At 73.4% G+C, this 47,087-nt stretch carries 31 protein-coding genes and 1 pseudogene; 21 read left to right on the top strand and 11 right to left on the bottom strand.

Translation table 11 applies throughout. The features are described 5' to 3' along the window. Positions 1-92 precede the first annotated feature (92 nt). Together AB0958_RS31420 and AB0958_RS31415 are read right to left on the bottom strand one after the other, a co-directional pair. The gene (locus AB0958_RS31420) at positions 93-404 is read right to left on the bottom strand and encodes a hypothetical protein (RefSeq protein ID WP_046730425.1); all 312 of its coding nucleotides are present in this window, start codon (positions 402-404) and stop codon (positions 93-95) included. A gap of 46 nt (positions 405-450) precedes the next feature. Beyond that, the gene (locus AB0958_RS31415) at positions 451-1,305 is read right to left on the bottom strand and encodes a hypothetical protein (RefSeq protein WP_366893861.1); all 855 of its coding nucleotides are present in this window, start codon (positions 1,303-1,305) and stop codon (positions 451-453) included. A gap of 170 nt (positions 1,306-1,475) precedes the next feature. On the opposite strand from AB0958_RS31415, the gene AB0958_RS31410 reads away from it, so the two are divergent. From AB0958_RS31410 to AB0958_RS31400, 3 genes and pseudogenes are all read left to right on the top strand, one after another. Further along, positions 1,476-15,194: a hypothetical protein gene (locus AB0958_RS31410; protein WP_366893860.1), complete on the top strand. Its 13,719-nt coding sequence runs from the start codon at positions 1,476-1,478 to the stop codon at positions 15,192-15,194. 37 nt (positions 15,195-15,231) lie between these two features. Beyond that, the gene (locus AB0958_RS31405; protein ID WP_366893859.1) at positions 15,232-17,781 is read left to right on the top strand and encodes a right-handed parallel beta-helix repeat-containing protein; all 2,550 of its coding nucleotides are present in this window, start codon (positions 15,232-15,234) and stop codon (positions 17,779-17,781) included. Positions 17,782-17,937: 156 nt separating this feature from the next. Then, positions 17,938-18,569: pseudogene (locus tag AB0958_RS31400) on the top strand (TetR/AcrR family transcriptional regulator). Between the two features lie 25 nt (positions 18,570-18,594). Here the strand turns inward: AB0958_RS31400 and lpdA are convergent. After that, positions 18,595-19,992: a dihydrolipoyl dehydrogenase gene (gene lpdA / locus AB0958_RS31395; RefSeq protein WP_366893858.1), complete on the bottom strand. Its 1,398-nt coding sequence runs from the start codon at positions 19,990-19,992 to the stop codon at positions 18,595-18,597. A 273-nt stretch (positions 19,993-20,265) separates the two neighbouring features. On the opposite strand from lpdA, the gene AB0958_RS31390 reads away from it, so the two are divergent. The 14 genes from AB0958_RS31390 (at position 20,266) to hypA (ending at position 33,671) form a co-directional block, all read left to right on the top strand. Then, positions 20,266-20,766 (top strand): helix-turn-helix domain-containing protein, encoded by a 501-nt coding sequence (locus AB0958_RS31390; RefSeq protein ID WP_366893857.1) that lies wholly within the window; start codon positions 20,266-20,268, stop codon positions 20,764-20,766. An 82-nt stretch (positions 20,767-20,848) separates the two neighbouring features. After that, entirely contained in the window at positions 20,849-21,355 is a 507-nt protein-coding gene (locus AB0958_RS31385; protein ID WP_366893856.1) for an SRPBCC family protein, read from the top strand. Beyond that, positions 21,355-22,434: an LLM class flavin-dependent oxidoreductase gene (locus AB0958_RS31380; RefSeq protein WP_366893855.1), complete on the top strand. Its 1,080-nt coding sequence runs from the start codon at positions 21,355-21,357 to the stop codon at positions 22,432-22,434. The genes AB0958_RS31385 and AB0958_RS31380 overlap by 1 nt, the downstream gene beginning before the upstream one ends. 274 nt (positions 22,435-22,708) lie before the next feature. Next, positions 22,709-23,494 carry a polysaccharide deacetylase family protein gene (locus AB0958_RS31375; RefSeq protein ID WP_366893854.1) on the top strand — a complete coding sequence of 262 codons (786 nt, stop codon included), beginning with the start codon at positions 22,709-22,711 and terminating at the stop codon, positions 23,492-23,494. Between the two features lie 161 nt (positions 23,495-23,655). After that, positions 23,656-26,058, top strand: coding sequence for an FUSC family protein (locus AB0958_RS31370; protein ID WP_366893853.1), 2,403 nt, complete (start codon positions 23,656-23,658; stop codon positions 26,056-26,058). 119 nt (positions 26,059-26,177) lie between these two features. Next, on the top strand, positions 26,178-26,993 hold the full coding sequence (locus AB0958_RS31365) for a maleylpyruvate isomerase family mycothiol-dependent enzyme (RefSeq protein WP_366893852.1): 816 nt from the start codon (positions 26,178-26,180) through the stop codon (positions 26,991-26,993). 123 nt (positions 26,994-27,116) lie between these two features. Then, entirely contained in the window at positions 27,117-28,787 is a 1,671-nt protein-coding gene (locus tag AB0958_RS31360; protein WP_366893851.1) for a hypothetical protein, read from the top strand. 3 nt (positions 28,788-28,790) lie between these two features. Then, a complete protein-coding gene (locus tag AB0958_RS31355; RefSeq protein ID WP_366893850.1) occupies positions 28,791-29,879 on the top strand; it encodes a hydrogenase expression protein HypE in 1,089 nt (362 codons plus the stop codon). A 69-nt stretch (positions 29,880-29,948) separates the two neighbouring features. Next, on the top strand, positions 29,949-31,739 hold the full coding sequence (locus tag AB0958_RS31350) for a nickel-dependent hydrogenase large subunit (RefSeq protein WP_366893849.1): 1,791 nt from the start codon (positions 29,949-29,951) through the stop codon (positions 31,737-31,739). Then, positions 31,732-32,283, top strand: a complete 552-nt coding sequence (locus AB0958_RS31345) for a NifU family protein (RefSeq protein WP_366893848.1) — start codon at positions 31,732-31,734, stop codon at positions 32,281-32,283. Before AB0958_RS31350 ends, AB0958_RS31345 begins: the two co-directional genes overlap by 8 nt. Further along, positions 32,280-32,882 (top strand): DUF5947 family protein, encoded by a 603-nt coding sequence (locus AB0958_RS31340; protein WP_366893847.1) that lies wholly within the window; start codon positions 32,280-32,282, stop codon positions 32,880-32,882. The genes AB0958_RS31345 and AB0958_RS31340 overlap by 4 nt, the downstream gene beginning before the upstream one ends. Before the next feature lie 15 nt (positions 32,883-32,897). Continuing rightward, on the top strand, positions 32,898-33,104 hold the full coding sequence (locus AB0958_RS31335; RefSeq protein WP_358980723.1) for a hypothetical protein: 207 nt from the start codon (positions 32,898-32,900) through the stop codon (positions 33,102-33,104). Positions 33,105-33,148: 44 nt separating this feature from the next. After that, positions 33,149-33,325, top strand: a complete 177-nt coding sequence (locus AB0958_RS31330) for a hypothetical protein (RefSeq protein ID WP_366893846.1) — start codon at positions 33,149-33,151, stop codon at positions 33,323-33,325. A 7-nt stretch (positions 33,326-33,332) separates the two neighbouring features. Beyond that, positions 33,333-33,671, top strand: coding sequence for a hydrogenase maturation nickel metallochaperone HypA (hypA, locus tag AB0958_RS31325; RefSeq protein WP_366893845.1), 339 nt, complete (start codon positions 33,333-33,335; stop codon positions 33,669-33,671). A gap of 49 nt (positions 33,672-33,720) precedes the next feature. On the opposite strand, the gene hypE is transcribed toward hypA, so the two are convergent. The 8 genes from hypE to AB0958_RS31285 all read right to left on the bottom strand — a co-directional run bounded on the left by hypE (position 33,721) and on the right by AB0958_RS31285 (position 42,904). Next, entirely contained in the window at positions 33,721-34,710 is a 990-nt protein-coding gene (gene hypE / locus AB0958_RS31320) for a hydrogenase expression/formation protein HypE (RefSeq protein WP_366893863.1), read from the bottom strand. Positions 34,711-34,777: 67 nt separating this feature from the next. Next, the gene (hypD, locus tag AB0958_RS31315; RefSeq protein WP_366893844.1) at positions 34,778-35,905 is read right to left on the bottom strand and encodes a hydrogenase formation protein HypD; all 1,128 of its coding nucleotides are present in this window, start codon (positions 35,903-35,905) and stop codon (positions 34,778-34,780) included. Then, complete coding sequence (locus AB0958_RS31310) at positions 35,902-36,192, bottom strand: HypC/HybG/HupF family hydrogenase formation chaperone (protein WP_360515972.1); 291 nt, start codon at positions 36,190-36,192, stop codon at positions 35,902-35,904. Before AB0958_RS31310 ends, hypD begins: the two co-directional genes overlap by 4 nt. Positions 36,193-36,195: 3 nt before the next feature. Continuing rightward, a complete protein-coding gene (hypF, locus tag AB0958_RS31305) occupies positions 36,196-38,556 on the bottom strand; it encodes a carbamoyltransferase HypF (protein WP_366893843.1) in 2,361 nt (786 codons plus the stop codon). Next, a complete protein-coding gene (hypB, locus tag AB0958_RS31300) occupies positions 38,553-39,275 on the bottom strand; it encodes a hydrogenase nickel incorporation protein HypB (protein ID WP_366893842.1) in 723 nt (240 codons plus the stop codon). The genes hypF and hypB overlap by 4 nt, the downstream gene beginning before the upstream one ends. 106 nt (positions 39,276-39,381) lie before the next feature. Beyond that, entirely contained in the window at positions 39,382-39,963 is a 582-nt protein-coding gene (locus tag AB0958_RS31295) for a hydrogenase maturation protease (RefSeq protein WP_366893841.1), read from the bottom strand. After that, a complete protein-coding gene (locus AB0958_RS31290) occupies positions 39,960-41,630 on the bottom strand; it encodes a hydrogenase maturation protein (RefSeq protein ID WP_366893840.1) in 1,671 nt (556 codons plus the stop codon). Before AB0958_RS31290 ends, AB0958_RS31295 begins: the two co-directional genes overlap by 4 nt. Before the next feature lie 20 nt (positions 41,631-41,650). After that, positions 41,651-42,904 carry an acyltransferase family protein gene (locus tag AB0958_RS31285; protein ID WP_366893862.1) on the bottom strand — a complete coding sequence of 418 codons (1,254 nt, stop codon included), beginning with the start codon at positions 42,902-42,904 and terminating at the stop codon, positions 41,651-41,653. A 255-nt stretch (positions 42,905-43,159) separates the two neighbouring features. Here AB0958_RS31285 and AB0958_RS31280 point away from each other — a divergent pair, with 255 nt between their 5' ends. The 4 genes from AB0958_RS31280 to AB0958_RS31265 all read left to right on the top strand — a co-directional run bounded on the left by AB0958_RS31280 (position 43,160) and on the right by AB0958_RS31265 (position 46,937). After that, on the top strand, positions 43,160-44,491 hold the full coding sequence (locus tag AB0958_RS31280) for an FAD-binding protein (protein ID WP_366893839.1): 1,332 nt from the start codon (positions 43,160-43,162) through the stop codon (positions 44,489-44,491). Between the two features lie 97 nt (positions 44,492-44,588). Next, positions 44,589-45,335, top strand: coding sequence for a nuclear transport factor 2 family protein (locus tag AB0958_RS31275; RefSeq protein WP_366893838.1), 747 nt, complete (start codon positions 44,589-44,591; stop codon positions 45,333-45,335). Beyond that, positions 45,332-45,673, top strand: a complete 342-nt coding sequence (locus AB0958_RS31270) for a YciI family protein (RefSeq protein ID WP_366893837.1) — start codon at positions 45,332-45,334, stop codon at positions 45,671-45,673. The genes AB0958_RS31275 and AB0958_RS31270 overlap by 4 nt, the downstream gene beginning before the upstream one ends. A gap of 7 nt (positions 45,674-45,680) precedes the next feature. Further along, complete coding sequence (locus AB0958_RS31265) at positions 45,681-46,937, top strand: RNA polymerase sigma factor (RefSeq protein ID WP_366893836.1); 1,257 nt, start codon at positions 45,681-45,683, stop codon at positions 46,935-46,937. The last annotated feature ends 150 nt before the right edge of the window (positions 46,938-47,087 follow it).

Here is a 47,087-nt window from a genome sequence, read left to right as displayed (position 1 = left end):
GGCCGCGGTTGCCGAAGGCGTCCTGGCCGCCGAAGGGATCCTGCGGGTTGCCGAACGCGTCCTGGTTGCCGAAGGCCGCGCCGTTCTGTCGGCTACGAGTTGTTCTGCAGGCTGCTGCTGATGCCCTGGTCGAACTGGATCGCGTTCTCCTTGATGCCGTTGAACATCTCCGAGAAGTCGTTGATGCCCTTGACGGCGGCCAGCAGGCTGGTGTCGAAGTTGTTGTAGGTGGTCCGGATGACCTCGCTGGACTGCTGGAAGACCATGCCGTCGTCGACGAGGGTGTTGACCCGGTTGCGCAGGTTGCTGAGCACCGGCAGCAGGTTCTCGTGGGCGTCGTGCAGCAGACTCACGACCTCCTCGATCTTGTGGTAGTCGAGGTTGATGCCGTTGTAGCTGGCCATGGGGTTCCTGTCCGTTCCTGTCGGTCTCGATGCGGTTGTCGGGTGGTCACCAGGCGGCGGGCGTGGAGTTGTAGTCGTCGCTCCCGCCGCCGTCGTCTTCGGTGCTGCCGCCCACCTGCTGCCAGTCCGGCTGGTTGCCGTTGGCGTCCTTGGGGCCGCGGGTGTACTCGGTCCGGTCGCCGTCACTGCCGGTGGTGACCATGGTGCCGCTGCCGTCGGAGTTGAGGTTGGTCTCCGAGTGGACGGTGCTGCCGTCCGGGTAGGAGGTGTCCGTGGTGTAGTGGTTGCCGTCGCTGGAGTAGTTGGTCACCGACGTGTACGTCTTGCCGTCGTAGGTGACGGTGGACTCCTCCTTGATCACATGGCGCTGGTCGTCCAGGGTGAGGTGGGTGTGGACGCTGCCGCGGTCGGTGGTGATCGTCTGGTCCAGCGGCGGGTCGCCGGGGTCGGTGGCGGAGCAGAAGTCCGGCATCGTGCCGTCCGGTCCCGGTACGCACTGGTCGAGGTGGGACTGCTTGTAGTCCCACAGGTCCTTGTCCCGGAAGTAGTTCTGCAGGCCCAGGTTGCTGCCCGTGATCCCCATGCCCTGGGCCAGTTCGGAGTCGAACGACAGGAACGCCTCACCCACCGAGCCGAAGGCGCCCGCGAGCTCCTTGAGGCCCTTGTCGGCGTGGGACATGGTGCTGCTGGCGTTGGAGTAGAAACCCGCGAGCGCGTCGGCGAGGCTCTGGTCGCCCAGGACCGTCAGGGCGTCGCTGGAGGTGTATCCGTCGTAGTCCGTCTGGCCCAGCCGGGAGAACGTGCTGTTGTCGAGGAGCGGACCGATGTCGCCGGCCAGGTTCTCCAGATCCCGTTTGGCGTCGTTGAGGACGTTGTATTCGATTTTGAGGTAATCGGCCATGCGTGGCCCTCCCAGTCGACTCCGGTCAGTTGGACCACGCCGTACCCCGCCCGCCGGTTCACCCCGGGCCCCTGCTGTAACCCAGATCACGTGAACCGCAGCGGGCGCTGTGGCGTGGTCAGTTGGGGAGTGACCGCCCCGAAGGACGCAGGATCCGGGAGGAACTTCGAATGCCACGCCCGACCGACTGGAACGCGATCGGGCTCGACGGCGACCCCACCCCCGGCGATCCCGAGCAGATCCGGACGCTGGCCACCGAGCTGAACCACCTGGGTTCCGAGGCCCGGCGCATCAGCACGGCGATCGACGCGGTGATGAACACCGCGGGGGACAGCGTGTTCGTCGGCCAGGCCGCGGACGCCCTGCGCGGCAAGGTCAACGACCGGCTGCGCGGGCACATCGAGGACGTGGCGCAGTCCTTCGAGACCGCGGCGAGTGCCCTGACCACCTGGGCGGACAAGCTCGTCGACCTGCAGTCCCGTGCCGACGGCGCGCTCAACTCGGGCCGGGGGCTGTCCGAGGACGACCCGGACCGCGACACCTACGCCTCGACGGCCCGGCAGGCCGGTACCGAGCACGGTGAGGGGGCCGCCGCCGCGGCGGGCAGCATCCAGGGTGTCTCCGACATCCAGCTGCCGATCTCCAAGTGCCAGATCTTCTGGGAGGCGTTCCAGTGGCTGGCGATCATCCTGATCGTGCCGGCGCTGATCTTCGGCGGCCCGATCGCGCTGCTCGCCCTCGGGGTCAACCTGACCCTGTTCATCAAGACGATCGTCGACTTCGCCAACGGCAACGCGAGTTTCCTCGACCTCTTCCTGGCGGGCCTCGGCATCCTCGCGCCCACCACCAAGGCGCTGCCGATCTTCCAGATCATCAAGGGCGTCGGTACGACCGCCTTCGCCAAGGGCTTCGCCAACATCGCCCGGGGCACCTTCCAGGCACTGCGCAACCTGTTCACCAACGGCTTCCGGCCCACCACCCTGCTGCTCGGCCTGAAGGACCTGGTGCGACTCGGCAGCACGTGGGTCTACAAGGGCGGTCTGTGGGTGCTGGACGGCATCCACAACCTGCCCAACGTCATCGGTCGCGGCGTCAACTCCCTGAGTCTGACGGTCGTGCAGGGGTTCAGGGCGATCCCGGCGTTCGTGCGTGGCCTGCCCGAGACGCTGTCCCGGGGCTGGCAGGCGACGAAGTCCTGGGTGGGCCAGGAGTTCGGCGGCACCAAGTGGCTGCGGATCTTCCTGCCGGTGGACGCGGCGGAGATCGGCGAGTACGGCTTCGCGCGCGCCCTGCGGATCAGCCTCTTCGACCGCGGTGTGCTCGGGCAGCACGTCTTCGGCGCCCCGATCACGGGCGCCGTCGGCCGCACGATCAGCTCGGTCCCCGTCGACCCGCGTACCGTCGACGCCCTGGTCGACATGCCGCGCATCCAGCTGAACGAGGTGCGCTTCGGGGCGGGGGCCGGGCAGAACGCGCTGCGCAACCTCGACCTCCACCTTCCCGGCACGCATCTGGACGTCACCTCGACGCTGCGGCCGCCGTCCCTGAACCTGGGTGACGTGGGCGCCATCGCGCACCGCGGCAACTTCGGTGTGCACGCGGCGCGCACGGTGGACGCGCTGGTCGACATGCCCCACGTGCAGCTCGGCGGGGTCCACGTGGAGAACTTCGGTGCGCTGGGCGGCCGTTCGGACCTCGGGGTGAGCGTCGGCGGCACGCCGACCGTCACCACGGCGTCCGGGTTGCACGTACCCGCGTCGGCCGGTGTCCCCGGTGCCGCGCACGGCATCACCGAGACGCCCGCGGCGGCCGTCTCCGGCGGCGCCCACACCACGCTCACCGGGCTGCACCCGGCCCCCACGAACCTGACGTCCGGCGCGGACGTGCTGCTGCCGGGCGGGGCGCACGGCAGTACGCACACGCCGGGCACCTCGGTCCTGACCGGCACCCACGCCACGCCGCCGCCGGTCACCGGCACACTGGGCGACGTGTCCACGCCCGGCACCCCGGTGGTCGGCACCGGCCACACGACGCTGACCGGCACCGGCGCGCCGGGCGTCAACGCCGCCCACACCGCGCTGAACGCGATGCCGACGCCGGTGGCCCCGCACCAGGTGACCGCGCCGAACAGCCTTCTCACCGGACCGACGACGGTCGCCCACCCCGCCCCGAGCGGGCTCGGGCACGCGGTGCCGAACGGTGTCGACGCCCACACGTCGGCGTTCGACCTGCTCGCGGGCGGCCACCGCAACGCCCCCTCCACCCCGGTGGCCCCCGGTACCGGCAGCACCCTCGCCGACCGCACCACCAGCGCGCTGTCGGCCCACCAGACCCGGCTCCACCTCGACGAACTCGTCCACAGCCCCGGCTCCCCGCACCCAGGCACCCCGACGGAGCACCTGCCGCACCACGCACCGGCAACGACACCGGCCACCTTGGACCGGCTGACCACGAACCCGGCCACCCCGGACCGGCTCACGCCGAACCCCGCCACCGCGGACCGGCTGACCACAAGCCCCGTCACACCGGACCGGCTCACGGTGAACACGACGACACCGGACCGGCTCACGGTGAACACGACGACACCGGACCGGCTCACGGTGAACACGACGACACCGGACCGGCTCACGGTGAACACGACGGCACCGGACCGGCTCGCGGTGACGACGCCCACGACCCCGGACCGGCTCCCCGTCACCCCCTCCCCGCACGACCCGGCCTCCCCCGCCCCCGTCGGCGGCTCCGGGCGCCCGGCCCCGGGCGGCGGCCACGGACACTCGGCCCTCGACCTCGTGGACACCGGCCGCAGCGCCCGCGGCGGCGACGCCCCGGCGCTCGCCGGTACGCCCGCCCACACCGACGCCGACAAGGGCCTGGCCGGCTCGTCCTCCGGCACCGCCGGGCACGCCCCGGAGCTTTCGACGGCGCAGGGCGCCGCCACTTCGTCCGACAAGTACAAGCTGCACGTCGACGAGTCCGCCCTCGGCCCCGTCCGCAACGACACCGACGGGGTCAAGGTCGTCACCGACCGCATGAGCGCCCCCTACCTGAGCGGCGCGCAGGTGGACTTCGTGGACTCCGTCGACAGGCCCCGCTTCACGATCGACCCGCCGTCCGGCTCCAGCCCCCACGGCGACGCCTTCACCGACCCCTTCGACGACATCCTGAAGAAGCCCGACGTCGTCCGGGTCCCCGGCGACCACCAACTCGCCGTCAGGGCCCCGCGCACCGGCACGCCCGAACTCCACGGCGCCGCCGTCGAGTCGGGCCTGTTCACCGTGGAGAAGCAGGGCACCGCCATCGTCGTGCGACAGCTGGACGCCGTCGGCGGCACCGTCGTGCACAGCTGGACCTTCAAGCGGCTGGGCGGCATCCGGCTCGCCGAGGAGACCGTGCGGTTCGGCGACGGCCCGTTCGGCGGGATGAGCGTCAAGGTCGCGGGCAAGTCGGTCGGCTCCGTGCCGGACGGCACGGGCACCTGGCCGGCGAGGCTGAACGGCGAGCACGAGATCGTCGTCGCCTCGGGCACCGGAAACCACGTCTACAGCCGCTCCACCGGCGAGCTGCTGCACTCCGCCACCGCGCAGGTCCCCCTGCCGGCGCGCCCGGCCGAGCTCACCGGGGCGGCCGCGGACAGCTGGGACGCCGCCGCGCACGCCGCCCGCGGCCACCTGGGCAAGGCCGCGGCCGACAACGAGGTCAAGCTGTTCATGCAGGGCGTCATCGGCGGTGCCTTCACCTCGAAGAAGGGGTACGGCGGCTTCGTCAACCCGAGCGCCCTGGAGGCGAACCCCGGCCTGGTGGGCAGGGTCAAGCAGTTCAACAAGGTCGCCGGCGACCTGATGTTCGAGGGCCCGAACCAGCGGATGACCGTGTGGCGGGGCGTGTCCATGGACCCGCGGGCCGCGCAGGCCGACGTGTTCGTGGAGCGGCTGCCCGCCTCGACCTCCAACAACCGTGCCTTCCAGGCGGAGTGGGCGAAGAACGGCGTCAACAGCAACCGCGTGGTCTTCGAGATCGACGTCCCCGCCGACCACGGCAGGCTCGCCATGGCCTACCCGCCCGGATACACCAAGGCCGCCGACGACGCCGTCGCCCTCAACCAGGACCAGTGGGAGATCACCCTCTCGCCGACCCGGCTGGTGCGGACCGGACCGGCCCGGGTCGAGGACGGCATCACGGTCGTTCCGGTGCGCGCCGAGCAGATCCCGGAGGACCAGCTCGCGAAGCTCATCGAGGAGAAGTGGCACGGGCTGGCGTCGGGCGAGGCGTTCGAGGACTTCGGCCACGCCTTCGGGCAGGACGCGATCCGCCGCTGGGAAGGCCTCGCCGACGCGGTGGTACGGGAGGGCGGCGACGGCCCGCACGTGAAGACGTTCACCGTCGGCCGGCCCGGCTACGCGGACGAGATGACCATCACCGTCACCCACAAGGTCGACGACGACGCGGTCTCCGTAGCGATCACCGGCGGCGACCGCGCCTTCAGCAGGGAGTGGAGCGGCACCGGCTTCAACGACCTCGCCGCCGACCTGCGCGGCCACGTCCTGCACAACAACGAACTGCTCAGCTCCCTGCCGACGCCCGCGTCCTGGGGCAGGGAACTGCCGAGCCCCGCCCACTCCGCCACGCACACCGACACGGCCGTCCCGGGCACGGCGCACGGCACCCCCGGCACGACGTCCGCCCCGCGGCCGGACAGCCCGCTCGCGGGCGGTGGCCAGGAGCTGCCGGGGAGGGGAACCCGGCTCACCCCGGCCCAGATCGAGGAGGCCTGGTTCCGGGACGGGCAGCGCGTCGACGCGTTGTTCGGCCACGCGGACGACCCGTTGCGGCAGGCCCGCCGCGACGCCTGGCGGGACCATGTGAAGGCACGGTACGACCTGGGCCGGGCCGAGGAGGACCTGCTGCCGCACACCGGCCCCGCGGGGAGCTCCAACGGCCCCACCGTCGCCGAGATCCGCGCCCACGACAGGGTCGACACCGCCCGGCAGCAGTACGACGCCACCCACACCCGTCTGACCGACCTGGGCGTCGACCCGGTGCGGATGGAGGCCGACCTCTCCGCCCTGCGGCAGCTCAGTCTGAAGGAGCGGCCCCGCGCGCTCGGCGGCACAGCCCTGCCCGCCGACGGCGCGACTCCCCCGCCCGCCCACTCCGCTCCTGCCCTCCACAGTGAGACGGAGGCGACCGCCCCGCTGACGCCTCCGCAACAACTGGCCGAGTCCCTCGGCGAGCACACCGAGGCCCAGCGCGGCGTGCAGCAGGCGGAGAGCAAACTCGCCAACGCCAACGTCAACGCCGGCACCGACCAGCGCCCGGCCCTGCAGGCGGCCCTGGACAAGGCGAACGAGGAGGCCTCCCGGATCGCGGGCCGCCTGGACGGGGACATCACGCAGGCGCTGACCGACGGCCGGCTCTCCCAGCGTGACCTCAACCTGCTGGTCGACCAGTTCGCCGGCGCCGGCGAGATCCAGCGCGCCCTGCGGCTCCAGGAACACGCCCTGAGTCTGGACGCCCAGGCCCGGCGCGCGCCCGAGGCCGCCGACGCGGACCATTTCATCAGGACCGGCAAGGAGATCGAGGAGCAGTCACTCGAACTGCGCGGGCTCACCCAGCGGCTGGAGGACCTGGTCGCGTCGGGCGAGAAGTCCCTGCCGGAACTCCAGGGCGTCGCCCAGGCCCTCGACAAGGCGGCCGACAACCTCGACGCCTCCCTCAAGGGTTTCGTCAAGGACGCCGCCGAGCTGGGCGGGGTCTACACCCTCCGCAACGAACACGCCCCCGTCTCCACCGTGGCCCACGAGCTCGCCAGGAAGGTCGACGCCGCCGTCAAGGCCGCGGGGCCCGGCGACTCCATCACCCTGAAGGGCTTCCACGGCACGGAGTTCTCGGTCTCCCGTCTCCGGCGCGACATGCCGGAGATCGCCCGCCACCTCCGCAGCAACAAGGCGTACGCCGAGGTGCACACCGGAAACCAGTGGAAGGCCGAGCTGCCCGGCTCGCAGGAGCAGTGGAGGAAGGTCTTCCCCGAGTTCGAGGACTTCGAGAAGCTCTCCGACCCGCAGAAGACGCGTTTCGTGCGGGAGCTGTCCGAACGCAACATCACGCAGTTGCGCCGGGACGTCGACGAGCTGCTGAACAGCCTGCCGCCTGCCGAGCGCGCACAGTTCGAGAAGCTGCTGACCGGCCTGCGGAACCTGCCCTACCGCATCAAGCACGCGACTCCCGCCTACCACGCCATCGCCAACAGCGGTGTGATGTCCTCACAGGGCGACCTGACCCGACGGGGCATCAGGTTCCTCGCCTCAGGGAAGAGTTCGGGGAAGAACACCTCCAACCTCGGCAACGACGACTTCGTCTTCTTCCGGATGGAGGCCGGCGACAAGCCGATGGCGACCCGGTACGGGCCGACCACGCTCGTCTTCGACGCCAAGGTCCTCGAGGAGCGGGGCGGTTGGGTGTCGCTGCACGACCAGCTGCATCCGCTGGACCGCGAGACCATGCGTGACCTGAAGTTCGGCGACGACACCGTTCGAAGCGCCGCGTACGACAAGGGCTTCGAGGAGATGGGCAAGCGGGCCCGCTGGACGTACAGGTATCCGGACGGCGGTGGCTCCCGCACGGTCTCCTTCGACCAGGAGGTCTTCCACGGCGCGCACGTCCAGGAGGCGCTCGCCCTGTCCGTGGTGCGCGAGGTGCACCTGATCGGCGGCGGGTTCAAGGACGACGTCCTCAGGCTCGCCGCCCAGGGCGAGGAGGGCACGGAGCAGATGGGCGCGGTCGTCTCCAAGCTGTACCGGCCCGAGGCCAAGTTCGGTTCCGGGCTGCCGATCAACCCGTACTCCAGCCAGGTCGAATCCCGGTGGCCGAAGCCGCTCGAGGTCCACGACCCGGAGGGCGACGGACGCTATCTCGCCGACGGCACGGTGGACCCGGCCGCGCGGGCCGCGGGCAAGGCGTTCGACGACGCGTCCGCGAAGGTGCGCCAGGCCGACAACGCCGACGTCAAGGACGTGAAGGCGCAGCGCTACAACCTCAGGAAGGCGCAGCCCCTGGCCGAACAGGCGGTCAAGCTGACGCAGCAGTTCCACGACCTCGCCGAGGGCGCCCGCAAGGAGATGGCGAAGGGGCTGCTCGACGAGCGGACGAAGCTTCTCGACACCATCAACGGACGTATCGACGCCCTCAAGAGCCGGCCGGACACCGACGCGGCGAGGACGCAGCCCAGGCCGGGCCGGAGCCAGGGCGCCGCGGCTTCCTCGTCGGCCGCTCCGGTGAACGGCCCCGACCTCAACCTGCTTCCGCAGTCGGCCGAGGCCACCCTCAAGGCCGTGCCGGGCATCACCGACCCCATGAAGAAGATGGTCCGGGCACTCGCCAACTCGGACGGCTTCCGCGCCCTGCCGGACTCCAAGGTCGGCGCGCAGACCACGGCCGCCGTCGACCTGGGCAGGAACGCCTTCGACAAGGCGTTCAAGCACCTGTCCAGGGCGAACCTGGTCTACGGTGACGAAGCGGGCCTTCACTTCACGGACGAGGGCCGCCGCCTGTTCCTGCCGTCGAGTGGCGGCACCAGGACGACGGCGCCGTCCGCGTCCGGTGCGACCGACGTCCACACGAACCCGTCCCCCGCGCTCACCGGCGACGGCCGCCCGCCCCGCAGCCCGGACACCACGCCCCCGGCACCCCACCACCTCGACACCCGGTCCCCTGCGCAGCACGGCACCGGCACGCAGGCGCCGGCACCGCACGGTGTCGACGCCGAGACGGCCCCGCCGGTGGTCAAGGAGGGCGACACCACCGTCCCGCCTGCCACGGACCACGGCGCCGCCCCGCACCCCCTCGACGCGGAGACCTCGCCGCGGCACCTCTCCGGCGCCACCGCACCGCACCGTCCCGCCGGGACGGAGACGGAGACCTTCCGGCCGCACCCGCTCGACGTCGACACGCCTGCGCCCCGGCTCCCGGAGACCGACACACCCGAACCGCACCTCCCCGACACCGAGACGCGCACACCCCACCTCGCGGACACCGACACCACCCCGCCCCACCCCACCGAAACCGACAGCACCCCGCCCCACCCCACCGAGACCGACACGTCCGCCACACATCTCCACGACATCCACCCGGCCGCCCCGCACCGTGGCGGCGACGGCGACTTCGCCTCGACGCCCCCGCGGGACGACACCCCGCCGGGCGGCGGACGGACCCCGCGACCGCTCGGTGACGCCGTCCTCGACGACGTGCTCGGGCCGCCCCGGCGGACCGGCGACACCACCGGCACGACGGCACCCGGTACCGCTCACCCGGCCGCGCCCGACCTTCTCGACCGGGCCGCCTTCCGCCGTAGCACGTACCGGGAGAACGGCATCCGCGCCCGCTCGCAGATCCGGTACGTCGACCGTGCCCTCGCCACCTTCCACGACGTGCCCGCCGACCAGCCGGCGCGGCGGGCCCAGGCCCTCGACAACCTGGCCGACGCCGCCCGGCGCTTCCTGCGGGACCGCCCGGACTCGGTCCGCCGGACCGGGGTGGAACAGCTGCTCCATCAGGTACGGGCCGAGGCGAACGCCTACCGGCTGCTCGACGACTTCCGGCGGCTCGGCGGCGACGGGGACGGGCTGGCCGGCCGTACCCGTGCCGCGCTCGCCGCCGGCGGCACGACCCCGCACACGGGGACCAGGCTCCAGGCCATGCTCGACGGCATGGTCAGGTCGGCGCGGGCCCAGCGGCAGAGTGACGCCCTGAGCCTGCTGGACGGCGCCCCGTCGCTGCGTGACACCGGCGACGCCACCCTCGCCGCACCGGCCCGGCCGGACGGTGACACGACCCCGCCGGCACCCGCACCGGTCCGGCCGAACCGTGGCAAGGGCCCGGCCGTACCCTCCCGGCAGCCCGGGCAGACGCCGTGGGCGGAGGATTCGGCGCGGTTCGACGAGCTGCTGGGCGGCGACGGCCGGCCGTTCCGCGAGGCCTGGGTCGAGCTGTCGTCCGCCCGTGTCGAACTGAACCGGGTCGAGGATCTGCGCGCCGCGCCGGGCGGAGCCGGCACCTCACGGGGTGTCAGCGAATACGACGTTCAGCTCAACCACGAACTGATCGCCGCTCAGGACCGGTTCCGCACCGCGTACACGAACCTGGAGGACCTCGGTGTCCGTCCGACCGAGATCGAGGCCCGGATCCAGGAGATCGAGATCGGGGCCACCCGGCGCGGCGCGAGGCTCGGCGCGGGCAAGCACGACACGCTGCCCGACACCGCCCCGCCCGCCGTCCACCGGATCGATCTGAACAACTCGGGCACAAGCGGGCCGAACGGCCTGACCATCGAGCGGAGCGCCGGCCAGGACGGCACGGTGACGCTGCGGGTGGTCGACCAGCAGTCGCACCCGGACCCGACGCGCACGGTCGTCGCCCGGCCGGACGGCGGTTTCGACGTCCGGCACACTCCGTCGGCCACCGTCGACACCTACACCGCGAACGGCGACCGGATCGCCTACGACATGCCGCTGCGCGGGGCCGACGGCAGGCCGACGGGGCTGCGTCTGCACATCGACATCAACGGCCACGGCGCGCGCGAGGCCCTGGCGGTGCACGGCCCCGGAGCGGACCGGCTGACCGCCTTCCCGCTGCCCGGCGACGTCACGCGGATCACCCGTCTCGACACCGGCGTCACCCGTCGTGTGGACGCCCTGGGCCTCCAGCTCGACGAGGGAGTCCAGCTCACCGGCCGGGACGGCGTCCCCGCCGCGACCGACCGGGTGTGGGTCACCGACGGAGCCGGCACCCACGTCACCGACCTGGCGGGCGACCGGCTGGACCTGCGGGTGCAGGTTCTGGGTGACGGGAACGGCGTCCGGGTCACCGACGGGACGACCGGGATGTCCGTACGCCACGACGGCCGGGGCCGTCTCCAGGAGTCCGGTGTCGCGCTGACCGACCCGCAGGGCACGCGCGGGCAGCGGTTCCTGGCCGACGACGGCTCGGGCCGCTTCACGCTGACCGACGGGTCCGGTGCCCGGCAGCCCCAGACGGTCACCGCGCTGCCCGGCGGCTCCGGCTTCCGGGTGACCGACGAGACGAGCGGCGCGACCAGCAGGTTCACGGCCGACGGCCGCTACCGGGACACCGGCCTCGCCCTGTTCGACCCGGCGGCGAACGCGCGCGGCGGCCGGGTCGTCGTACCGGACGGCGCGGGCGGTCACCGACTCACCGACACGGCGGGGCAGCCGCTGCGACAGCGGGTGGTCGCGGTCGGCGGCAACCGGCCGCGCACCATCGACGACGTCACCGGCGAGTCCGTGCTGTACGACACCCAGGGCCGCCCGGTGAGCACATCGACCGCGCTGGCCGACCCGGCCGGCGGGCAGCGGGGCACGCGGTTCGCCGAGCCGGACGGCACCGGCGGGCACCGTCTCACCGACACCGACGGCAACGGGCTGCCCGACACCGTCACCGCGCTCCCGGGCAACGGCGGTTTCCGCACCGTCCACGACACCGGGCACCGCACCTTCGCGCCCAACGGCGACTTCACGGGCGACGGGCTGCGGCTGACCGGACGGGACGGCACACCGGCCGGGCACCTCGACCGGCCGCTCGGGGCGGCCGCGCGCCGGCTGGACGACGCCTTCGCGGTGGACCCGGCGCGGGCGGTCACCTTCGACCCGGCCGGCCGCATCGAGATCGCCCGCCCCGGCGGCGGCCGGCAGGTCTTCGACCAGCACACCGGGCGGTTCGTCCAGGAGACCGTCCCGATGCCCGGCGGTGGTCACCAAACCACCCTGGCCGACGGGACGTTCACCCGGTACGACGGCCAGGGCGCCGTCCGGGCCACCGGCACCCCGCTGCCCGCGGGCCACGGCGGACGCGTCCTCGTCACACATCCGCCCACCGCGGCGCATCCCGCCGCCTGGCTGGAGGACGCGGCGGGCGGCAGGCTCGCGCACTGGGACGTCGTCCGGCGCCCCGACGGCACCACCCGGATCGCGTTCGAGGACCGGACCAGCCCGCGGCACGGCGAGTTCGTGCACCTGGCCGCCGACGGCAGCGTGACCCGGCAGGGCTTCAACGTCCTGGACAAGGGACGGCGCACGGACCACCGGTACGTCGTCGACCACGCCGCGGGCACCTGGGAGCGGACCACCAGGGCGGGGGCGCCGGTGACGGCCGGGTCCTTCCACCGCGGCACCGCCGACCTGTCGGGCGCCGCGGGCGGCCACGTCAAACTGCTCAGCTCGACCAAGAAGCAGGTGCCGGTCTTCGAGCGCCGGGTACTGCCCGGTGCCTCCGGTGACGTGGTCGACTCCTTCCGCCGGACCGACACCATCGGCTTCGCCCGCACCAACCCCCGTACCCACTGGGTCCGCTGGGACGACACCGGCACCCCGGTCGGCACGGGCAGCAGGCACTACGACACGGCGGGCACCGGCTGGCGGGACACCGACGGCCGGGGCCGCACGGTGCGCGAGTACCGCGACGGGCTGCAGAAGTTCAACGGCCGGACCGGCCACACCCTGGGCGTCGACAACGGCGACGGGAGCTGGACCTGGCACCGTCACGACGGCGAGGGCAAGGTGATCGCCTCGGGCCCGCGGACCCGTGAGCGCGTCAGCAGCGGCTGGACCGACCGCACCGCGGACGGCCGGATCGCCCAGCGGCAGTGGGGCATGGCCGAATGGCCCGAGCGGGCCGGCCAGTACCAGGAACACGCCATGGACCCGGCCGACGGGTCGCTCCGCGCCACCTGGGAGCGGCATTCCCCGCACGGCAAGGAGGTCGGCAAGCGGGAGCCGCTCGGCGACGGCTTCCTGACCACCGACCGCTGGCGCGAGCAGCGCCCGCCCACCTGGGTCCGCACCCGCTGGCTGGCCGGCGCCGAGCACACCCGGCCGCCGTACGCCCACGTCCGGGGCGACGACACCTACCAGTTGTTCACGTGGACGAAGGAGGCGGGCGACGGCACCACCACCTCCGGGGTGCGCTACGTCGCGATGGACGGCAGCGCCCTGGACCTGGCCGCCGACGGCACCTTCGCGCGGTTCAGCGGGAAGCTGCACGACGGCACGTCCCTGAAGGTGGGCGACCACGCGGCCCGCCCCGCGCACGCCCCGGCCGACGCCACCGACGTGCCCTGGCAGGCCGGAGACCTGCGGGGCTACCGCCACTCGCTCGTGGCCGATCCGGACAGCAGGCTCTGGGAGGACGTCCACCAGGGCGCCGACGGCACCACCCGGACCGTCCGTGAGGGGCGGCCCGGCGGGTTCGTGCGGGAGTTCACCGGTGACCGCACCTGGGTGGACCGGGACGCGCACGGCAACCTCGTCGGGCAGAGCCACGCCAACCCGGACGGCACCGCCGGACACGTGATCCAGGGCTCCGGCCGGGCCGGCTCGGGCCGCTGGACCTGGCGTGAACTGGACGCCCAGGGCGCCGAAGTCGGCAGCGGCCGAAGGGAGTTCTTCCGCGGTTCCCACGACTCCCGGCTCCCCTGGGACGACTCCTACCGGGACTACGACGGCAACGGCGACCTCGTCAGGGAGCGCCGGATGCTCGACTCGGGCCGGTACGTCGACGCCTGGCGGGACGGCCAGGGCACCTGGCAGGCCCGTGCCCACGAACGCAACGGCACGGTCATCGACGTGGGCGACGGCAACCAGGTCCGCCGGTGGTGGAACGGCCGCGCCTGGCAGGACCGGTGGACGGACGGCGCCCGGCACTTCCGTGACGAGCTGCGCGGTCCCGGTCAGGCACCGCCCGTCGTGCTGCGCGAGACCCCCCTGCACAACGGCGGTCCGCTGCGGGTGCGGGCCTACAGCACCACGGTCACCCAGCAGAACCCGGCCGGTTCGGTCTGGAAGGAGTTCGACCACGGCAGCGTGGTGCGCGAGCGCAAGGCCGAGGGCGGCGGGTTCCTGGAGACCGACGCCTGGCGCGGCCAGTGGAACCGCTACCGCGGGAACGGCGATCTGGTCGCCCAACGCACCGAGCGCGGCCTGGTGTTCGAGCGGGACACGTTCAACCGCTGGCGCCTGGTGGGCAACGAGTACGACTTCCGCGGCCCGCTGACCGAGATCCGCGGCTGGGGTCGTGCCACCCGGGAGGCGCAGCGCATGCCCTGGTCGGGCACGCTCGTGCCGAACGGCGACGCGGCGCTGCGCGAGGCGCGCTACGAGCCGTACTGGCGGACGGTGGCCAAGAAGGCGGCGCTGGAGTTCGGCCAGGAGTTCATCCTGGAGTTCGGCGCGAACCTCGCCGTGAACGGGATCGTGGCGGCCGTCCAGCACAAGCAGTTCACCGGGAAGGACGCGCTCAAGTCGTTCGCCAACGCGGCGGTCGGCGCGGGCGTCAAAACCGGTCTGAGCACGGCGGTGCACGAGAACCGGGCCCTCGGGTTCGAGAAGCTGGGCACGCTCAAGGCCGGCGTCGCCAACATCGACGGCGGCAAGCCGTGGACCCGCCGCCCGCTCAACCACGACAAGACCTGGGTCAACGAGTGGGCGGGCAACGAGACGCCGACCCGCTGGCGGGGCGGCATCTACGACTACTCGTTCGGTGTCTTCAGCAGCGCGCTCTCGGGCTGGGTCAACGGCAGTATGAACGCGGCGGTGTGGGGGGTGACGAACGCCGACGGCCAGACGGTGAAGCTGCACGGCGGGGACGCGGTCTGGGAGGGCGGGATCAACGCGGCGGCCTCGGTCACCACGGCCGCCACCACCGGGCTCGTCAAGAACGTGTTCGTGATGAGCGCCGGCAGCCGGCTCTTCCACCGCCAGGGCTTCGCCGACTTCTGGATCCAGCTACCCTTCAAGATCTTCGAGAAGTCGATCCAGTCGCTGTACCTGACCGGTTCGTACCGTGCGAGCATCAACCCCGCGTACTATCAGGCGCCTTGACCGGGCGGCGGCGACCACCGAGGACTGAGGACAGCAGATGACCACCCGCCACACCGTGGCGCCCAAGGGCCAGGGCGGCCGGGGCGCCTACCGGACCATCGGCGAGGCGATACGGGCCGCCTCCCCCGGGGACCTGGTGGTGATCGCCCCCGGCACCTGGACCGAGAACCTGGTCCTCGACCGTGCCGTGGTGCTCACGGCGGAGCACGGCCGGGGCAGCGTGGTGATCGCGGCACCGCCGGGCGAGGCGCCCGCGGTGACCGTGGAAGGACCGGACTGCGCCCTGCACAACCTCACCGTGTGGGGTGCGGACGCCGGGCTGCCCGCCGTGAGCGTGGCGCCCGGTGCCGGGCTGGTCCTGGAGGAGTGCTCGGTGGAGGGCGGCCGGGTGCAGGTGAAGGGCCCGGAGGACGAGGAGGGCGGTACGACGGCCCTCGTGCTGCGCCGCTGCCGGGTGGAGGGCGCCCGGCTGGCGGGGCTGCACCTGGCCGGGAGCGTCCGGGCGCGGCTGGAGGACACGGCGGTCACCGGCGTCGACGGCACCGGGGTGGTGCTGTCCGGCACCGCGAGCCTGGACGCCGTGCGGCTGCGGCTGGAGCGGACGACCGGTTCCGGGGTGCGGCTGCGCGGCCGGTCCCGGCTGCGGCTGACCGACTCGGTGCTGGCCGGGAGCGGGCGGGCGGGGTTGCTCCTGGAGGACTCCACCGAGGCGCTGGCCGGGGAGACCCGGATCGAGGCGCCCGGCGCCGCGGGGGTGCATCTGACCGGGTCGGCACGGGCCGAGCTGACCGACTGCCGGATCCGCGGGGCGGCCGCCAGCGGCCTGGTGGTGCAGGAGACCGCCCGGCTGAGCGCCTCGGGCTGCTCGGTGGCCGACGCGGGCGCCAACGGGCTGCTGGTGACGGGCTCGGGCGAGGCACGGCTGGCCGACTGCCGGATCGACCGCAGCGCGTTCAGCGCGGTCCATCTGGCCGGTACGGCCGTCGGACGGCTCGCGGACTGCCGGGTCCGCGGCGGCTCGGAGCACGGTGTGCACGCCACCGGCGAGGCGCGGGTCGAGCTGACCGACTGCGGGATCACCGACGTGGCCATGACCGGGGTCAGCGTCCTGGAGCGCGCGGTGGCCACGCTCACGGGCTGCCGGGTCGCCGGGGCGGCCGCCGGGATCGGCATCGACTCGGCCGCCGGAAGCACGGTCGCCGACTCGACGGTGACCGGTACCAGGGAGATCGGGGTGCAGATCGCCAAGGGCGGTGCCGCCTCCCTGGCCGGGATCCGGATCAGCGGTGCGGGCGCGGCCGGTCTCGTGGTCGACGAGGGTGCCGAGGCCACGGTGGACGGCGGCTGGGTGGAGGACTGCGCGGGTTCCGGCGCGGTCGTGTGGACGGGAGCCCGGCCGGAGGTGACGGGGCTGCGCATCGACCGGCCGGGCAAGAACGGCGTGTTCCTGGCGGAGGGCGCGGGGGGCACGTTCACCGCGCTCGACGTGACCCGCGCCGGGTTCCCGGCCCTGCACGTCGCCAAGGGTGCCGACCCGGTCTTCCGGCACTGCCGCGTCCGGGACTGCGCTCAGGCGCTGGGCACCGACGACGGGGCCAGGCCGGTCCTGGAGGACTGCACGGCCGACGGCACGCCCCTGGTCTTCGGTGCCCCGGCCGGGGCACCGGCCGGCCGGCCCGCTCCGGGCGCCGTGCCCGGAGCCAGGGCCGACCGGTCCGCCGGGCCCGCCGGATCCGCCGGCTTGGCCGAGGACGGGGAGGAGCCGGCGGAGGAGAACCTGGAGGACCTGCTCGGCGAACTCCACGAACTGGTCGGCCTGGACCGCGTCAAGCAGGACGTCGGCTCCCTGGTCAAGCTCATGCAGACGGTCCGCCGCCGTGAGGAGGCCGGACTGCCCGCCCCGCCGCTCAGCCGCCACCTGGTCTTCGCCGGCAACCCCGGTACCGGCAAGACCACGGTCGCCCGGCTGTACGGCCGCCTGCTCAAGGCCCTCGGGCTGCTGCGCCGGGGCCATCTGGTCGAGGTGGACCGGACCGCGCTGGTCGGCGAGTACGTCGGCCACACCGGACCGAAGACCACCGCGGCCTTCAACCGTGCGCTCGGCGGGGTGCTCTTCATCGACGAGGCCTACTCCCTGGCCCCGGCGCTGGCGGGCAACGACTTCGGCACCGAGGCGGTGGCCACGCTGGTGAAGCTCATGGAGGACCACCGGGACGACGTGGTGGTGATCGCCGCCGGCTACCCCGGTGACATGCACCGCTTCATCGGTTCCAACCCCGGCCTCGCCTCCCGTTTCGGCCGCACCCTGCTCTTCGAGGACTACGAGCCGGTCGAGCTGGTGTCGATCGTGGAGTACCAGGCCGGACAGCACCGCTACGAGCTCACGCCCACCGCCCGCGCGGAACTCCTCGCGCTCTTCGAGTCCATGCCCAAGGGCGAGGGGTTCGGCAACGGCCGCTCGGCGCGCCAGGTCTTCCAGGAGATGACCGAGCGCCAGGCCCAGCGGGTGGCGGAGCTCCCCGCGCCGACCGCGGACCAGTTGATCAGCCTGGAGGCCCACGACCTGCCCCATCCGGCCACGCGCTGACGCCGCACCGCAGCGCCGTCCTCGCGTACCCGGCCCGCGGGCCGCGGAGGTGACCGCTGCGCCCACCCCGGGAATCCTGTAAGGGATGTTCCAATTGGAGTGGGCTTCCCAGGCGGGCCGCCACCCGGGCCGCGACGGCTCCGGGGAGGCACAGGGATGACCGGGCCGCAGGCGGCACGCAGGAAGCGTGCGAACGGGGTGGAGTCGCGCCGGCGCATCCTCGACGCCACCGTGGAGATCGCCGGCGAACGCGGTTACGAGGGCACCTCCATCGCGGCCGTCAGCGCCAAGTGCGGACTGCCCGCCAGTTCGATCTACTGGCATTTCAAGGACAAGGACGACCTGATCGCCGCGGTCGTCGAGCGCAGCTTCGAGACCTGGCTCGCGGCGGTCGAGCTGCCCGGCGTCTAGGCCGGCACCCCGCTGGAACGGCTCACCCTGATGGCCGCGAACGTGGCGAGGTCCCTGGTCCGCGCACCGGACTTCCTGCGCCTCGGTCTCATGCTCGCGCTGGAGCGGCGCCCCACCGAACCCCGCGGCCGCACCGTCTTCCTCCAGGTGCGTGAGATCGCCGAGCAGCGGGTCGCCGAAGGATCGCCACCCTCTTCCCGGCCCTGCCGGACGACGACGTGCGCACCCTCACCACCTACGCGGTCGCGGGCGCCGACGGCCTGTTCGTGCACCGGGAGGTCAACGGGGACGCCGTGGACCTGGTGGCCCTGTTCGCACTGCACGCCCGGCTCGTGTACGAGGCCGCCGACCGGCTGGCGTCGCGGACCGAGCGCTGACGGCGACCGCGGCGGGACCGGCTCGTCAGAGGTTGATCATGTGTCCGGCGAGTCCGTGCAGGGCGTCCTGGACGGCTTCGCTCAGTGTCGGGTGGGCGTGCACGTTCCGGGCGAGTTCGTGCACGGTGAGGTCCCATTTCTGGGCCAGGGTCAGCTCCGGCAGGAGCTCGGTCACGTCCGGTCCGATCAGGTGGCCGCCGAGCAGTTCCCCGTACCGGGCGTCGCTCACCAGCTTCACGAACCCGACCGTGTCGCCCAGGCCGTGTGCCTTGGCGTTGGCCGTGAACGGGAACTTGGCCACCCGTACGTCGAAGCCCTCGGCACGGGCCTGGGCCTCGGTCCAGCCGAAGCTGGCGATCTGGGGTTGGCAGAAGGTGGCGCGCGGGATCATCCGGTAGTCCAGCTCCATGGTCTCCGCGCCGGCGATGCTCTCGGCGGCGACGACGCCCATCGCCTCGGCGGTGTGCGCGAGCATCAGCTTCGCCGTGACGTCACCGATGGCGTAGATGTGCGGCCGGCTGGTGCGGCAGTGGCCGTCGACGTCGATGGCGCCCCGCTCGGTGAGGCGTACCCCGGTGCTGCCCAGTCCGTAGCCCGCGGTGCGCGGCTGGAAGCCGGTGGCCTGGAGGACCTTCTCCGCCTCCAGGACCTGTTCGGCGCCGCCCTGCCGTACGGTCACCCGGACGCCGTCGGCGCTCTCCTCGATCGCCTGCACGGCGGTGGACGTCAGGATGCGGATGCCCTGGCGTGTGAACCGGCGGGCGAGTTCGGCCGAGACCTCCTCGTCCTCCAGTGGTGCGATCCGGTCGAGGTACTCCACCAGCGTGACCTCGACGCCGTAGGACCGCAGCAGGTAGGCGAACTCGACGCCGATGGCACCGGCGCCCGCGACGACCAGGCTGGCCGGGAGGGTGTCGGAGAGGATCTGCTCCTCATAGGTGACGACGCGCCGGCCGAGCACCGTGCCGGGCAGCAGTTTCACGGTGGAGCCGGTGGCGATGACGCAGGAGCGGAAGGAGAGGGTGGTCTCGCCGTCCCGCATCCGCACCTGCAGGGTGTGCGGGTCGAGGAAGGTGCCCTGCCCCTCGAACTGATCGATCCTGTTCTTGCGCATCAGGTAGCCGACACCCTTGACGCGTCCGTCGGCCACCACCCGGCTGCGCTCGTAGGCGGCGCGGTAGTCGAGGGCCACCTCCCCGCTGATCCGCACGCCGTACCTCTCCGCGTCGTGCTGGATCAGCTGGGCGACCTCGGCGTTGCGCAAGAGCGCCTTGGCCGGGATGCAGCCGATGTTCAGGCAGACCCCGCCCCAGAAGCGCCCCTCCACGATCGCGGTGCGCAGGCCCAGCTGCGCGGCGCGGATCGCGGCCACGTAACCTCCCGGTCCGGCCCCCAGGACGACGACGTCGAAGTCGGTCTGCATGGCTCCACCTCACGTCAGGGGACCGGATACAGGCCGATGCCCCGGTTCGCTCCGGTCACCGACGCGACCGGTCCCTCGATCCTCATGGTCGAACACCTCGTCTCGCGGTGCGCCGCCGTCGGGCGGGAAGGGTGCGGCTGCCGACCGCGTCACCCAGACTCTCGTCATAACCAGTGAAAGCGCGTCGGGCGCGGATGTCCACGCGGCCGTCTGACTACTGCCGTCAGCTGAGTTTCTTGGTGAGACTCGTGTTCGGGCCGCTATCGTGAGGACATGAAACGGACCTCGTTCGCCAAGTGGCCGTGCTCGATCGCGCGGACCGTCGACCTGCTGGGTGACCACTGGACGCCCCTGGTGGTGCGGGAGGCCTTCTACGGGATCAGCCGCTTCGACGAGTTCCAGCAGGAACTGGGCATCGCCCGCAACACGTTGACCGACCGGCTGCGCCTCCTGGTCGACGAGCGGATCCTGGAGAAACGGCAGTACGAGGCGGAACCGCCGCGCTACGACTACGTCCTCACGGAGAAGGGACGCGACCTGTTCGCGGTGCTCGCGGCGATGTCCGCGTGGGGCGACCGGTGGCTCGCCGGGGAGCGGGGCGTGCCCGTGGTGTTCCACCACGGGGCGTGCGGCCACGACACCGCCGCCGAGGTCGTCTGCGCCCAGTGCCGGGCGCCGTTGCGGGCCGGGGAGACGTCGATGCGGATGGGGCCCGGATATCCCGAGCGACTCGCGCAGCGGCCGGAGGTACGACGGCGGTTCGGCGCCGAATGAGGCCGTAGTACCCCCTTGACAAGCAGAGTCTCATCTCGCAACTCTAGTGGGAGTTACTCTGACGGCGAGGAGGCCGACGGTCTTGGAGTGGACGGGCGCACGCTACGCGGACAAACCCACGGTCGAGGTACGGACCTGGATCGACGCCCCGCCGGCCAGGGTGTGGGCGCTGGTCAGCGACATCGAGCTGATGCCGGACATGAGCGCGGAACTGCGGTCCGTCTCCTGGCTCGACGGTGCCACCGGGCCCGCGGTCGGGGCCAGGTTCGTCGGCCGCAGTGAACACGAGGCGTTCGGCAGGTGGGAGACCACGTCCCAGGTGACCGAGTGCGAGCCGGAGTCGGTTCTCGCCTGGGCCGTGCAGGACCCCGGCGCGCCCTCCGCGGTCTGGCGGTTCCGGCTCCGCCCCGAGGCCGGCGGCACCGAGCTGTCGCAGTGGATGCAGCTGGGGCCGGGGCGTTCCGGGCTGTCGGTGGCGATCGACCGGATGCCGGACAAGGAACAGAAGATCGTCTTCGTACGGCTGCGGGAGTTCGAGCGGAGCATCACCGCCACCCTCGCCGAGATCAAGAAGCGGGCGGAGGCGTGATGCGCGCGGCCACCACGATCGAGGCCTCGGGCGGCGAACACTGGTCACAGCAGGCCGATTTCGTCGTCGAGGCGGAGAAGCTGGGCCTGGACGTCTGCTGGGTCGCCGAGGCGTGGGGCTCCGACGCCCCCTCCGCCCTCGGCTACTACGCGGCGCTCACCGACCGGATGCTGCTCGGCTCCGGCGTGCTGCAACTGGGCACCCGGACCCCGACAGCCGTGGCACAGACGGCCGTCACGCTCTCCAACCTGTCCGGCGGGCGTTTCCTGCTCGGTCTCGGCGCGTCCGGCCCCCAGGTCATCGAGGGACTGCACGGCGTCCCCTTCGCCAGGCCGCTGCGGCGGATGCGGGAGACCGTGGAGATCGTGCGGCGCGTCCTGGACGGCGGCCGACTCTCCTACTCCGGCACGGAGTTCACCGTCCCGCTGCCCGGCGGCGAGGCCGTCCCGATGCGGCTGTCGATGCGCGCCGAGCACGAGATCCCGGTGTACCTGGCCGCCCTGTCCCCGGCCATGCTGCGGCTGACCGGCGAGGTCGCCGACGGCTGGCTGGGCACCAGCTTCGTGCCCGAGGGCGCCGGCGACGCCTACTTCGCGCACCTCGACGAGGGCCTGGCGCGCGGCGGTCGTACCCGCGGGGACCTGGATGTCTGCCAGGGCGCCGAGGTCGCCTTCGCAGCCGACGAGGAGGCCCTCGGGGCGATGGTCGCCGGGCGGAAGAAGGAACTCGCCTTCAGTCTCGGCGGGATGGGCTCGGCCTCCACCAACTTCTACAACAACGCCTACAGCCGCCAGGGCTGGGCCGACGTCGCGGCCGAGGTGCGCGAACGCTGGCAGGGCGGTGACCGGGACGGCGCGGCCGCGCTGGTGACGGACGAGATGGTGCTCGGTACGACGCTGATCGGCACGGAGGCCATGGTCCGCGAGCGGCTGGCGGTCTGGCGCGACGCCGGGGTGGACACGGTCCGGCTCTACCCCGCCGGGGCGACCGTGGCGGACCGGCTCACCACGCTGGGGCGGGCGATCGAGCTGGTGCACGAGACCGACGGGGGCGGCGCAGGGCGCACTCCCGCGCCCTGACGGCGGGCCCGGGCGCCGTGGGCGACAAGCCGGTCGCCGACGCGCCCCGACCGCTCGACGGCGTTGCCTGCCGGCGGGTGGCGAACACCGAGCCGGGCGCCACGTCGCCCCCGGACCAACACCGATCGTCGCGCCCGGCGTTAGAGATCACGCAGAGAGCCTGTCGCAGAACTCCCGCGGAATTGTCCGCGATCGGTAACGGACGGATCCGGTGCCCGCCGCCGTCCGTCCTGACGGGTGCACGGGATCGACGGAACGAAGGATCGGGGCGGACATGGCGCGGCACGGCGCACGGGGTTGGTACGGCCAGATGGTCGCTGGGGCGCTCGGGGTCACGGCGGTGGCCGTGGCCGCCTCGCTGTGGACCGCGCAGGCCGGTCCCGTCACCGGGCCCGGGGGCGCCGGGGGTTCGGGCGCCGGGAGTTCGGCGCACCGCACGGTTCCGGAGGCGGCCCCGGTGTCGGTGGAGATCACGCACGCCTCGGACCGGGGCGCCCGGGGTGTGAACATCACCATCGACGACGGCCCGGACCCGGTCTGGACCCCGCGGGTGCTGGAGGTGCTCAAGGAATACGGCGTGAAGGCCACGTTCTGCATGATCGGCCCACAGGCGCAGGCGCATCCGGACCTGGTCAAGGCGGTGGTGGCGGCCGGGCACCGGCTGTGCGACCACACGGTGTCGCACGACGTCACCATGGACAAGAAGTCCGAGGCCTACCAGTCCCAGCAGATCCTGGACGCCGAACGCATGATCACGAAGGCGTCCGGTGGGGTACGGCCGCTGTACTACCGGGCCCCGGGCGGCGCCTTCACTCCGTACAGCCGCAAGATCGCCGCCGCCCACGGCATGCGCCCGCTGGGCTGGAACGTCGACTCCAAGGACTTCGAGCGCCCGGGCACCGCCACCATCGTCGGCACCGTGAAGAACGAGATGTCCAACGGCCCGACGATCCTCTTCCACGATGCCGGCGGCGACCGCTCCGAGACGGTGGCCGCGCTGCGCGAGGTACTGCCGTGGCTGAAGGAGCAGGGGCATTCGTTCGGCTTCCCGGTGCGCTGAGCTCGGCCACGGCCACGGCCACGGCCACGGCCACGGCCCCGCCCCGCCCGGCGCAGGCACGTCCCTGCGCATGTCGCGGACGGGCCGGTGGTGGCAGCATATGAGTCGTGTGCGCGGTGCGGCGGCGGGGCCGGCCGTGCCGGGGCCGGCGGGAGGTGTGCATGTCCAGGCGGGCCCCACGGTGGCTGACGTGGCTGCGTCGCAGGGACCCGGACCTCGCGGCGACCCGGCGGGCCGGGCGTACGGCGGTGGTGATGCCCGCCCTGTTCGCCCTGTGCACCGAGGTGCTGCACTCCCCGACGATGGCCAGTTTCGCCGCGTTCGGGTCGTTCTCGATGCTGCTGCTGGTCGACTACTCCGGCCCGATGGTGGAGCGGCTGCGGGCGCAGGTGGCGCTCGCGCTGGCCTGGCTGGTCCTGATCTGTGTGGGGACGCTGGCGGGGCGGGAGATCTGGTCGGCCGTGGCGGCGACGGTCGTGGTCGGTTTCCTGGTCCTCTTCGCGGGCGTGGTCAGTTCGGTCCTGGCGGGCAGCTCCACGGCCCTGCTGCTGGCCTTCGTGCTGCCGGTCAGCGCGCCGGTGCCGCTGTCACAGCTACCCGACCGGCTGGCGGGTGCGGGGCTCGCGGCGGCGGTGGCGCTGCCCGCCGTCGCCCTGCTGTGGCCGCGGCCGGTCGCCGATCCGCTCAGCGCCCCGGCGGCCGCCGTCTGCCGGGCCGCCGCCGGGTACCTGCGCACCCGGGCCTCGCTGCCCGGCCCGAGCCAGCCGGGCCCGCACCTGCCGGGCCCGCACCTGCCGGGCACCACCCCGCCTGGAACCGACCCGACGGGCACCACCCCGCCTGGAACCGACCCGACGGGCACCGCCCCGCCGGTGCCCGACGCCGATCTCTGCCGGGTGGCGGCCGAACACACCGCCCGTACCGGCGCCGAGCTGCGGGCGGCCTTCGACGCCACCCCGTACCGGCCCACCGGCCTGTCGGCGACCTCCCGCGCCCTCGTCCGGCTGGTCGACGAGCTCACCTGGCTGTGTGCCGTGCTCGTGGACCGGTCCGACTACACCGACGAGCCGCCCGGCTGCGATCCGGCCGCCCACACCGTGCGCCGGGCCGGCGCCCTCGTCCTGGAGGCGGCCGGTGACCTGCTCACCGACCTCGACGGCGACACCGGTCCGCTACGGGCCCGCGCCGCGGAGCTGCGGGCGGCCCTGACCGGGATGGAGCACAGCTCCGCCGTGCGGGTGCCCGCCGAGCAGCCGGGGGGCGACAGTACGGCCGAGGTCTACGGGTTCATCGCCACGCTCGACGTGTCCTTCCGTGCCCAGGAGTTGGGCTTCGCCGTGCTCCAGATCGCCGACAACGTCGGCACGGCGGCCTCCGCCTGGCAGCGGAGCTGGCCCGAGCGGCTGCTCGGCCGGGAACCGGGCGCGCTGACCGCCCCGCTGGCCGCCGCCCGCGAACGGGCCCTCACCCACCTCACGGTGGACTCGGTGTGGCTGCACAACAGCCTGCGCGGCGCCGTCGGCCTCGGCATCGCCGTGTTCCTCGCCGGGGTGACCGGCGTCGAGCACTCCTTCTGGGTGCTGCTGGGCACCCTGTCCGTGCTGCGTTCCAACGCGCTCAGCACCGGGCAGAACGCCGTCCGTGCCGTCCTGGGCACGGTGGCCGGATCCGTGATCGGGGCCGGGCTGTTGCAGCTGATCGGCCACCACGGCACCGCCCTGTGGTTCGTGCTCCCGGTGGCCGTCCTGCTCGCCGGCGTCGCGCCCGCGGCCGTCTCCTTCGCCGCCGGGCAGGCCGCGTTCACGGTGACCCTCGTGGTGCTGTTCAACATCGGTCACGACCCCAGCTGGCACGTCGCCCTGCTGCGCGTCCAGGACATCGCGCTGGGCTGTGCGGTCAGCGTCGTCGTCGCCGTGTTCTTCTGGCCGCGCGGCGCCCGGGCCGCCGTGCACCGGGCGCTCGCCGAGGCGTACGACGACAGTGCCCGGTACCTCGGCGACGCCGTCGACTACGCCCTCGGCCACAGCACCCCGACGGATCCCGGTCCGCAGAGCCGGGCGGCGGCGGCCTCCGCCCGGCGGCTGGACGACGCGTTCCGCAGCTACCTGGCCGAACGCGGCGCCAAACCCCTGTCGTTGGCCTGTACGACCACGCTGGTGACCGGGGTCGTGGGCCTGCGGCTGGCCGCCGACGCCGTCGTGTCCCTGTGGCAGGGCGAGGACCGGGCCCGGGTCCAGGCCGTCCGGGCCGACGCGCACGGTGCCGTGCTCGGGTCCGCGGCCCTGGTCACCGGCTGGTACCACGAGTTCGCCGCGAGCCTCGGCGACCACTCGCCGGTGCCCGACGTCGTGCCGCTGCGGCCGGAGGGCGCCGCCCGGCTCGTGGCGTCCGTCCGCACCGAACTCAGCGACGAGGAGGGGCGGGCCACCCCCGTCGCGATCCGGATCATCTGGACCGACGACCACGTGGACGCCGCCCGTCGGCTCCAGCCCGGCCTCGCCGACGCGGCGAAGGCCCGGGCGGGAGCACGCCACCAAGGGACACGGACGGCCGCCGCCTCCTGAGCGGCCCGTTCGCCCGGCAGGACGCACGGGCAGGCGTCGGGCGCGAGGGGGGTTGTCGTAACGTCCGTACGTCTGATTGGGTACCGCGCGACGGAGCAGGGGGCAATCGGGTGGACCAGGTGGCACGGCAGGACGTCCGAGGGGCGCTGTCCGAAGGGCTCGAGCGGGCGATACGGCAGAGCGCCGACGACATCGCGGTGGTGCTGGGCACCGCACGCGACCCGGGGCTCGCCGTACCCGGATCCACGTGGACGCTCGGTGAGGCCGCGGCCCATCTGGCGCTGGCCAACGCTGTGATGGCCGACCTCGCGGAGAACCGGGAACGCCCCTACGGCGACGGCACGCCGCAGAGCCTGGCGGCGGCCAACGCCGAGTCGCTGGCCGCGTTCGAGGAGCGCCGGCCCGGGCCGCTCGCGACGATGATCAGCGAGCAGGCCGGACGCTGCGCCGACGCCCTGCGCGCGGCGGCCGACGGTCCGGCGCCCGTCACCCCGCTCGGCCCGATGGACCGCTCCGTCCTGGGCTCCTACCTGCTCACGCACATGCTGGGCCACGGCTACGACATCGCCCGCACCCTGGGGCTCCCGGACATGCTCGACCCCGACCGGATCACCTGGTGCCTGCCGTTCCTGCTGTGGGCCATGCCGATCGTGGCGGACGGCGCGGCCGTCGCGGGGCTGACCGCGCGTTACTCCGTCCGGCTGCGCGGCGGCGGCGGCGCCTTCGGTGTCACCGTCGCCGACGGTGCCGTACGGGTGACGGCAGAGCCGCTGGACCGCCCGGACTGCACGATCGTCGTCGAACCCGTCGCCTTCCTGCTCATCGCCCTCGGCCGCCGCAACCCGTGGGCGGCGATGGCGAAGGGCCAGGTGCTCGCCCACGGCCGCCGCCCCTGGCTCGCGCCCCGCTTCCCCGCCCTCTTCGTCGCCCCCTGACCGGGCCGCCGCCCCGGCATCCCCCGACCGGCGCAACGCCGCTCAGCCAGAAGAGGCGGGCAGGCGTGACCGATGTGACGGTGGTGGAAGGTATGGGCGCGCGCACGGATCCGAGGAGGCTGCATGGCCGAGGGAATGGTCGACGGCAGAGCGTCCCGCACTGCCCTGGTGGACGGCTCCGGCCGTCCTCTGCCGGCCTTCGAGGGCATGAGTGCCGTCGCCGATGCCGTCCTCTACGAGGGCTACCTGCTCTACCCCTATCGGCGGTCCTCGCCGAAGAACCGTGCCCGCTGGCAGTTCGGGGTCCTGTTCCCCCGTTCCTGGGTGGAGGCGGACGGGCCGGTCAGCCCGGGCGTGTCGGGCTCGGCGGACTCCTGGTACCAGCAGACGGAGTGCCTGGTGCGGGTGCGGCGCCCGGGTGCGGTCCTACGGCTGCGGGTGCGCTACCTGCAGATGCAGCACAAGCAGGTCGAGGACGCCGACGGGCGGCCGGTGGAGTCGCTGACGTGCGACGACGGCACCGTGCAGCTGACCTTCGAGGAGGCGGTGCCACGCGAGGCGGACCTCACCGTGGCCCTGGCCGAGGGTGAGCACACGTTCGCGGTGGGCGCCCCGGCCGGTACCGAAGCGCAGGCGCTCCCCGGGGGTGCCGGGCGGGTCGTGCGGCGTCGCGAGGAGGTGCGGGCGAGCACCACGCTGGTGGCCGAGCGGCTCGGCGGGGAGGTGCTGCGGGTGCGGGTGCGCACCGCGAACGAGGGCCGTACGGCGGAGCCGCGCGCTGCCCGGGACCGGGCCCTGCGCCACGCCTTGATCGCCACCCACACCCTTCTCGGTGCGGACGGCGCGGAGTTCGTCTCCCTGATCGACCCGGGCCCGGATCTCGAGGAGGCGGCCCGGAGCTGCCGCAACGACTTCACCTTCCCGGTGCTCGGCGGCCCGCCCCCGGCCGGCTCCCCCGCGGACGGCGCGGTCTCCCCCCTGCTGCTCTCCTCGCCGATCATCCTGCCCGACCATCCGCAGGTGGCCCCGGAGAGCCCCGGGGACCTGCACGACGCCGGTGAGATCGACGAGATCCTCACCCTGCGCACGATGCTGCTGACGGACGAGGAGAAGCGGGAGGCCCGGGCCACGGACGCCAGGGCCGCCGAGATCCTCGACCGGGTGGACTCCATGCCCCCGGAGGTCCTCGGCCGCCTGCACGGCGCGATCCGCTCACTGAGCCCCGCGGGCGACCGCCCCGGCACCGAACACCCCGCCGCAGACCACCCCGCCGCCGAACACCCCGGCACCGGGCGCGCCAGTGCGCCGCCCAGCGCCGAACCGGCCGCCGGCACACGTCCGGCGACCGGAACCCGGACCGCGGCACACCCGAACGGCGAATACACGGACAGCGAGTCCACGGACGGCGAAGGGCGGCCCGGTGCGCGCCCCGCGTGGTGGCAGGAGGGGGGCGACGAAGGCTTCTCGCCCGCCACCGACACGATCCTCGTCGACGGTGTGCGCGTCGGGGGTGGCTCGGCGGTGCGGCTGTGTCCGCGGGGCCGGGGTGCCGACGCCCAGGACATGTTCCTGGCCGGCCGGACCGCGACCGTGGCCGCCGTCTTCCACGACGTGGACGGCAGCACCCGGCTCGCCGTCACCGTGGACGACGACCCGGCGGCCGAACTGCACGGCTGGTACGGCCGTTTCCACTACTTCCGGCCCGACGAAGTCGAGCCGCTCGGGGGCACCGACGTCCCGGATCCAGAGACGGCGACCACGTCGTCCCCGGGGCCCACTCCATCGGAGGCCTAGCGCATGAGCACCACAAACGGCACCACCGCCGTCGGCGGCGAACCGAGCCGAGCCGAGGAACGCCAGGGGTTCGACGAGATCACCATCCTGTGGATCTCCGAGGGCATGAGCTGTGACGGCGACACCGTCTCCGTGACGGCCGCCGACCAGCCGTCCATCGAGGACCTGGTCCTCGGCCTGATCCCGGGGTTGCCCAAGGTCAACCTGGTCAACAAGGTGCTCTCGCCGAGCCTGGGCGGCGAGGACTTCCTCGCGCCCTACCGGGCGGCGGCGCGGGGCGAACTGGAACCGTTCATCCTCGTCATCGAGGGGTCGATCCCGAACCAGAACATCATCGAGGGCGACGGCTACTGGACCTCGTTCGGCAACGACCCGGAGACGGGCCAGCCGCAGACCATCAACACCTGGATCGACCAACTGGCGCCCAAGGCGTGGGCGGTCGTGGCGATCGGCACCTGCGCCACCTTCGGCGGCATCCACGCGATGGCCGGCAACCCGACCGGTTCCATGGGCCTCGCGGACTACCTGGGCTGGGACTACCGGTCCCAGGGCGGACTGCCCGTGGTGAACATCCCCGGCTGCCCGGTCCAGCCGGAGAACTTCATGGAGACCCTGGTCTGGGTGCTCTACCACGCCGCCGGCACCGCTCCCCCGCCACCGCTGGACCACATGCTGCGTCCGCAGTGGCTGTTCGGGAAGACGGTCCACGAGGGCTGCGACCGCGCCGCCTACTACGAGCAGGCCACCTTCGCGACGGACTACAACTCGCCCAAGTGCCTGGTCAAGACCGGCTGCTGGGGCCCAGTCGTGAACTGCAACGTGCCCAAGCGGGGCTGGATGGCCGGGATCGGCGGCTGCCCGAACGTCGGCGGCATCTGCATCGGCTGCACCATGCCGGGCTTCCCGGACGCGTTCATGCCGTTCATGGACGAGCCGCCCGGCGGCACCCTCTCCTCGCTGGCCATCAAGCCGTACGGCGCGGTCATCCGCCGGCTGCGCGGCTTCACCAACGAACTGGTCAACCACGAACCCAAGTGGCGCCACAACAAGCGCAAGCTCACCAGCGGGTACGCCCCGCGCTGGCGCCCCTGACGCGTCACGGCTCCCGCCACGGCGAATCCCCCCACCCCAGTCCCCCACAGCAAAGGTCAGCGAACGCCGATGACAACCGAGGCCCGGCAGAAAGGGCGCAAGCCCGCGCAGATCGTGGACATGTCCTGGGATCCGATCACCCGGATCATCGGAAACCTGGGCATCTACACGAAGATCGACTTCGCCAACCGGGAGGTGGTGGAGTGTCACAGCACCTCCTCCCTCTTCCGCGGCTACTCCGTCTTCATGAAGGGGAAGGACCCGCGCGACGCGGGCTTCATCACCTCCCGCATCTGCGGCATCTGCGGCGACAACCACACCACCTGCTCCGACTACGCCCAGCAGATGGCGTACGGCGTGAAGCCGCCGCCGCTCGCCGAGCACATCGTGAACCTCGGCGAAGCGGCCGAGTACATGTTCGACCACACGATCTTCCAGGACAACCTGGTCTTCGTGGACTTCTGCGAGCAGATGGTCAAGGCCACGAACCCGAGCGTCCTGGCCCGCGCGCAGAAGACCGCCGCGCCGCGCGGTGACATCCACGGGTACCGGACCATCGCGGACATCATGAAGGCCTTCAACCCCTTCGAGGGCGAGGTCTACAAGGAGGCCCTGAAGGTCTCCCGGACCACCCGCGAGATGTTCTGTCTCATGGAGGGCCGCCACGTGCACCCCTCCACGCTCTATCCGGGCGGTGTCGGCACCATGCCGCAGCCGACGGTGTTCACCGACTACCTCAGCCGGCTGATGCACGTCATCGACTTCGTGAAGAAGGCCGTCGCCATGAACGACGACGTCTTCGACTTCTTCTACGAGGCGCTGCCCGGCTACGAGGAGGTCGGCAACCGCCGTATTCTCCTGGGCTGTTGGGGCGCCTGGCAGGACCCGAAGGTGGTCGACTACCGGTACGAGAACATGAACCGCTGGGGCAGGGCGATGTACGTCACCCCGGGCATCGTGGTCGACGGTGAACTGGTCACCAACAACTTGGTCGACATCAACCTCGGCCTGCGAATCATGCTGGGCTCCTCGTTCTACGAGGACTGGGTCAACGAGGACCCGTTCGTCACCCACGACCCGCTGGGCAACCCCGTCGACATGCGCCACCCGTGGAACCAGACGACCCTCCCGGTGCCGCAGAAGCGGGACTTCGAGGGCAACTACAGCTGGGTGATGAGCCCGCGCTGGTTCGACCGGCGCACCGGCGACCACCTCGCCCTCGACACCGGCGGCGGGCCGCTGGCCCGGCTCTGGTCGACCGCGCTGAGCGGCCTCGTCGACACGCCGTACATCAAGGCCACCGGGCACAGCGTGCGGATCTCGCTGCCCAAGGGCGAGTCCCTGCCGGAGACCACCCTGGAGTGGAAGATCCCCAAGTGGTCCAACACCCTCGAACGGGACCGCGCCCGGCCGTACTTCGTCGCCTACGCGGCGGCCATGGCCCTGCAGTTCCTGGACGAGGCGATGGGTCTGGTGCGCTCCGGCGACACCAAGGTGTTCGAGGACTTCGAGGTCCCGGACGAGGCGATCGGCTGCGGTTTCCACGAGGCCGTGCGCGGGGTCCTCTCCCACCACCTGGTGATCAAGGACAAGAAGATCGCCAACTACCACCCCTACCCGCCGACCCCGTGGAACGCCAGCCCCCGCGACAAGTTCGGCACCCCCGGCCCCTACGAGGACGCCGTGATGGGCCAGCCGATCTTCGAGGAGAACGGCCCGGACGACTTCAAGGGCGTCGACATCATGCGCACCGTCCGCAGCTTCGACCCCTGTCTGCCGTGCGGCGTCCACATGTACACCGGCAAGGGGAAAACCCTGACCGTGACGCACTCGCCGACGTACGGGGCGAACCATGGCTGAGGCCGTCGGGCGGCTCGACGGCCCGGCGGTCGAGGCCCGGCTGGCGCGCCTCGACACCCTCCTGGAGGGCCTGGAGACCGCCCAGGGGCCGGCCGGCCGCTCGGCCGTGGAGGCGGTACGTCTGCTCATCGAGGTCTACGGCGAGGCGCTCGCGCGCGTCCTCGACCGGGCGGACGCGCCGCTGGCCGCCTCGCTCGCCGACGACGAGCTCCTCGACCACCTCCTGGTGCTGCACGACATCCACCCCGAGGCGCCCGAGCGCCGGGCCGCCCGCGCGGTGGAGCGGCTGCGCCCGGCGGTGCGGGAGCGCGGCGGCGACGTCGAGTGGGCCGGGACGGAGGGCGAGGTGGGCCGGGTGCGGCTGGCCTCGGGCGGCGGTTGCGGCTCGGGGTGCGGCGGAGGTACCACGGAGGTGACCGACGCGGTCCGGGAGGCCGTGCTCGCCGCGGCCCCGGAGCTGGCCGGCGTGGAGCCGGTGGCCGAGGCCCCGGCGCCCGCCTTCGTCCCCCTGGACTCCCTGCGCCGGCCGCAGGAGGCACGGTGACCGTCGACGGAGCCCTGGCCCGCCTCATCCGTTCCGCCGCCGACCACCGGCCGACGGCACCGACGGAGGAGTGCGACCTGTGCGCCGCCCCGGTGGCCGCGGACCATCCGCACCTCTACGACACCGGTCAGGACCAGGTCCGCTGCGCCTGCCGGCCCTGCTCGGTGCTGTTCGCCGACGGCCGCCAGGGCACCGGCGACGGGCAGTTCCGGCTGATCCCGACCCGCCGGGTCCGCCTGGGGAAGGTGGACACGGCGGCCCTCGGGGTCCCGGTCGGCCTGGTCTTCTTCGTACCGCGCGCCGACGGCTCGGTCACCGCCCAGGGGCCGAGCCCGGCGGGTGCCATGCGCTGGGAGGTGGACGCGGCGGCCTGGCGGCGGGCGGTCGCCGGCTGCCCGCCCCTGGCCGGTCTGACCCCCGATGTCGAGGCCCTGCTGGTCAACACCGTGCACGGCCTCGACCACCACTGGATCGCACCGGTCGACGACTGCTACCGCATGCTCGCCGTGGTGCGCCGGGAATGGCGGGGCCTGTCCGGCGGCGGCCGGATGTGGCCGGCCGTGGCGCGTTTCTTCGAGGAGCTCACCGAACGGTCCTAGGAAGGAGAGAACACCATGGGCAACATCAGAGTCGGCCGCCCCCAGGCGCGGCCCGACACCCCGTCCCACGTGCCCGGCATGCACCAGGGCAACGAGGGCCCCTACAAGAAGCAGACCGGACACCACCAGGACGGCACCGCCGACGCGCGGCGCTCGACCAACATCCACTGGAAGCGCCACGACGCCCTCCTGGACGTCATGCCGAACATCCCGCCCGGATGAACCGGACCCCCGGACCGGACCTGAGAGAACAGGGAGTTCCCCACGTGAAGACCAGAGGAAGAAGGACAGGGACGGCTGCCCAGCGGGTGCTGACCGCGGAGATCGCGGTGGTGGGCGCGCTGGTCCTGGCGCTGTTCGTCACCGAGATGCCCAGCATGATGCGCGAGATGAAGATCTGGCGCATCGCCGGGGGCCTGCGCGCCCGTCGCCGGTATCCGTGAGCCGGACGTGCACGAACTGTCGATCGCGACCGCGATCGTGGAGCAGGCCGACGCCTGGGCCCGGGCGGACGGCGCGGACCGCGTGACCGCGGTGACCGTCCGGGTCGGCGAACTGTCCGGGGTCGTCCCCGACGCCCTGGACTTCGCCTTCGAGGTGGCCCGCGACGGCACCGCCGTCGCGGGTGCCCGGCTGGTGGTGGACGAGGTGCCCGCGGTGGCCTGGTGCGGGCCGTGCGCCGAGGAGTTCGCGGTGGGCATGCCGCCGTTCTTCTGGTGCCCGCGCTGCGACCGGCCCACCACGGAGCTGCGCAGCGGCCGGGAACTGGAGATCACCGCCGTCGAATGACCCCGCCGGCGCTCGGGGGCGCGGGCGGGGTCTTCCGTCGGCGGACCTGTCAGCAGATGCGGGGCAGTTGCTCCCCGAGCGGCAGGTCCACGACCCGGGTGCCGCCCAGGCCGGTGGCCACGACCACCATCCCGGGGTGCTCGGCGACGCACTCCCCGATGATCACGGCGCCCGCTCCCTGCGGGTGGGCGCGCATCGCCGCCAGCACGGCCTCGGCGTCGGCGGGCGGTACGAAGGCCACGAGGCGGCCCTCGTTGGCCACGTAGAGCGGGTCCAGGCCGAGGAAGCCGCAGGCGTTGGCGACCGCGTCCGGCACGGGGACGGCGCGCTCGCTGAGCCGCACCCCGGTCCCGGAGGCGCGGGCGATCTCGTTGAGGGAGGCGGCCAGACCGCCCCGGGTGGGGTCGCGCAGGACGTGGATCTCCGGGGTGACGTCCAGCATGGTCGCCACCAGGTCGGCCAGCGGAGCGGTGTCGCTGGCGATCTCGACGCCGAACTCCAGCCCCTCGCGCACGCTCAGCACGGCGACGCCGTGCAGGCCGATCGGGCCGCTGACGATGACGGCGTCCCCGGGCCTGGCCCGCTGCGGCCGGATGTCCACCCGCTCGGGGACCAGTCCGACCCCGGCGGTGGTGACGTACACCCCGTCCCCGTGCCCGGCCTCGACGACCTTGGTGTCACCGGTGGCGATGGTGACCCCGGCCGTCTCGGCCGCCGCGCCCATGGCCCGCGCGACGCGTTCCACGACGGACAGTGCCACGCCCTCCTCCAGGACGAAGGCGGCGGAGAGGTAGGCGGGCCGGGCACCGCTCATCGCCAGGTCGTTGACGGTGCCGTTGACGGCGAGGTCGCCGAGGCAGCCGCCCGGGAAGAACAGCGGCCGTACGACGTAGGAGTCGGTGGACAGGGCCAGCCGGGCGCCGCCGAGGTGCAGGACGGCCGAGTCGGTCAGGCCGGCGAGCAGGGCGTTGCCGTAGGCGGGGGCGAAGACCTGCTCGATCAGTTCGGCGGAGAGCGCGCCGCCCCCGCCGTGGCCCATCACCACCACCGGCTGGTCCCGGATGGGCGCGGGACAGCTCCAGTTCGCGGGGTCGACCACGGTCTGTTCAGCCAACGGGGTTCATCTCCTCGCGCGCGGGCGCAGGTTGGGACATCCGGCGGTACAGGTAGTAGGCGGCGCAGGCGCCCTCGCTGGAGACCATGGTGGCGCCGAGCGGGGTGCGGGGGGTGCAGGTGGTGCCGAAGGCCGCGCAGTCCGTGGGCTTGATGAGCCCCTGGAGGACCTCGCCGGCCCGGCATTCGGCGGGTTCCTCGGTGCGGATGCCGGTGACGTCGAAGCGGTGTTCGGCGTCGTAGGCCCGGTAGGCCTCGCTGAGCCGCCAGCCGCTGCCGGGGATCCGGCCGATGCCTCGCCAGGAGCGGTCGGTGACCTCGAAGACCTCCTCGATCATGCGGACGGCGGCCGGGTTGCCGGCCTCGCGCACGGCCCGCGGGTAGGCGTTCTCCACCCGGTGCTCGCCGTTCTCCAGCTGGCGGACGGTACGCCGGATGCCCTCCAGGATGTCGAGCGGTTCGAAGCCGGTGACGACGACGGGGACCCGGTACCGCTCGGCCAGCTCCGGGTACTCGGTCATGCCCATCACGCTGCACACGTGCCCGGCGGCCAGGAAGCCCTGCACCCGGCAGCCGGGCGCGGTCATGATGGCCTCGATGGCCGGGGGGACCCGGACGTGGGAGACCAGGAGGCTGAAGTTGGTCAGGCCGAGCCGCTTGGCCTGGTGGACCGCCATGGCGTTGGCGGGGGCGGTGGTCTCGAAGCCGATGGCGAAGAAGACGACCTGCTTCTGCGGGTGGCGGACGGCCAGGTGGAGCGCGTCGAGCGGGGAGTACACCACCCGGACGTCACCGCCCTCGCCCTTGACGCGGAACAGGTCCCGGTCGGTGCCGGGCACCCGGAGCATGTCGCCGAACGAGCAGAAGATCACGTCGGGGCGGCCGGCGATCTCCAGCGCCTTGTCGATGCACTCCAGCGGCGTCACACAGACCGGGCAGCCCGGCCCGTGAATCAACTCGACCTCCTTGGGCAGGAGTTGGTCGATGCCGTGCCGGATGATGGAGTGGGTCTGACCGCCGCACACCTCCATCAGGGCCCAGGGCCGGGTGGCGGTGGCGCGGATCTCGTCCAGCAGCCGGCGCGCCAGCTGCGGGTCGTTGAACTCGTCGAGGTACTTCACCGGGCCTCGCTCCCCTCGGCCTGCTGGGCGGCCTGCCGCCAGGCGTCGCCGAACTCCTCCTCCAGGAGGCCGAGTTCCTCGAAGAGCTTGAGGGAGGCCAGGGCGGACTCCTCGTCGAGCCGCTGCAGGGCGAAGCCGACGTGGACGATCACGTACTCCCCCACCCGCACGTCGGACACGTACTCCAGGCACGCCTGTTTCTGCACCCCGCCGAAGTCGATGAGGCCGGTGAGCGGATCGGCGGTGTCGTCGATGCTCACAACCCTGCCGGGCACTGCCAAACACATGGGTCACTCCGTCTCGTAGCGGGCTGTTGTCCGTCCCTCGTGGCCGGGCCGTTCGTGGGCCGCGACCATCAGCTGCCCGAGCGCCAGCCCGCCGTCGTTCGGCGGGACCTCGCCGTGCAGGAGAACCGTGAAGCCGTCGTCGCGGAGCAGTTCGGCGCTCGCGCTCTCCAGCAGCGCGTTGGCGAAGACCCCGCCGGTGAGGGCGACGGTGTCCAGTCCGGTGTCCCGGCGGGCCCGTCGGCAGACGGCGGCGACGGCGTGGGCGACGCCCCGGTGGAAGCGGGCCGCGATCACCGGCACCGGGGTGCCGCGCCGCAGGTCGGTGAGGAGCGCGCGCAGGGCGGGGGCCGGGTCGAAGCGGTCGCCGAACGGGTACGCGGCGGTGTCCAGGTCCCAGGCCAGGCAGGCCTGGGCCTCCAGCTCCAGGGCGGCCTGGGCCTCGTAGCCCGCGCGGTGGCACACGCCCGCGAGGGACGACACCGCGTCGAAGAGCCGGCCCATGCTCGACGTGGTCGCGCAGCCGACCCCGCTCGGCACCTGGTGTTCCAGCACCCTGAGTTCCTCGGCCGTGCAGGCGGACACGCTGGGCAGGTCCGGGTCCCACGGCAGGCCGGCCGCCCACAACCGGGCCAGCGCCGTCCGGCACGGGTTGGCCACCCCGGCGTCCCCGCCGGGCAGCGGGGCCGGGGCGAGGTGGGCGAGGCGGCGGTAGCCGGTGTAGTCGGCGACGAGCACCTCGCCGCCCCAGACGGTGCCGTCGTCGCCGTAGCCGGTGCCGTCGAAGGCGACGCCGATGACGGGGGTGGTGCCGTCCAAACCCGCCTGGGCCATGACGGAGGCGATGTGTGCGTGGTGGTGCTGCACGAACACCGGCTTGGGAGAGGGGAGTCGCGCGCCGCGGCGGCGGGCCCAGGCGGACGAGTGGTAGCCGGGGTGGCGGTCGGCGGCGACCAGTTCGGGGCGGACCCCGGTCAGTCGGCGCAACTGCCGTTCCGCCGCGGCGGCGGCCTCCAGGGTGGCCAGGTCGCCCATGTCGCCGATGTGCGGGCCGAACCAGGCGAGGTCGCCTTCGCCGAGGCAGAGCGCGTTCTTCAGGTCACCGCCCACCGCGAGCGCGGGCCGCACCGGCACCGGCAGCCGGAGCGGGCGTGGCGCGTATCCGCGGGAGCGGCGCAGGACCTGTTCGGTGCCGTCGGCGCGGATCCGCAGCAGGGAGTCGTCGCAGGGCGAGGCGATGGGCCGGTCGTGCGCGAGCCAGGCGTCGGCCAGCCCGAACAGCCGGGTCAGCGCCTCGTCGTCGTCCGTGGCGATGGGCTCGCCCGAGCGGTTGCCGCTGGTCATGACGAGGACGCGGGGGCCGGGCGGGTCGCCGGGCAGGCCGAGCAGGAGGGTGTGGACGGGGGTGTAGGGCAGCATCACGCCGAGGTGCGGGCTGCCCGGGCAGACGCCCGGCGCGAGCCTGACGCCCCGCCTGGGGCGCAGGAGGACGATGGGGCGGCGGGGGCTGGTGAGGGCGGCGCGCTCGGCCGGGCCGATCTCGGCGATCCGTTCGGCCTCGGCGAGGTCCGCGCACATCACGGCGAACGGCTTGTCGCCGCGCGCCTTGCGGGTGCGCAGGGTGTCGACGGCGTGGGCGGCGGAGGCGTCGCAGGCCAGGTGGTAGCCGCCGATCCCCTTGACGGCGAGGATCCGCCCGGCGGCGAGCAGTTCTCGCGCGTGTGAGAGGGCGTCACCGTCGCGAGCCGCTCTCCCTCCGCTCCCCGCGGCGGGCACCAGGCGCAGCCGGGGACCGCAGTCGGGACAGGCCACGGGCTGGGCGTGGAAGCGGCGGTCGGCCGGGGCCTCGTACTCCCGGGTGCACGCGGGGCACATGGGGAAGGCGGCCATGGTGGTGACCGCGCGGTCGTAGGGCATCCCGGTGGCGATGGTGAACCTGGGGCCGCAGTGGGTGCAGGTGATGAACGGGTGCCGATGGCGGCGGTCGGCCGGGTCGGCGAGTTCGCGCAGGCAGTCGGCGCAGGTCGCGGTGTCGGGCGGGAGCAGGGTGCGGCCGGGGGCGGACCGCTCGGTGGCCCGGATCGTGAAGCCGGGGTCCGTGCCGGTGGCGGGCAGCTCCTCGACACCCACGGCGGTCACGGTGGCGAGCGGCGGCGCCTCGGCCGCGAGCCGCCCGCAGAACCGCTCGACGTCCGCCGCCGCGCCCTCGACCTCGATGAACACCCCGTGCGCCGTGTTGCCGACGAAGCCGGAGAGGCCGAGGCCGGCGGCCAGCCGGTGGACGTAGGGGCGGAAGCCGACGCCCTGCACGGTCCCGCGTACCGTGATGCGCCGGCGGACGGCCGCCGTGGTGGTGGGCGCGGTCACGAGGCGGTCGGGGCGTGGCTGTGGCCGTGCGGGTGCGGGGCGAGCGGCGGCCGGTGCGCGGGGGCGCCGTCCCGGACGGCGAGCACCCGGTCGAGCAGTGTGTCGACGCCCTCACCGGTGCGGGCGCAGGTGGGGACGATCTCCACCCCGGGGTTGACCCGCCGTACCTGGTCGGCGAAGGCGGCCCCGTCGAATCCGGCCGGTCCCGCGAGGTCGGTCTTGGTGAGCACCACCAGGTGCGCGGAGCCGAAGGCGGTGGGGTACTTCACGGGCTTGTCCTCGCCCTCGGTGACCGCCATCAGCACGATCCGCAGGTGTTCGCCGAGGTCGTAGGAGGCGGGGCAGACGAGGTTGCCGACGTTCTCCACGAACAGCAGCGCGGTGTCCGGCGGCAGCCAGCCCTCCAGGTGGCCGCGGACCTGACGGGCCTCCAGATGGCACAGCCCGTCGGTGAGCAGCTGCTTCACCGGAGCCCCCGAGCGGGCCAGGCGCGTCGCGTCGTTCTCGGTCGCGAGATCGGCGGTGAAGGCGGCGACGGGGACGTCCCGCTCCAGCGCCCGCGCCAGCACCCGGCCGAGCAGTTCGGTCTTGCCGCTGCCGGGGCTGGAGAGCAGGTTCAGCACGCTCACCCCGCGGGCGGTCAGGTCGTCGCGCAGGCTCGCGGCCAGGCCGTCGTTCCTGGCCAGGACGGCCCGGGTGACCTCCTCCGACTGACACATGGGCGGTCCGCTCCTCGGTCGCTGGGGTGGGAAGGACCGGCGGAGCGGTGGGTTCCGTCCCGGTCCGTCGGCGCCGCGGCGGGCGAGGTTCGCCCCGTGGCGGTACTCAGCGATCCTCCGCGCCCGTGGTGGCCGTCGCCGGGCGACCGGCCGTGACGGGGGGCGCGGATTCCTCCGGGCGGGCCAACGCGGGCGTCGCCGACGGATCCGCGAGCAGTGCCGGGACGAGGGCGTGCAGGGCGGCGACCGCCTGGCCGACCGCGTCCCGCACGGGCGCGGTGAGACCGGGGGCGATGTCCTCGTCGCCGCGCGGCAGCTCGCCCGGTTCGCAGGCGAGGACGAGGACGCGGGGCAGCGGTTCGTCGCCGAGGTGGGCGGCGAGGGCGAGCACCTTCGCCGGGTCCATGCCGTGTGCCTCGGGCGCGGCCGCCGGGGCCCCGGCGGGCGGTTCGGGCTCGACCAGGGAGAGGGTGCCGGGGCGTTCACCGCGGGCCGCCGCGTCCACGAGGACGGCGACCGTCCAGCCGTCGAGCAGTTCGTAGGCGAGGTCCATGCCCCGGATGCCGAAGTCCCGCACCCGTACCCCGGCCGGCAGCGGCCGGTCGGCCAGGGCGCGGATCACCTCCGGGCCGAAGGCGTCGTCGCCGAGGAAGATGTTGCCGACGCCGGCCACCAGCAGCCGGGTCACCGCGCACCGCCGGGGACCTTGCGGACGAAGTCCGAACGCAGGGCGTGATAGGGGGCCTCGGGGTCGAAGAACAGGGCGTGCATCCGGGCGAGCTCCTCCGCGCGGTAGGTGGCGAGCGGGCGGGCCTCCTCGTCCGCCCGGCGGGCCTCGGCCTTGGCGGCGATCCGCCGGTCGAGGTCCGGGGTGCCGGCGAGGGCGGCGGCCAGGCGCTCGACCTCGGCGGTGAAGTCCTGGGCGGGCACCGGTACCAGCCGGTCGACGAGCCCGAGCCGGGCGGCCGTCGGGGCGCTCACCGGCTGCGCCTCCTCGGTGAGCCGCCGGGCGGTCTCCGCTCCGGCCCGGCGGGGCAGCGAGTACGTCCAGAACTCCGACCCGTACAGGCCCATCCGCCGGTAGTGCGGGTTGAGGACGGCGCCGGAACGGCACCAGACCTCGTCGGCGGCGAGGGCGAGCATGACGCCGCCGGCCGCCGCGTTGCCGCCGAGCGCGGCGACCACCAGCCGGTCGGTGGTCCGCAGCACGGCCTCGGCGAGGTCGTCCATGGCGTTGAGGTTGGCCCAGGACTCCACGGCCGGGTCGGGGGCGGCCTCGATGACGTTCAGGTGGATGCCGTTGGAGAAGAAGTCGCGCCGGCCACCGAGCACGAGGACCCGGGTGGGCCGGGCCAGGGCGTACTCATAGGCGGCGAGCAGCCTTCGGCAGTGGTCGGTGCTCATGGCGCCGCCCGGGAAGGAGAAGGTGACGAGTCCGACGTCGCCGTGCTGCCGGTAGCGGATGTCGCTCCAGGTGCGGCGGTCCGGGGCCGGTTCCAGCGGGGCGGGGCTCTCGGGGAGCGCCGGGTCGGCGAGGACGTCGGCGGCGGGGCGGCGGAAGGGGGCCGGGTCGCCGGAGTTCCTGCGGGGGCGCAGCTCCGGGATCCAGACGGCGCCGTCGCGGGTGGCCCGGCACACCGCACCCGCCCGGGTCGCCAGCAAGTCGCCGGGGACGCCGCGCAGTTCGCCCTCGGGGTGGCCGCCGTGCAGGAACACCTCCCGGCCGCGGATCTCGTCCAGCACCCCCGGCTGCGAGTCCGCCCCGCGCAGCTTGCGCACCACCGTGTCCGTGTCGTCGGCCGTCCAGTCGATCCGCCGCCGCTCCTGTGGGAAGACGTCACGCCAGACCACCCGGGAGCGGATCGCCGGATCACTCTGCGGCAGCGGCTTGTACGAGCCGTCCGCGTACCGTCGTACGGCCCGGTGGACGGCGGTGACGGCGGCGTCGGCGGCCTCGTTGCGATAGAGGTCGCTCTTGCCGACCGGCGCCACCTCGAACGGCTCGCTCGCCCAGACGGCGCCCGCGTCCATCGCGGCCTCGGCCTGCAGGACGGTCACCCCCCAGGTGGGGGCCTGCTCGGCGATCGCCCAGTCGAGGGAGGAGGGGCCCCGGTCGCCGAGCGGTCCCGGGTGCACGATGAGGCAGGTGTGCCGCTGCCAGACGTCGTCGGGCAGGGCCGTCTTGAGCATCGGCGCGATGATCAGCTCCGGGCGCCGTTCGCGGACGGCGGCGCGGACGGCGTCCGCGCCGCGGGCCGCCAGGGCGAGGTCCACGCGGTGGCCGAGGTCGGTCAGTTCGGCGTGGATCCGCTGGGACAGGCTGTTGAACGCGCTGGCGATGAGCAGAATGTCCATGGTGCGGCATGTTCGCCGCTTCAACGGCTCCCGGGAAGGACCCGCGCGGCGTTTCGCCCGCCGCCCTGGGCCACTCGGCCGTCCTGGCCGTCCCCGGTCCGGAACGCCCACCGCATCCTGGGCTCCATCACGCACCGGAAGACCCGGCGCACCGGAGGGGTGCACAGCAGCGTCACCACGACGGCGGCGACGAGCGTCACCGTGACCGCGCCGAGCGGTCCGTGCATCCAGGACGGGTCGTACCAGTGGGCGGGCTTGGCGGCCTGCGCGACGAAGCCGTGCAGCAGGTAGCCGTAGAGCGTGCCGGCCCCGAGAGCGGTGAACCAGGTGCGGCGGCCCGGTACCCAGGCCAGGAAGCAGGCCACCAGCACCAGGGAGCAGCCGAAGGTGGCGAAGGTCATCACCGGCCCGTACCAGGCGGGCACGCCGAGCTGCTGGGCGCTGTCCCGGTGGAAGAACCAGCGGTAGCCCAGGTGTGGCACCGACCAGTACGCGACGGCGAGGGCCGCCGCGGCCACGGGTAGGGCGCACAGCCGCACGCTCCACCGGCGCAGCAGGCCGAAGTGCTCGGGCCGCAGGGCCAGGCCGAGCACGAAGTAGGGCAGGAACTGGAGCACCCGCTGGAGGTCGAGGTCGCCGCCGATGGACGACGAGACGCTCGCCAGCGTCGCGACGGCGAGCGCGACGGGCAGCGGCCAGCGCAGCAGGCGCCAGATCGGGGTCGTCAGCCGCCAGATGAACAGGGCCGCCAGGAACCAGGTCAGGTACAGCGGGTTCAGGAGGCTGATCTCCCGGTCCGGGGCGTGGTCGCTCCACCGGGTGAAGAGGGTGTAGGCGACCTCGAAGACGACATAGGGCACGACGACGCCGGTGACCAGCCGCCTGACGCGGGCCGGGCTCGCGTCGAAGCCGCGGGAGAAGTAGCCGGAGACGATGATGAACGCCGGCATGTGGAAGGCGTACACGAACGTGTAGAGCGCGGTGACGGTACGGCTGTCCGAGCGCAGCGGCTCCCAGGCGTGCCCGACGGCCACGAGCACGATCGCCAGGTACTTCGCGTTGTCGAAGTAGGCGTCACGCTTGCCCCGAGCGGCCGACGGGCGGTCGCCGGGGGCCGAGGGGCGGTCGCCGGGGGCCGACGGGCCGCCCCGGGCTACCGACGCGGCGCTGCCGGGGGCCGCGGGCGGGGTGGGCGGTGGGGCCGTCGGCCGGTGCGCGGGGCTCGTGGGTGGCGCGTCGGCGGCTGGGGTTGCTGGCTCGCGGGGGCCGGACAGACCAGAACACCTCTCACATGAACGTGCGCTCCGAGGAGCGAGTGGGGGGGCGGGACGGACAGGCGCCGGGCCCGGCACGGGTGGCACCGTTCCGCAGACGCTGCTCTCCGGGATTCGCCGGAGTAAACCCTCCGTCGCGCCGGGCGGCATTGCGGGAAACGGCGCCCGTGCGAAGCCCCCGCCGCGAGAATGGGTGCCGCCACTGTCGACCGATGCCTTCTGGGAGCGTGCCGCGTGACGTCGTCGGATCGTGTCGTGTCTGCCTCCGCCGGATTCGTGGAACTGCTGGACACCCGCCCGGAGACGCTCCGGGAAGCGGCGGCGGACTTCGGAGGTCTCGTGCACTCCCCGCCGCTGGGCGTGCTGCGGCCCCGGTCCGCCGCCGCGATCGGGGACGCGCTGGCGTACGCCGGCCGGCACGGGATCCCGGTGGCGGCGCGGTCCGGCGGCCACTCCCTGTACGGGCAGGGACAGGCAGCGGGCGGGATCGTCCTCGACCTGGGTGAGCTGAACGCCGTCGGACCGGTCACCGGCGACCGGGTCGAGGTACGGGCGGGGGCGCTGTGGCGGGACGTGCTCGCGGCGACCCTTCCGTACGGGCTCACCCCGCCCGTCCTCACCGACTACCTGGGCGCGGGCGTCGGCGGTGTGCTGAGCGCGGGCGGTCTCGGCGGCGCGAGTCACCGGCACGGGCTGGTGGCGGACTCGGTGCTGGAGCTGGAGGTGGTGACCGGGGCCGGGGAGCACGTGGTCTGCTCGCCGGACCGGCACGGCGCCCTCTTCCACGCGGTCCTGGCGGGTCTCGGCCAGGTGGCCGTGATCGTCCGGGCCACCCTGCGCCTGTCCCCCGCGCCCGACCGGGTCCGCCGGTACTGCCTGTACTACCCCGGCCTGGACGGCTACCTGTCCGACCAGCGCCTGCTGGCCAGGGACCGGCGCTTCGCCCATCTGGAGGGCCAGGTCCGCCCCGCCCCCGGCGGCTGGACCCACATGATCGAGGCGGTGGCCGCCCACCGGGGCGCGAGCGCCCCCGACGACGGCACCCTCCTGCGCGGTCTGTCCTTCGACTCGGCCGAGACCGAGGACCTCGGCTACGCCGAGTTCGCGAACCGGGTCGCCACCGACGAGGAGATCCTGCGGACGACCGGTGAGTGGCTGTACCCGCACCCCTGGCTGAACCTGCTGCTCCCCGAGGACACCGCCGCGTCCGTGGTGACCGGTGTCCTCGCCGACCCCGCTTTCCAGGACCTGCGCGAGAACGGCCTGGTCCTGCTCTACCCCCTGCTCACCGGCACCCTGCGTGCGCCGCTGTTCCGCCGCCCGCGAGGGGAGGTCGTCCTCCTGTTCGCCCTGCTGCGCACGGCGGCCCCCGGCACGGCCGGCCCCATGGTGGCCGCCAACCGCACGGCGTACGAGTACGCGCGGGCGAAGGGTGCCGTCGCCTACCCGGTCAACGCGCTGCCGATGTCCCCCGCGGACTGGCGGGAGCACTACGGCAGCCGGTGGGAGACGCTGGCCGAGGCCAAGAGCGTCCACGACCCGCACGGCGTCCTGGGCCGGGGCCACGGGATGTGGGCGCCGGCGTAGGGAACCGCTCGGGGATTTCCTTCGGGCGTGGTGTCGATTGCGCCCGGCGCCGTTCGTCGGTGGGGTGTAGGAAGCTTTCGAGCACCGGGAGGAACCGATGAAGTACATGCTGCTGGTCTGCGGCGACGACACCGCCGACGCCTCCGCGATGGCGCCGGTCGAACCCTGGGTGGAGGAGCACGGCGTGCGCCGCGGGACCCGCCTGTACGGGCACCGGCTGCGGCTGCCGGACACGGCGGTCACCGTGCGGGTGCGGGACGGGGAGGTGCTGCGGACCGACGGACCGTTCGCGGAGACGAAGGAGTACGTCGCCGGGTTCGACGTCGTCGACTGCGACAGCCTGGAGGAGGCGGTACGCATCGCCGCCGGGCATCCGGTGGCCACCGTCGGAGCGCTGGAGGTGCGGCCGTTCTGGGACGAGGGCCCGATGGAGGACGCCGGGACGGCGGTCCGCCGGATCGACGCCGAGCTGACCGCGGCCGCGCGCGAGCGGGACGTCGACCGGCTGACGGCCTGCTACGCGCCCGACGCGGAGGTCTTCGGGCCTGCCGACGCCGAAGGGCGGTCGGGGATCGCCGAGGTCCGCAAGCAGGCCGAGGCGTGGTTCGCCGCCCTCACGGGGTCCGTGCACCGCGAGGTGCGCCGGCTCACGGTGCGTCCCGGGGAGGGCAGCTGCTTCAGCCACGCCCTCGTCCGGATCCACGGCACCCGCGTGACCGGGGAGCCCCTGGACCGGCTCTTCCGGGTCACCACCGGCTACCGGGACACCGGCTTCGGCTGGGTCATCGCCCACGAGCACGTCTCGGTCCCGCTCGGCGGCGCGGACCGGAAGGAGCGGTCATGAAGTACGTGCTGTTCATCTGCACCCCGGTCGGCGGCACGGAGCTCAGCCCCGCCGAGATCGCCGAGGACCCGCGCTTCACCTCGTACATCCAGGAGGTCCGCAGCCGTGACGTCGTCAAGGGCGGCGCGCGGCTGCGGCCCGCCGCCGACGCCACCACCGTGCGCGTGCGGGGCGACGAGGTGCTGCTGAGCGACGGGCCGTTCGCCGAGACCAAGGAGTACGTCGCGGGCATCGACATCATCGAGGTCGCCGACCTCGACGAGGCCGTCGCGCTCGCCTCCCGGCACCCCGCCGCGCTCGCCGGCGGCTCGGTGGAGGTACGGCCGGTCTGGGAGTGAACGCCGAGTGAGTCCCCTGGACGAGGTCGAGGAGGCCGTCTTGGCCGCCTTCCGCGAGGAGTGGGCCCAGATCGTCGCCACCCTGATCCGGGTGACCGGCGACTGGGACCTCGCCGAGGAGTGCGCGCAGGACGCCTTCGCCCAGGCCCTGGAGCGGTGGCGGCGCGACGGAGTGCCGCGCCGCCCCGGGGCCTGGCTCACCACGACCGCCCGCAACCGCGCCCTGGACGTGCTGCGCCGGGAGGCGGTGGGGGCGGCGAAGCTGCGGGAGGCGGCGGTGGCGCGGGACGAGGGGCCGTACGACCCCGATCACGACGGGGACGACAGCGGGGTGGCGGACGACCGACTGCGGCTGATCTTCACCTGCTGCCATCCCGCCCTGCCCGTCGAGGCGCGGGTCGCGCTCACCCTGCGCACCCTCGCCGGGCTCACCACGCCCGAGCTCGCGCGCGCCTTCCTGGTCCCGGAGGCGACGATGGCGCAGCGCCTGGTGCGGGCCAAGCGGAAGATCCGCAACGCCGGGATCCCGTACCGGGTGCCTCCCGCGCACCTGCTGCCCGAACGCACCACGGGCGTCCTCGGCGTGTTGTACCTGCTGTTCAACGAGGGGTACACGGCCAGCGGCGGCACCGACCTGATCCGTGCCGGGCTGTGCGCCGAAGCGGTCCGGCTGGCCCGGCTGCTGGCCCGGTTGATGCCCGACGAACCGGAGGTCACCGGTCTGCTGGCGCTTCTGCTGCTGCACGACGCCCGCCGGGAGACCCGGGTGGACGCGGCCGGCGACCTGGTGACCCTGGAGGACCAGGACCGCACGGCGTGGGACCGGGCCGAGATCGACGAGGGCGTGGCGCTCCTGGAGGGCGCCCTGCGCCGCGGCCACCCCGGTCCGTACCAGATCCAGGCGGCCGTCGCGGCGTGTCACGCCACCGCGGCGACCGCCGCCGACACCGACTGGGCCGACGTCGCGGGGCTGTACGGCGAACTCCTGCGGTTCGTGCCCTCGGCCGTGGTCCGGCTCAACCGCGCGGTCGCGGTGGGCATGGCCGAGGGCACCGAGGCCGGGCTCGCCCTGGTGGCGGAACTGGAGGCGGAGGGCGAACTGGCCGGTTACCACCTGCTGCCGGCCACCCGCGCGGATCTGCTGCGGCGCGCGGGGCGGGTCCGGGAGGCGGCCGAAGCGTACGAACGGGCGCTGGAGTCGGTGGAGAACGCCGCGGAACGCAGGTTCCTGGAGAAGCGGCTCGCACAGTGCCGGTCGATGTAGCCGGGAGGCAGGTCCCAGCGGGGGCTGCCCCCACCGTGGACGCGGCGGTCGGCGGGGGGGTGCCTCTATGTCCTTCGTCAAGGCACCCCCGTCGGGTTTGGGGTGATTGGGGCTTGCTGGGGTCATGCGGCGAGTGCAACGTCCGCGGGT

It is taken from the genome of Streptomyces sp. NPDC006655, assembly GCF_040703965.1.
In the GTDB taxonomy this organism is placed as follows: Bacteria; Actinomycetota; Actinomycetes; order Streptomycetales; family Streptomycetaceae; genus Streptomyces.
The sequence above is the reverse complement of the archived record's forward strand: the minus strand, read 5'-3'. Positions and strand labels throughout refer to the sequence as shown.

Coding starts and splice junctions, on each gene's coding strand:
- hypB (WP_366893842.1), bottom strand. CDS start 39,275: ATGTGTCAGTCGGAGGAGGTCACCCGGGCCGTCCTGGCCAGGAACGAC.
- lpdA (WP_366893858.1), bottom strand. CDS start 19,992: ATGCAGACCGACTTCGACGTCGTCGTCCTGGGGGCCGGACCGGGAGGT.
- AB0958_RS31380 (WP_366893855.1), top strand. CDS start 21,355: ATGCGCGCGGCCACCACGATCGAGGCCTCGGGCGGCGAACACTGGTCA.
- AB0958_RS31420 (WP_046730425.1), bottom strand. CDS start 404: ATGGCCAGCTACAACGGCATCAACCTCGACTACCACAAGATCGAGGAG.
- AB0958_RS31275 (WP_366893838.1), top strand. CDS start 44,589: ATGAAGTACATGCTGCTGGTCTGCGGCGACGACACCGCCGACGCCTCC.
- AB0958_RS31405 (WP_366893859.1), top strand. CDS start 15,232: ATGACCACCCGCCACACCGTGGCGCCCAAGGGCCAGGGCGGCCGGGGC.
- AB0958_RS31270 (WP_366893837.1), top strand. CDS start 45,332: ATGAAGTACGTGCTGTTCATCTGCACCCCGGTCGGCGGCACGGAGCTC.
- AB0958_RS31375 (WP_366893854.1), top strand. CDS start 22,709: ATGGCGCGGCACGGCGCACGGGGTTGGTACGGCCAGATGGTCGCTGGG.
- hypE (WP_366893863.1), bottom strand. CDS start 34,710: ATGGGCCACGGCGGGGGCGGCGCGCTCTCCGCCGAACTGATCGAGCAG.
- AB0958_RS31350 (WP_366893849.1), top strand. CDS start 29,949: ATGACAACCGAGGCCCGGCAGAAAGGGCGCAAGCCCGCGCAGATCGTG.
- AB0958_RS31360 (WP_366893851.1), top strand. CDS start 27,117: ATGGCCGAGGGAATGGTCGACGGCAGAGCGTCCCGCACTGCCCTGGTG.
- AB0958_RS31390 (WP_366893857.1), top strand. CDS start 20,266: ATGAAACGGACCTCGTTCGCCAAGTGGCCGTGCTCGATCGCGCGGACC.
- AB0958_RS31410 (WP_366893860.1), top strand. CDS start 1,476: ATGCCACGCCCGACCGACTGGAACGCGATCGGGCTCGACGGCGACCCC.
- AB0958_RS31415 (WP_366893861.1), bottom strand. CDS start 1,305: ATGGCCGATTACCTCAAAATCGAATACAACGTCCTCAACGACGCCAAA.
- AB0958_RS31345 (WP_366893848.1), top strand. CDS start 31,732: ATGGCTGAGGCCGTCGGGCGGCTCGACGGCCCGGCGGTCGAGGCCCGG.
- AB0958_RS31370 (WP_366893853.1), top strand. CDS start 23,656: ATGTCCAGGCGGGCCCCACGGTGGCTGACGTGGCTGCGTCGCAGGGAC.
- AB0958_RS31355 (WP_366893850.1), top strand. CDS start 28,791: ATGAGCACCACAAACGGCACCACCGCCGTCGGCGGCGAACCGAGCCGA.
- AB0958_RS31290 (WP_366893840.1), bottom strand. CDS start 41,630: ATGGACATTCTGCTCATCGCCAGCGCGTTCAACAGCCTGTCCCAGCGG.
- AB0958_RS31310 (WP_360515972.1), bottom strand. CDS start 36,192: ATGTGTTTGGCAGTGCCCGGCAGGGTTGTGAGCATCGACGACACCGCC.
- AB0958_RS31335 (WP_358980723.1), top strand. CDS start 32,898: ATGGGCAACATCAGAGTCGGCCGCCCCCAGGCGCGGCCCGACACCCCG.